This window comes from Pedobacter nyackensis, from assembly GCF_032678475.1.
GTDB lineage: Bacteria > Bacteroidota > Bacteroidia > Sphingobacteriales > Sphingobacteriaceae > Pedobacter > Pedobacter nyackensis_A.
Map to the genome: position 1 here is coordinate 173,015 of NZ_JAVTSF010000008.1, position 57,671 is coordinate 230,685.

A 57,671-nucleotide genomic window follows, 5' to 3' on the forward strand; every position below is an offset into this window, starting at 1 on the left:
AAGTGTAAAAGAACTATTCCAATTGAAATTAAGGCTACGGATATTTACAGAATTAATGGAGGCTTCTATTCCTTTGTTTGACATATTTCCCACATTACCTACAATGGTAGGAAATCCTGTTATTGGATTTACTTCCAGCGGACCGATCAGGTCAGTTGATTTTTTTTGATAAAAATCCAGTGAAGCATTCAATCTACGGTTCAGTAAAGAAAAATCCAGGCCGATGTTAAGTGTCCTTGTCTCCTCCCAGGTCAGGTTTTTGTTACCCGCAGTCAACACATAGTAACCTTGTCCACCGGGCACGTAAGGATTTGAGAGGGGCCTTAGCACATCCTGGCTTGCGCTTTTACCTGGTAATGGAGAGTTTCCACCAATTCCATAAGTAATCCTGGCCGACAGGTCATCAATAAAACTCACCTGCTGTATAAAATCTTCTTTACTTAAGGTCCATTTCCCACCTACACTCCATGCTGGTTTGCGTTGTGCAGACTTGTTAATTCCAAATAAATTACTTTTATCCTGTCTCCAGCCCGCATTTAAAGTATACCTCTTATGGTATGTATAACCAAGATTGGCATAATAAGACCTGAACCGGAGCAGAGATTCGTGCTGTGTAAAAGGAGCCTCGCCGAGTGTTGAATTTCCTCCAAATATTGCATTTCCGCCAACTGCAGGCAGGATACCCCCGGCTATACCTGTAGTCCCCAATGTATTATAGTCTAACAACGTAGCTCTTTCTGCATTCTGATCATAACCATACACCGTACTGCCGGTGATGATATTTTTCTGTTCCTGCTCCTCATATCCTGCAAGGGCATTAAACTGGTGTAGCTGGTTTTTCGAGGTGTAATCGTATGCCAGCTGATTCCTTATTGTCCAGTTCTCATCCGTTAAATTGGAGGTAGCATATCTCCCACCTGTGTTGGGCAAATTATATTTGATGCTACCGTTATTGTTCTGGGCAAATTGAAGCAACAAGATATTCTGTGCGTAGTTGTTATTGTCATCATACCATGCAGTGCGGTTTGTTCCCCTGTTGTAACCAAATACACCTTCGTAGCGTAAACCTTTATAGAGCTTGATGGTAAGGCCTGATGTCAGACGCGCAATTAAAGCGTTACTATTAGTTGTACCTGTTTCCTGATTGGTTAAGGGGTTGTAATTCAGGCTGCGACCGGTTAAGCTTGCTATCGGACCAATGGCTTCATTTGGCAAGTTACCAAGGTAAGACATATCTATATTGTCACCTGACGCGTCGCGGAATAACTGGTATGGAAGAAAACGGTTGTCTGGCGATACCGCACGGTTTGAACCTGTTCGTTGATTCGTCAGATCAGCAATAAAAAATGCTTTGATCCAATCGTTAAAGATATAATCATGGCGGGTATTGATCTTAAAGGTATGGTCCTTTTCACCTGGCATAAAGCTTTGGTTACCAGTATACGCCATAGAGGTATAATTGGCATATTTTTCAGTTCCACCAGATAAAGAAAGTGTATGGTTCATCAAGGTTTGCGGGCGATAAAAAATATCGCGCATCTGACCAAGGTTATTGATCGCGCCCAGACTATCCAGCTTCGCATCTCTTACAGAGGCTGAGATTCGTCCACGTTCAAAATCCCACTCTATCTGACGGTCAGGAGCATATCCGGTACTGGCGATTGCAGGTTCATATATCGGGTTGTAGGTAAAATTTACAGGATCAAAAGTTTCCTTCGAAGCTTGTATGTATTGTCTGCTATTCAGTACTGGAAAATATTCAATATCAGGCCGCCCTTGGAAACTCGCGAATGCATCATAATTGATCCTCAGTTTCTGGTTGTTTTCTCCCGATTTGGTCGTAATTACAATTACCCCATTTGATGCGCGCGCGCCCCATATGGAAGCTGCAGTGGCATCTTTTAACACCGTTACATCCAGCACGTCCTGCGGGTTTATATAGGAGATATCCGGTACAGCAATACCATCCACGACAAACAAAGGAGAAGCACTAGTATAGTTTTGTACAGTTGGTAAGGTAGATAGACCGCGGATCAGAAATTGTTGTTTATCCGAAGTGGGAGAATTGTTAATAACCAGTCCCGGTATCAGACCATCTAAACGCTGAATGATATTGGTACTTGTTGCCCTGTTGGCCACAACATCCATATCAGGCTTTGAAAAAGAACCTGCACTGCGCTCTTTTGATATTTTCTGATAGCCGGTACTCACAATTACTTCCTGAAGATCTCCCCCCAATTTCATCTTAATAGTTCCCATATCCGCTCTAACTTTGGCAGAAAACGTCTCATATCCTGTATAAGAAATAGAAATCATTGCTTTTTCATCTACCCCTTTGATCATAAACTCCCCCGCGGCATCAGTTACAGCAACAGCCTTCCTGCCTTTAATTGTACCTGAAAAGTCTCCCGTCTCTTTGTTTTCGGAAAAATCAGCAAACACAATACTTATTGTGGCACCCGGCAAAGGTTTACCCTCTTCATCCAGTACCCTACCTTTTACATCTATTTCTTTGAACAGATCAACGACCTTATCCAGTATTGATTTCTTTTTGCCTTCGATGACTACAATTTTCCCATCGATATTATAAGTAAGGGGCAATCTGCTAAACAAGGTTTTCAAAGCCTCATCCAGGGTTGCATTTTTTAATTTAATATCGACCAAACCAGCATCTGTTACCAGCCTGCGCTCAAATAAAAAATCATAACCAGTTTGGGCCCTTATCTTTTTCAGTACGTTTTCAATGGAAGATTTCTGCTCGTTCAGTGTTACCCGCTGTCCAAAGGTTGCGGCACTTACCTGCATTATGGTGACTATTAATATGGCGGTGGTTAATCGCATAATGAGCAATAGTTTACAACTATAAATTTTATACATTTGTTTAGGTTTTGGTGAGCATGCTGCCTTTAGGTTCGAAGCTTCGGCATCATGCGTTTACGTTGATAATTTATTATTCATCTAAGCCAAACCGCAGTCAGGGGTGTTTCACGGCACTTCTGACTTCGTTGTTTAACGGCTTATATTGGATGGTATTTATTTTTCCACTATAATCGTCCTCCCTTCTATTTTAAAATGAATATTTCCTGCCAGTTCTATTCTCTTAAGTACGTCAGATAGCTTGCTTTTTCTGGAGATCCACCCACCCAGTTCTATATTATCTTTCAGATCGGCTTCGTATTGAACATCTACATCGTACCAGCGCGCAATTTTTCGCATAGTTGTTTTAAAATCCTCATCTTTAAACACAAAATCACCATTTTTCCAGGCCATAGTATTTTCAATATCTGCCGGAACAATTTTGAGTTGTCGCCCTGTTAACACCGATTGTTCTCCTGGTTTCAATATGGCTTCATTAATTTTCACGCTTCCTTCCAGCAATGTAGTCCGAGTTGCAATTTCATCGTCATAACTACAGATGTTAAAGTGTGTACCTAAAACCCTAACTTGCTGCCCTTTACTCTCTACAACAAATGGGCGTGTTTTATCTTTCGCAACTTCAAAATATGCTTCACCCACCAACTCCACTTTTCTTTGCTGATCTTTAGAATGGTTAAAGGCGGCAAGAAACTTTAGGCTACTCGCTGCATTTAGCCAAACTTTTGTTCCATCCGGCAGTGTAACCTGGTAAGTCCCACCTCTTGGTGTACTTACAGTCAGCAATTCCTTGTCTGCGGCCGATAAATTATCAGTTGCCGAAATTGCTTTGATTTTCGTACCATCGTTATATGCAAATTTTTCAGTACCTATTACCACGCCTGTTTTTACATCACTTAGATTTAGGGTCTTGCCATTCGCCAGGGTTATAGTTGCAGTATTGCGTCCGGGGCCTATATCATTGGTATAAGAAGAACTCCGCGTGTCTCTCTTACCGGAGAAATTAGAAATATTGAAAAAGTATGCTCCCAAAACAATTACAGCCATTACTGCAGCAACCATTGCAATACGAGGCCATAATTTTATTATCGGCTTATCAGTTACCGGCTGATAGTTCCAAAATCTACTTAATGATTCCTGCTTTAATACTTCAGGATCAAATCCCATTTCAGCCAAGCTCTGCTGATCCTGTTGAAAACTATCGTAACCAGCATTATATAATGCAATCTCCGGAAGGGTTGCGCTTCCTTCAGCTACTTTCTCTGCCAGAATTATGAAATCTTTGTTAGTCATTTCTATGCTTTATGTAAGTAAGTAACCTAAAGTAGGGGCAATACTTACAAGTCATAAAAATATTTTCAAATTATTTTGATGCCAAGAACCTCGACGGTTTAAAACTACTGAGAATTATAAAGGCTATATGAAGAAATTAATCCAGAAATACATTTTCCCTAAGTCTGCACGAAGCTTATTTAAAGCTCTTAAAATCTGAACGGATACTGTTTTTTCAGAAATACCTAGCTTTTCGGCGATCTCTTTGTTGCTTAAATGCTGTTCCCGGCTAAGCTTAAACACTTCTCGGCAACGTTCAGGTAATTGAGCCGTGAAACTTTCTATAATAGATTTCAACTCCTGTAGTTCCAGGCTTTCCTCATTAAATGAATAATGTTCTTCTACCTGTTTGAGCCTAAAATTTTCTCTTACTTTGCTACTTCGAATATAGTTGGCAGTTTGGTATTTTGTAGCCATCAACAGATAACCTTTTATACTGGCCATCTGATGTTGTGCCCTGTGCTCCCAAAACCAAATCAATACTTCCTGGACAATATCCATGCAGGTATCCCTATCCCGAAGTATGTTGTAGGCAGAGCGAAATAAATCTTCAAAATACCTATCATGAATTTCATTAAACGCTTCCCGGCTCCCATTCTTCAACAGCGCCACCAGTTCCTGATCGGTATATTTGCTATAAGCAACCATTCTAAATATTTCCTTGCCTTATTAAAACTACCATAACTGTTGCAAGTTTATACAAAAAACCAATAAAAAGTTTATTTATCCAATTTGAATCTATAGCCTATGAGATTGAATGTGTTGAGCGTTGGAGTACACGGTCATTGCAAAAATTAATTTATAAGAAAATAGTGGTAATAATAATTATTCTTTCCACGTTTGGCTATAACCATATCAAATATGAAAGCAGAAGAAATAAAAAGTTTATTTATCCAGTTTGAATCAACAGCTTACGAGATTGAAGGAGTTGAGTGTTGGAGTGCACGGTCATTGCAAACAATACTTGGTTACAACAAATGGGAAAACTTCGAGAAGGTGATTCAAAAAGCAAAAATCACTTGTAAAAACGCTGGAGAAACAGCAGTAGACCATTTTCCTGACGTCAGGAAAATGGTTCCATAGACTAAATGAGCCTATAGAGACGAAGACATTACGCTAACCAAATACACTTGTTAGAAAACAACACTAATACTTTGGCAGATACAGAAAAAAGTCTGAACCCTGCCCCTCAACTGACTCAACCTTTATCGTTCCGTTTAACCGTTCTACTTGCGATCGTACTGCGCCCAATCCGATACCATTACCTTTCTTTTCAAAACGATCGGGAAGTCCAGAGCAATACCCATGTTCAAAAATACGTTCTCTGACTTCAAGAGGTATTCCTCTCCCATTATCACGTACAACAAAAGAATAGCCCGCATCTGTCGGTTCAAAAGACACTTCAATTTCAGGATACACTTTATCGTTGTACCGAACAGCATTACTCAAAAGGTTTAACAGCATTTGTTCCAATGCAATTCTAGAGCAAAACAGTTCTGCATCAGCAGGTAGTTTTATTTTATAGTTATCCGGGATGGTTAGCATATCCAATACTTCTTTCAGGAGAGCGGAAAGAGAAAAAGCATCTTGATTTTGCTGAGCCTGAGCACTAGAATTACCCAACAATTCGTTAACATAGCTTAACAGATTCTTTGCCGAATTCATTGAAAGCTCTATAAACCTGGAATAACTTTCATCGCCTGCCTTTTTTGTTTTCGCACTTAGCGCCTGCAAAGTAAGCATGATGTTCCCAAGTGGATTTTTAATATCATGTGCCACACGTTCGGCAAATCTCTGAATAAAACTGTTGGATTCCGCAAGGTCCTTATTAACCTTTTCGTATTCACAAGCTTTCTTACGTAGCTCCATTAATTGTAGTGTCTGACGGCCAAGGATCTTTAATGCCCTTATCTGGCTATCATTAAGCTGTTTCTTCTCATTCCCAATTACACAAATGCTACCCAATGCATATCCTTCCGAATTAACCAATGGAACGCCAGCATAAAAAACAACTTTATGTTCTCCGGTAACCATTGGATTATCCGAAAAACGTTCGTCTGTTCTTGCATCACTAACAATCATAATCTCTTGTCCATCCAAAATAGCATGACTACAAAAGGTATAATCCCTATGGTTCTCTGTTAGCTCTGTCCCGTATCTCGACTTAAACCATTGTCTTTGCTCACCGATCAAAGTAATCAATGCAACCGGAGTCTGGCAAATTTCAGCGGCCAACAAAGCCAAATCATCATAATTCTGTTCCTGCTCACTATCCATTAATTGGTAGGAAGACAATGCAATGAGTCTGGCAGACTCGTTTTCAGGTAATCGAGCGGTTTTCATTTATTCTTGTATATTGAAAACTAAAGATAACAGTAATCTCTATGGATACAATATCTTCAATGCGTTTGAAATGGCCTGATGTGAAATAGTAGCATGGTTCTCTTCTGGCAGATAATCAAAATAAACACTTACATTTTTACTCTTTCCTGCTTTTAGTTTTTCGGCAAGCAGGTTTGCATCAACCTCCATCACACGAGGAATGCTACCAGGAACCAACCCTTCCTTGCCAACGGCTAAATAAATGCTAGTCTTTGACGAAAAACTATCTTTTAGCAAGTCAGATGATTGATTAAACAAAGATCCGTTATCCCACCATAAACTCGGACTAATGATGATATACTTATTAAACAAGTCCGGCTTTTTTAGCAAAATTTCCGTTATTAAAAGCCCACCCAACGATTGACCAATGATCGTTTTAGATTTGGTTGTCTTATAGTTCTTATCTATAAAGGGTTGTAATTCCTTTTCTAAAAAAGCTATAAACCGGTCAGAATGGCCCGATGTGGGGGCACTTTTCTTCTGTTCTTCAATCGTTGTTGGATAAGTAAAATCACGTCTTCTGTCAACGGTAGCAATTCCCACCACAATTGATTTTGGCACACGATTAATCCAGGGAAAGCTATTATACTGGATCAGGCCGGCCACATGAATAAAATCTTCATCTGCAGAGCCATCCAACAAATAAATTACAGGGTAATTTGTCGTATCATTTTCCTTATAACCTTCCGGCAGGTAAATATTTAAAATCCTTTTTTCGCCTAACTCTCTGGAATTAATTTCGTCAATAACCCCCAAAACAAAAGGTTTTCGATGATCTTGTTTTTTCTTTTGGGCATACGTTAGTAAACCAAACATAGACAGCATTATTATCAAAATTGTTTTTTTCATAAAGTAAGTGTTAGTAGAAACAAAGCTATAAAAAATGCCGGTGTTGTTTTTGCGAACAACACCGGCATATTGGTTATTTTCTACAGTAGTCGTAAATATTACAAAACAATATTTACAATCCTGCCCTTCACCACAATCACCTTCTTAGGTGTCTTGCCTTCCAGATATTTCTGTACATCTTCATTCGCCAATACCGTTTCCTCAATCTGCTTAACATCTAATGTAAGGCTCATGCTCAGGTTCAAACGGGTTTTACCATTTACTGAAACCGGGTAACTAAACTCATCCTCTACCAAATGCGCAGGATTGAAGGTTGGATACGGTGTATACGACAACGTACCCGCGTCATGCCCTAACAATACCCAAAGTTCCTCACAAATATGCGGAGCATACGGAGAAAGAACCACAACAAGATCTTCCAATACCTGACGGTTTTTACATTTCAGATCAGTAAGTTCATTTACAGCAATCATGAAACTCGATACAGAAGTATTGAACGAGAAACGTTCTACATCATCCTGTACTTTTTTAATGATCTTGTGTAAAGCTTTAAGCTCCGCTTTGGCAGGCACAGAGTCGCTTACATGGAAAGTCCAGTTTTCATTGTGGAACAAACGCCAGAACTTACGAAGGAACTTAAATACACCTTCAATACCATTGGTATTCCAAGGCTTACTTTGCTCTAACGGACCTAAGAACATTTCGTACATTCTTAAAGTATCCGCTCCATAACTCTCTATCAGCATATCCGGGTTTACTACATTGTAGTAAGACTTCGACATCTTCTCAACTTCTACACCGCAGATATACTTACCATTTTCAAGAATAAATTCAGCATCAGCAAATTCAGGTCTGAACAACTTAAATTTCGCGATATCTAAAATCTCGTTATCTACAATGTTTACATCAACGTGCAACGCCGAAGTTTTATATTCTTTTCTTAAGCCATAAGAAACCAATTTGTTCGTACCTCTTCCTTCTTCGTCAATTACACGGTAGACGAAATTACTTCTTCCCTGGATCATGCCCTGGTTAATCAGCTTTTTAAAAGGCTCTTCTTCCTGAACATAACCAAGATCTTTCAGGAACTTATTCCAGAAACGGCTGTATAACAAGTGACCGGTAGCATGCTCCGAACCACCAATATAAAGATCTACGTCTTTCCAATACTCAATAGCGTCCTTTGATACAAAATCTGAATCATTTTTTGCATCCATATAACGATACCAGTACCAGCTTGAGCCCGCCCATCCTGGCATGGTACTCAATTCATATTCGTATTCATCTTCGTACTTCCAGTCTTCAGCTCTACCCAATGGCGGTTCGCCTGTTTCTGTCGGCAAATATTTATCAATTTCAGGAAGCATTAAAGGCAGTTCTTCCTCTTTAACCAAGTATGGTAATCCATCTTTAAAATATACGGGAATTGGCTCACCCCAATAACGCTGGCGACCAAAAATTGCATCGCGCATACGGTAATTGATTTTAGCCTTACCCACTTCTTTCTCTTCCAACCAGGAGTTTAAAGTTGCTGTAGCTTCATCATATCCCATTCCATTGATGAAACCAGAGTTGATGTACTTACCTTCTTTGGTCGGATCAGCCTCATGTTCAATATCCTTCTGTGCATCCAAAATCTGTACTACAGGCAGGTTAAAATGACGGGCGAACAACCAATCGCGCTGATCGCCACTTGGCACACCCATTACCGCACCAGTACCATAACCAGCAAGTACGTAATCAGCTATCCAAAGCTGGATGCGTTCGCCACTAACCGGATTAACTACATAGCTACCCGTAAAAGCACCCGATACCGTTTTGATATCTGCCATACGATCCAGTTCTGATTTCTTTTTGGTCTGAGCAATATAATTGTTGATATCGTTTTGTTGCGCTGCAGTAGTCAATTGTGCAACCAACTCGTGCTCTGGCGCAAGCACCAGGTATGAAACACCAAATATAGTATCTACGCGAGTGGTAAACACTTCGATAAAATCCTGACTTAATCCTGTAATTTCTTCAGAAGGCTCGATAGCAAACCTTACACTTGCACCGATGCTTTTTCCTATCCAGTTACGCTGCATCTCCTTAACCGGCTCCGGCCAGTCGATGGTATTTAAACCTTGCAACAAACGCTCCGCATAAGCTGAGATACGCATGCTCCATTGCATCATTTTTTTCTGTTCAACCGGGTGACCGCCGCGCTCTGAAAAACCGTCTTTTACCTCATCATTAGCCAATACCGTACCTAAAGCAGCACACCAGTTTACGGTACTTTCCTTTAAGTAAGTTAAGCGATATTTTAAAAGCTCTTCCTGTTTTTCCTCCGAAGTCATAGTTGCCCAGTCGCTCGGCATAAAGCTTTTTACATCTTCATCACAAACCGCTTTTACATCGGCACTACCCGCAGCATTAAATTTCTCGATTAACGTAGTAATATCTTCCGCGCGATCAGTTTCCAGGTTGTACCAGGAATTGAACAACTGCATAAAAATCCACTGTGTCCATTTATAATATTCCGGATCACTGGTACGGACCTCTCTGCTCCAATCAAATGAGAACCCAATTCCATCAAGTTGCTTACGATAAGTGTTGATATTGGTTTCGGTTGTTAAAGCCGGATGCTGACCGGTTTGAATGGCATACTGCTCTGCCGGCAAACCGAAAGAATCGTATCCCATTGGGTGAAGTACATTAAAGCCTTTTAATCTTTTGTACCTCGAAAATATATCGGAAGCAATATAGCCAAGTGGGTGTCCAACATGTAATCCTGCCCCTGAAGGATAAGGAAACATGTCGAGCACATAAAACTTAGGTTTTGCAGAATCAGTTTCTGCTTTAAACGTTTGGTGCTCTGCCCAAAACTTTTGCCACTTTTGCTCTATTTCTTTAAATTGGTAATCCATTAATGCTATTCCTTTTATAGCGCGAAAATAACGAAATAAAGATTGTTAGCGAAACGCTTTCCTAAAATTAAAAATATTGGATCAGCACGTTGATACTCATATAGGTCATGATGACTACAACCAGCCCACCAAGTGCACTAAGCCAGATCGGATGTTTATAATCGCCAATGATCTTTGTTTTGTAAGCGGCGAACAAAATAGTGGCTAGTGTAATCGGCAAAATGAAGCCATTTACCACCCCCGCCATGATCAGCAACTTAACGGGTTGCCCAACCAGAATAAAAATCAAAGTAGAAATCAGGATAAAAGCTATAATAAGTTTATTCTCGTTCCGGGCAATTGCCGGGCTGAAGGATTTGATAAATGAAACAGAAGTATAAGCCGAACCAATAACAGAAGTAATGGCAGCCGAGAACATCACCAGCCCAAACAAACGATAGCCTACATTACCTGCAGCCAGTTGAAATATAGATGCAGTGGGATTTCCTGCATCAATAAGCAGACCTTGAGTCACTACGCCCAGCGAAGCCAGGAACAAAAATATCCTGACCAAAGAAGCCACAGAAATACCCATTACAGCACTCGTACTCACCTGTTTCAAAGCACCTTTACCTTTTATCCCTGCATCCAGTAAACGATGTCCGCCTGAAAAGGTAATGTAACCGCCCACGGTTCCACCTACAAGGGTAACAATAGTTATCAAATCAATTTTTAAAGGGACAATTGTTCTTAACGCGGCTTCGCCTACAGGTGGTGCAGAAGTTATTGCAATATAGATGATCACAACGATCATAATTGCCCCCATCAGCTGGGCAAACCTATCCATCGCCTTTCCAGCCTCTTTAATCATAAAAATAGCAATCGCCAAAGCAGCAGAAATCATTGCTCCTGTAGCTACTGGAATCCCCAATAGTGCATTCAGTCCAAGTCCGGCCCCTGCAACATTGCCTATATTAAAGGCTAATCCACCTAGTATGATCAATAATGAAATAAAGCTACCTAGCCCAGGCAGCAATAAATTAGCAATATCCTGCGCTCTTTTTTCAGAAACAGCAATTACCCTCCAGATGTTCAGTTGTACAGCAATATCAATCAGTATGGAAGTCAGGATAACAAAACCAAAGCTGGCGCCTAAAGATTGAGTGAACACCGTTGTTTGGGTTAAAAACCCTGGACCAATGGCCGATGTAGCCATTAAAAAAGCGGCGCCTGTTAAAACACTCCAGTTTATTTTTTTTGTCATAGTTTAAGGCGCTTGCAAACCTATATTTTCTTCTTTAAGCAAGGTATGAATTTTAGCCGCAAATGTAGCAGCATGTTCACCATCACCATGCAAACAAATGGTATCGGCTTTGATAACAAGATCAATACCACGTGTGCTGGTCACTAATCCCTCTTTTACCATTCGTAAAGACTGTGCCATAGCATGATCCTCACTTGTAATCAATGCATTGGGTAATTTTCTGGAAGTTAAGCTCCCATCGTCCTGATACGTCCGGTCTGCAAACACTTCATTGGCTACCCGTAAACCTATTTTATGACCAGCTTTTATCAATTCACTCCCCGATAAACCATAAAGCACCAACATAGGGTTCACTTTGTAAACAGCTTCGGCAATGGCTTCTGCCAGATTTGCATTTGCCGCAGCCATATTATAAAATGCACCATGAGGTTTTACATGTCGTAACAACCCACCTTCTGAATGTACAAAACCATTCAGTGCGCCAATCTGGTAAACTACCATATCATAAGCTTCTTCCGCACTAAGGGCCATTTCTCTCCTGCCAAAACCCTGCAGATCAGGCAAGCCAGGATGCGCACCTATGGCTACATTATATTTCAAGGCCAGCTTCACTGTTTTTTTCATCACCGCAGCATCACCTGCATGAAATCCACAGGCAATATTAGCAGAGGTAATGTATGGGAAGATTGCTTCGTCGTTTCCGATCTGATAGGCACCATAGCTTTCCCCCATATCGCAATTCAGATCCACCATTAACTGACCGCTATTCATAACTATTACTTTTAAATGTTAAAGCTTGCTTCAATTGTTTAAGTTGATTTTCCCTTTGTAGTAAAGCTTTCCGTGCATCTCCTATCGTAACCAATTTAAACCGAATCTGCTGACCACTTTGCATTTGAGCCAATTTGCTCAGATCGGCTGTAATAACCTGCAATATTCTAGGATACCCCCCGGTAGTCTGATGATCGGCCATTAACAATATTGCACCTCCATCAGGCGTCACCTGTACCGTTCCAAATGCAACTGCAGAGGAAAGCATTTCCTTGGGCTTAATAGTTTGCAATAGTTCACCTTCTAATCTATAACCCATTCTGTCGGCCGACTTGCTGATTAAATAATTACTATTAAATAAACCAGCTGTACTTTGACTTGTAAACAAGTCAAATTCGGGGCCTTTCATCGCCCTTATTTCGTGGTCGTCCAAATCAGGATATAACTTCAGATCGGCCGACCATTTAAAAGTATCACCTTTATCTTCGTATACTTTTTTAAATAACAATTCGTCATCATTTTTTAAGGCTCTTCCCTTATAGCCTCCAAAACCGGCCTTCAAGTAAGTAGCATAACTTCCAAGTACTTCAGGCAAATCGAAACCTCCAAAAACCGTAAGATAACTTCGGCAACCTTTTACCGCAGCTCCAAAACTCAGGGTAGCTCCTTTAGGTATAAACAGCGGTCTCCACATTTTTACCGGTAGCCCATCAACTGTGGGACTTAAATCACCTCCTGTAATCGCAATCAGCTGATCCGTTTCAAAAAATAATTTAGGCCCAAGCAATGTACATTCCAGACCTGCCTCAGCAACATGATTCCCGAGCAACATATTACCTATTTGAAGTGCCAGGGTATCCATCGCACCGCTCACAATAATCCCGTCCTTACGATATCCATTTCTACCCAGATCCTGTACGGTTGTCAGCATCCCCCCTTTTATCACTTTAATTCCCATCTGCCTGCTTTTTTATCTCGTCAAACTCCTCTTCAGTAATGGCTACAAATCGTAATCGGTTTCCGGCCTTTACTAAGGCCGGAGGATCTCTTTCAGGATCAAACAACTTTAGAGGGGTTTGTCCGATGATCTGCCAGCCTCCTGGGGTTTCAATAGGATAAATTCCTGTTTGCATCCCTGCAATGCCAACGGAGCCCGCCGGAATTTTAACAGATGGTATTTCCTTTCGTGGACTTGCAATCTTTTCGTTCAAGCCACCTAAGTATGGAAAACCTGGCGCGAAACCAATCATATATACAAGATATTCTTCCGCACTATGTAAAGCGATAACTTCCATTTCGGAAAGCCCGGTATGAGCAGCCACAAAAGAAAGGTCAGGTCCTTGCATCCCGCCGTACAAAACAGGTATATCAACAGTTACCGATTCTACACGCTCTGTATCCTCAGCTATCTCTGCCAGCATCTCTATAAAAAGCAGTTTCACCGTTTCATAATCAGTTACCACCGGATCATAAAATACAGTTACAGTAGTGAAAGCCGGCACATACTCTATAAAACCTTCAAAAGAATACTCTTCCAAAAAACTGCCTATCGCTGAAATATGACGTTGTATGTCTTCCGAAATCGACTGACCAAGTTCCAGCACAATAGCGCTGTCTCCTAAAGGATAATATAGAGTAGATGCAATGCTTTTCACAATCTGGTTACTTCAACGTTTCCATATCAATTACAAACCGATATCTTACATCACCTTTCACCATACGATCGTATGCCGACTGAATATCTTTGATGTCAATCATCTCGATATCCGAAACAATATTATTTTCTGCACAGAAGTCCAGCATTTCCTGAGTTTCGGCAATACCTCCGATACCGGATCCAGCTAAACTTTTACGGCCACCAAGTAAACTAAATGCCGCTACTTCAGCAGGTTTTGGTGGTACGCCTACACAAATCATTGTTCCATTTGTTCTTAACAATGAAAGGTACAGGTTAAAATCGTGTTCTGCAGATACAGTATCCAGGATAAAATCGAAAGTTCCTCTTGCGGCCTTCAACTGTTCCGGATCTGTAGTAACTACAAAATTGTGCGCGCCCAACTTTTTAGCATCAGCTTCCTTATTCGGCGAGGTACTTAATACGGTTACTTCCGCACCAAAGGCTACTCCGAATTTAACGGCCATATGGCCTAGTCCACCTAAACCCAATACAGCCAGCTTATGACCTTTCCCAACTTTCCAGTGCCTTAATGGAGAATAAGTAGTAATACCCGCGCAAAGCAATGGTGCAACAGCTGCCAGATTTAGCTTATCGGAAACACGTAATACAAACTCTTCACGAACCACAATGGTATTGGAATAACCGCCATACGTAGGCATAGAACCGTCCCGTTCCATTCCATTGTAAGTCTGCGTATTTCCCTCCAGACAGTACTGTTCCAGATCTTGTTTACAGTTTTCACATACCTGACAGGAATCAACCATACAACCTGTACCAGCTATATCACCAACCTTAAATTTAGTTACATGATTACCTACCTTAACCACGCGACCAACAATCTCATGTCCGGGTACCATTGGAAATATTCCAGGGAACCAGTCATTTTTAATCTGGTGCAGATCGGAGTGACAAACGCCACAGTAAAGTATATCAAATTGTACATCGTGCGGACCTACTTCACGTCTGTTAAAAGTCCAGGGCGCCAGTGGTGTATTTTCATCCTGTGCGGCATATCCTTTTGTTTCAATCATTTTTTTAGAATTTTAGGTTAAACCTATTCTTTTTAATACAAAAAACACGAGCATTCTTTATTTGTTGCAAAAGATTGATAAAAAATTTAAAAGTGTCCCTAAGTCTTACTGAACAACGAATACTTGATTTTACCAAATAAGAAATGACGGGGAGTTTTATTTTCCGGAGCATTATAAATACTGTGGCGACCTGAAATGAAATAAGAAACAATGCAGGCTATGGCTACGTACACACCACATGAAAGACCAAAAAGCTCAAGTGCCATTATACAACAGGCTAAAGGAGTTTTTGCTGCACCAGCAAAAACAGCAACAAAGCCCATCCCCGCCAACAAGCTTACGGGCAAGGGAAGAAATAAAGATAGCGCACTACCTAATGTTGCTCCGATAAAAAATAGCGGTGTCACCTCTCCCCCTTTAAATCCAGCACCTAGTGTGATGGCTGTAAACAAAATTTTAAGTATGAAATCCTGTGTTTGAGCCGCAGCATTAAAAGATTCAAGAATCGCCGGGATCCCTAAGCCTGAATATTTATAAGTACCCGGCAACATAAACAACAAGACAAGTACAACGCCACCAGCGAATGGCCGTAATGGCGCATAGCTTATCTTTTTAAACAAATGTGAAAAACCCTCGGTTAGTTTTACGAATAAAATTGCCGCAATTCCAAATGCAACGCCGGCCATTGCACTGTACATTAATGACCTAACAGATACAGGCAGGACAGCACTAATGTTGTAATGCGTATGACCAACACCCCAAAGCTGTGTTACATAAGCACCAATAAATGCTGTGGCAGCAGCCGGAATTATTGCTTTGAGAGGTATTTTAGCCAACAAAAGAACTTCCATACCAAAAACAATACCAGCCCAGGGTGTTCCAAAAACGGAAGCAAAGCCGGCACTTAACCCGGCGATAAGGACTATACTACGATCGGCTGCATTTAATTTAAACGGAGTATGCAATTGATCGGCTGTAGCACCAGCCATTTGTAAAGCTGTACCTTCCCGTCCTGCCGATCCCCCAAAAAGATGGGTAACGATAGTTCCCAAAAGCACCAACGGCACCATTCTAAAAGGAATAATATCTTTCGGATTATGTACAGTATCAAACACAAGTAGGTTCCCACGTTCTACTCCTTTCCCTTTATGATGATACAAAAAACCAATTGCAAATCCTGCAACAGGCAACAAGTACAATAACCAGGTATGCTGATCCCTAAAATTTGTAACAAGATTTAAAGCCGTTAGAAATACAGCCGACAACGTACCTGCTGCAATAGCAATAATCAGAATTAAGGAAATCCATTTTAATATACTGACAAAAAAAGGTATCGGAATTATCTGTTTAACCATATTCAGCCCTGCTAATGATTCAGGTGCAAGACAAATATAAATTTATAGTTGTAAAAAAAAGGAGCGCATCAAGATATTGATATCGCTCCCTTTCAGATCTCATTGTAAACTTGTTTACCTTGTCAGGTAATATTTTTCTGTCGTCGCAACAGTCTCGCCTTCTACTGTTGCACTGAACTCAAAGTTATTGTCCGTCAAAGTTGTAATTTTAGCTTTACGCAGTTTACCGTTATAAGTAAAATTTAAAAGCTTCCCCTCCAGGGCAACGTAATTCCCTGTATAACTATTAGTGTTAAGACTTATATATAATTCATCCTCCTCGTTACGGCGAAACTCAAAATAATCGGTATCAATCCCTGTATAGGTAACTGTTGCAGCCCCAGCAACAGTAGTCTCTATTTTAGAAACTTTCCATTGCCCTGCCAGCCCTTTAACAACCTGGTTACCATCGTCTTTCTGACAACTGACCAGCCCTGTTAAAATGAATAATGCAGTAATAGCGAAAGTAATTTGTTTTTTCATTAGGAAGTGATTTAAAGTTTGTAAACGATTTTATATTCGGACTTATAACGTAAAAAAAATCGTTTTGTTGCAAAAATGTTACACAAATCTGTTGTTCAGCATACAATTGCTGCCCCCATAGCATAAGACAAGTTTTATCAGCGCTGTCAGAAGTCGGAATAATCTAATGATGTCTTAATAATAAATAGGGAATAAATATAGGGTTGCTTTACCCTTCCTTTACCCCTCCTTTACCCTCGCTTTACCCTTGATTTACCCCTAGGGTAAAGAAACCCTAAAGCAAGGGTAAAGGAGGGGTAAAGAAATCCTTAATTTTTCCTTTAATTATCCCCTAGTTATACCTACTTCATTAAGTACACTAATCCAACGTTACGACCGTTGTCATAAAATTTCATGAATTGAACGAACTGCAAATGGTAATTCTAATTCCGATTGTTTTTCGCTACCATTGACCTCCTGGCCAACAGCAGAAAATAAATACTGAGGAAAATACGTTCTAGCTTTGTACTTTAGTGGCTTATATTTTTTATTTTCGCAGAACATAAAAACAATTACATGGAAGAATTTGAAGTTAGCGATGCTTCTAAGAAGACAAAAACCATATACATTTCTACAATATTTAGTATTGCATTGGTTTTATTGATGTTGGGTATGCTGGGGCTAATATTGGTACATGCAAAGAACCTTTCTAACTACGTAAAAGAGAATATTGTACTGAATATCATAGTAGATGAAGGTGCAAAAGAAACTGCGGTTTTGCAATTTCAAAAAGAGCTAAATGCTAATATTGCTATTAAAAACACTGTTTATGTAAATAAAGAAATGGCTGCCCGAAACTTAACCAACGACCTTGGAGAAGATTTCGTCAACTTTTTAGGCTATAATCCCTTGCTATCAACCATTGATGTTTATTTAAAGGCTGAGTATGCAAACAACAAGGGTATTGATGCTTTAAAAGCCAGTATCGCTAAAAACCCTATCGTAAAAGAGGTGATCTATCAAAGCTCACTGATTGATATGGTTAATAAAAATATCAATACCATAAGCCTGATTATCCTTGGCTTTGCTGCAATATTGCTGATTATTTCAATTGCTTTAATCAACAATACCATCCGGTTGGCCATTTATTCTCAACGTTTCCTCATTAAGAGTATGCAGCTTGTTGGGGCTACCAAGAACTTTATCCGCAAGCCTTTCATTCTTGTTGCAGCTTTGCACGGCCTGATTGCCGCCTTTATAGCTATATTGATTCTACTCGGCATATTATTCTATGCTCAGAAAGAAATTCCCGAAATGATCATTTTACGGAACTACACAGAATTTGGTATCGTACTTGGCAGCCTTATTGGTGTAGGTATTTTTATCACCGCCATCAGTACCTCCTTTGCAGTAAGCAGATATTTAAACTTAAAAATTTACGATCTTTACAGATAATGACTGAGAAAAAAACATCCCCTGCAAATCAGGGCAACAAAAGTGAACTGGTATTCACTAAAAAGAATTATCAACTGTTACTGATCAGTATTGCGATTGTTGTGCTTGGCTTTGTACTCATGACCGGAACCACTGACATATATGATTTCAGAAAAACATTACTAGCCCCAATGGTTGTTTTGTTTGGGTTTGGATTCGGCGTTTACGCTATTTTAAAAAAATAGGAATACCTGATGGATTATTTGCAAGCCTTTATTCTGGCTGTAATCGAAGGATTAACCGAGTTTCTTCCCGTTTCATCAACCGGTCATATGGTAATAGCCAGTTCCTTTATGGGCATAGGCAAAGATGAATTTGTTAAATTGTTTGAAGTTGCAATTCAATTAGGGGCCATTTTAGCCGTAGTTGTGCTGTACTGGAAAAAATTCTTTGACTTCAGTAAATGGCAGTTTTATTTAAAGCTGATTATAGCCGTGATTCCGGCCTTGTTTTTTGGCTTTTTATTAAATGATTTTATTGATGAAACTTTAGGCAATCCACTTTTTATTGCTGTGGTGTTATTGCTGGGAGGATTTGTATTGTTGTTTATCGACAAACTGTTTAAAAACCAGACCATCGCAAAAGAACAGGACATCAGCAATATTTCGGCATTTAAAATTGGATGTTTCCAGGTTTTGGCCGTAGTTTTTCCAGGTCTGAGCAGAAGCGCTGCTACCATTATCGGTGGTATGCAACAAAAATTAACCAGGCACGCAGCTGCCGAATTCTCATTTTTCCTTGCTGTACCCACCATGTGTGCGGCAACAGGATATAAATTGTTAAAAGGCGCCCACCTGCTAAATGCAGAAAACGTTAAGCTGTTACTTTTTGGTAACGTTGTCGCCTTTATTGTAGCCATCATCGCCATTAAATCGTTTATTGGCTTTTTATCTAAACACGGATTCCGCATTTTTGGCTGGTACAGAATAATTATTGGTGTAGTTTTAATTGCATTATATTATTCGGGGGTTGAAATGAATGTAATGTAATGACAGACCAACAAGAAGAACCTATAAAAAATATAGTATTTCCTGAATTCAATTTTGCTGAAGGTGAATTGCTACTGATTAACAAGCCTTATAAATGGACTAGTTTTGACGTAGTAGGAAAGATTAGAAACTCCTTAAAACCTTTAAAGTTAAAGGTAGGCCATGCCGGCACGTTAGACCCGCTGGCTACTGGTTTATTGATTATCTGTACAGGAAAGCTTACTAAACAGATTGATACTTTTCAGGCAGAAGAAAAAGAATACACAGGCACAATGGTGCTTGGTGCAACTACTCCATCCTTTGATCTGGAAACTGTAGTTGACCAGGAGTACTCCATTGACGGGATTACAGAAGAAGCAATTTATGCTGCTACTGCGCCTTTTACGGGCGACATACAGCAATACCCTCCTGCGCATTCGGCAGTAAAAGTAAATGGTGAACGGCTTTATGTTAAAGCGCGCAGAGGTGAAGAGACAGAATTGAAGTTAAGAAACGTAACCGTATCTGTTTTTGAAATTACACGAATTGCCTTACCGGAAGTTGATTTTCGTATAGTTTGCAGCAAAGGAACTTATATCCGGTCTTTAGTTTCTGACTTTGGAAAACAGTTGAATAATGGTGCTTACCTATCTAAACTTACCCGGACAAGAAGTGGCAGCTTTTTGTTAGAAAATGCTTTTGAAGTAAAGGATTTGGTTGATTATCTTAGATCTGAAAAAGCGTAGTTATGCGTGGGCATCCAAAATCGACAAAACTGAATTTCACCAAAAATGTTTTCTTAATCATTTGTGGTATCGTTTCGGCTTGTTTTGGATTGAAGAGCTTTTTGCTCCCCAGTGGATTTATTGATGGGGGGGTAACTGGAATATCGCTCCTGGTAAGTAATGTTACCGGGCTTAAACTCCCTTATTTAATCATATTGATCAATATCCCTTTTGTTCTTTTAGGATACAAACAAATAGGGAAAGTATTTGCAATTAAAACTTCTGTTGCCATCGGTATTCTTGCACTTTTTTTAATTGTATTACCTTTTAAACCGATTACACATGATCCTTTATTGATCGCCTTTTTTGGTGGTTTATTTTTGGGTGGAGGAATTGGTTTAGCCATGAGGGGTGGATGTGTAATTGACGGAACTGAGGTATTGGCTCTTTACATCAGTAAACACAGTACCCTTACAGTTGGAAATATCATTCTGATTCTAAACATTGTTATTTTCTCTTTTGCAGCCTTGTTGCTAAGTATCGACACCGCCCTTTATGCAATCCTGACTTATCTTTCGGCCTCCAATACAGTGGATTATATTGTAAATGGAATAGAACAATATACTGGCGTTACAGTTATATCGGAAAAGAATGTGCAGATCAAAAAGTTTATCATTAACCAAATGAAGCGCGGTGTGACCATTTACAAGGGCGAGGGGGGGTATGGAGTTAAAAAAGACATTGATATTTTATATACTGTTGTGACCAAACTGGAAATGGGCAAGTTACAAACTGCCATCAGACAGATTGATCCGGATGCATTTGTTATACAGCAGCAAATTGCTGACATAAAGGGCGGGGTTGTAAAACGCCAGGCCTTACATTAATTTTATGAAGATATACCATCACTTTTCTGAATTTAAAAGATTAAATAATGCGGTAGTTACCATTGGCACCTTTGACGGTGTCCATTTTGGTCATCAGAAAATTATTAAAAGACTATGTGAGCTGGCTAAGGCTACGGGAGGTGAAAGTGTGATTTTAACTTTTTTCCCTCATCCGAGACTAATTATTGATCCTGAAAACCAGGATTTAAAAATGATCAATACCATTGATGAAAAAGCAAAGATATTGGCGGCTCTTGGTGTTGACCATTTAATTATTACTCCTTTTACCCGCGATTTTTCGAACCTAACTCCAACCGAATACATCAAAAACATCCTGGTAGATACGATTGGCGTTAAAAATTTAATTGTGGGCTATGACCATCGCTTTGGTAAAGATCGGGCAGGCGGTATGCCTGAACTTGAAGCTGAAGCTAAAGTTTATGATTATAAAATAGAGGTAATACCCGAGCAAGATATCAACGATGTTGCCGTAAGCTCTACTAAAATACGCAACGCACTTTTAAATGGCGATGTTTCACTGGCCGCGAATTACCTGGGTTATAATTTCTCTCTTTATGGAAGGGTAATTAAAGGTGACAAAATTGGCCGCACGATAGGCTTCCCTACTGCCAATATTTTCATTGAAGAAACTTATAAACTCATCCCTTCTGATGGTATTTATGCCGTAACGGTTGATATGAACGGCCAGACATTTAAAGGTATGGCTTACATTGGTCAAAGGCCAACTATTAATGGGATGACCAGAAATATTGAAGTGAATATATTCGATTTTAACCAGGAAATTTATGGTCAGAATATTACAATGACTTTTCTTCAGTTTTTAAGACATGATGTTAAATTTACCGGTCTGGAAACCTTAAAATTACAATTACAAAAAGACAAAGAGGATACGCTGGCTTATTTCAATACGCTGTCTTAACCGCATTTTTTGCTTTTTTTTTAACCAAAAAAGGGCACTTTTTTGTACCTTACGGGAAACCCGTTTTCCTATATGATACATTTACCAGTATTGATTACTGACTTAGGTTTAATACTTGCTGCCGCAGGAATAACAACGCTCCTGTTTAAACGAATAAAACAACCTTTGGTTTTAGGCTATATTTTAGCCGGATTATTGGTTGGCCCTCATGTTGCCTTTTTACCTACAGTTACTGATAAAGAAAGTATTCACATCTGGGCAGAGATCGGTGTAATCTTCTTACTGTTTAGTCTTGGACTTGAATTTAGTTTCAAAAAACTGGTAAAGGTTGGCGGATCAGCTTCAATTACGGCCATTGTTGAGGTTGTCTTTATGCTCATCATTGGTTTTGTTGCCGGTAAAGCAATGGGCTGGTCTACCATGGACAGTATCTTTTTGGGCGGTATCCTTTCTGTCTCGTCCACAACAATCATCATCAGGGCATTTGAAGAACTCGGTGTTAAGCATAAGAAATTTGCGGGCCTGGTATTTGGCGTATTGATTGTTGAAGATCTGGTTGCAATTTTGTTATTGGTATTACTCTCAACCCTTGCTGTGAGTCAGCAGTTTGCCGGTGCAGAAATGCTGGTTTCCATATTAAAACTATGTTTCTTTCTCATTTTATGGTTTATAGGCGGTATATTCCTCGTTCCAACTTTTTTAAAGGCTACTAAAAAGTTGATGAATGATGAGACGATGCTGATTGTATCTATTGCTTTATGTTTAATTATGGTATTGCTGGCTGTAAAAGTTGGCTTCTCTCCTGCCCTTGGTGCCTTTATTATGGGGTCTATATTAGCGGAGACTACACAGGCAGAACGGATTGAACACTTAACTAAATCGGTAAAAGACTTGTTTGCTGCAATATTCTTTGTTTCGGTAGGTATGCTGATAGATCCGAGGATTCTGGTTGACTACTGGATACCAATTGTGATTATTACTTTTGCCACCGTTTTAGGCAAATTTTTAAGTTCTGGTTTTGGCGCGCTTCTCTCCGGACAACCTTTAAAAACCTCAGTGCAAACTGGCTTAAGTTTAGCACAAATTGGGGAGTTTTCTTTTATTATTGCCACATTAGGGCTGACTTTAAAAGTAACCAGTGATTTCCTATACCCGATTGCGGTAGCGGTATCGGCCATTACGACCTTCACTACCCCCTACCTGATAAAGTCTTCTGAGCCATTTTACTATTTCCTGGAACGAAATCTACCTAAGAAATGGGTGGAAGGTTTAAACAGGTACACATCGAGTACTGCCGGAATTACTACACTGAGCGATTGGAAAGTTTTATTAAAGTCGTACACATTTAACATCATCATTCACTCTGTTATTCTAATTTCGATTGCGATTCTGGGTTCAAAATACCTGCAGCCATTTATCACAACAAACCTTATTAACGGTAATAACGGGATTATCCTTAGTCTGGTTGTTACGTTAATTATCATGACGCCCTTTCTGTGGGCGCTTGCCATCAGAAGAATTGAAAGAAAGGCTTACTCCCATTTATGGTTGAATAAGAAGTATACCAGGGGCCCATTGGTTGCCCTCGAAGTATTCCGTATTTCACTGGCTATTTTCTTTGTATGTTTCCTGATCTTTCAGTTTTACAACAATTGGATTGCCATTGGTATTGCATTAGTTCTGATTGTTTCAGGAATGGTTGTCTTCTCCAGAAAACTACAAAGCTTTTATAACCGGCTGGAAAGTCGTTTTTTATTAAATCTGAATGCCAGAGAGGCCCAGAACGCACAACCGGAAATCTTGCCATGGGATACTCACCTTGCTGAGTTAACCGTTGCTCCGGAATCTACATTAGTAGGTCAGACATTGATAGACTTATCTATTAGAGAAAAATATGGGGTGAATATTGCTTTGATAGAGCGTGGTAAGATCATGATACCAACACCTGGAAGAGACGAAAGATTGTATCCTAATGATAAGGTCATGGTGATCGGTACAGATGATCAGCTGGCCCAAATTAAAGAGCTTTTTGAAGCTAGCGTAGATGAAAAAAGCGAAACAGATAGTTTCCCTAAAAAAGATATGACTTTACAGAAGATCGTCATCAATACCAGCTCTCCTATCTATGGTCAAAGTATACGCAGTTCCGGCATAAGGGAAACTACGCAAGGTCTTGTGGTTGGTATTGAACGCAAAGGGAAACGCATATTAAACCCCGATTCGAACATGGTATTTGAAAATGAGGATATTGTATGGATTGTAGGAAATAATAAAAAGGTTCCGGAATTGTTAAGTAAGCCTCAGTAAAAAACTATTTAATCAAATGGATATAAATGACTTTGATAACATGATAGGCTGATAGCGCAAAAAATAAAAGTGCAATACTCTTATTAACGATATAGCTACTCAAAGTAAACTTCTCCTGAATGTATTGCGCAAACCGCGCAAAACCATACAGCGCAAGCGCCGCCCCAATACCTGAACCGATACTAAAAACTGATAGTGAAAGGTATCCAATATCAATCCATTCATGGGAAATAAGATAAGTACCTACAAATAACCAGTATGGAATTTGCATAGGGTTCACTACCCCTAACAGCAAACCGTATTTGATACTATCCTTTTTCGAATAATCGGCCTTGGGCATTTCTTTTCTTGATTTCCAGGTAAGTACACCTAAAACAGCGAACATCAGGATCATTACCACATCAATGGTATTTTCAAGGTTGATCTCACTGGAAAGCCATTGCACGAAACGCATAACACCGAACGTGAAAAGAACTTCTACAGCAGAAAATGCCCCAATAAAATACAGGGCCTGACGAATCCCCCTGGTGATGGTAATCTGAACTACCGAAAGATTGATATTGCCGGGAGGAATATATCCCAGCATATTCAGAACAACACCAAGAAAAAAGGTTAAAAAAAGCATGGGCGAAGATACAATGATTTCACAGATTTCATAAAAACGTTTGCACTAATCCAGACTACATATGGTCTTCCAGGTACTTTGCTGTGTAAGAACCCTTTACCCCTACAAGATCCTCTGGAGTACCTTCAAACACCACATTACCACCTTTATCACCTCCCTCCGGACCGATATCTATTACCCAGTCGGCCGATTTAATCATATCCATATTGTGTTCAATAACAAGAATAGAATTTCCCTGTTCAATTAACGTATTCAACGCAATCAATAGCTTCTTAATGTCATGGAAATGAAGTCCTGTAGTTGGTTCATCAAATATGAACATTGTTTTATTGGCATTGTTTCCTTTGATCAGGAAAGAAGCAAGTTTAATCCGTTGTGCTTCACCACCAGATAAGGTATTGGACGACTGTCCCAAATGAACATAACCCAACCCTACATCTACCAGTGGCTGTAATTTTTGTAATATTTTGGGTTCATTACTAAAGAAAGCAACAGCTTCTTCAATAGTAAGATCCAGTATATCCGCTACATTTTTGTCCTGATAAGTAACATCAAGTACTTGCTGTTTAAACCTTCTGCCACCACAAGTTTCACATGGAAGATAAATATCGGCCATAAACTGCATTTCAATTTTAACCTCGCCTTCACCCTGGCAAACGTCGCAACGACCACCTTCAACATTGAAGGAGAATGCAGCCGGTTTTAATCCAGCAGCTTTTGAAGCCGGTAAAGCAGAAAACAGGGCTCTGATATCATCCCAGGCTTTTACATAGGTAACCGGATTTGATCTCGATGAGCGCCCTATTGGATTTTGATCCACCATCTCTACCTGGCTAACCAATTCATAGTTACCATATATTCCGTCATAAGCACCTGTTTGTTCTCCAGAATAATTACCAATTGCCTTTTGTAAGGCAGGGTAAAAAATCTTTTTGATTAAACTGGTTTTACCCGATCCTGAAACTCCACTGACAACTGTAAATACACCAAGCGGTATTTTTACATCTATATTTTTAAGGTTATTTTCCCTTGCCCCTTTAATTAAAACATGATCTTTCCAATTTCTGCGTTTACCAGGAATTGCAATTTTCTCCTTTCCGGAAAGATATTGTCCGGTTAAGCTGTTTTTATCTTTGATGATTTCCTTATAGGTACCGCTAAATACCAGGTTACCACCATGGGTTCCTGCCTCAGGGCCAATGTCAATGATATGGTCAGCAGCCTTCATCATTTCTTCTTCATGCTCCACTACCAATACGGTATTACCCACATTTCTAAGTGATTGCAGCACCTCTATCAGTTTATTGGTATCTCTGGGGTGCAAACCTATACTAGGTTCGTCGAGTACGTAAATTGAGCCAACAAGACTACTTCCCAGTGACGTGGCCAGGTTGATCCTTTGCGACTCCCCTCCCGACAAAGTGTTAGACAGCCTGTTCAAGGTTAAATAGCCAAGTCCTACATTGTTTAAATATAAAACACGGTTCTCAATCTCACCAAGTAAGCGTTTAGAAATCTTTTTGTCTATTTCGGATAATTTTAAGTTTTCAAAGAAATCCCTTATTGTTGCCAGCGGCATTAACACCACATCTATAATGGACTTATCAGCAATTTTAACGTAGGAAGCATCTTTACGCAACCTGGAACCTTTACAATCGGGACAATTGGTCTTCCCTCTATATCGGGACAACATTACCCTATATTGAATTTTAAAAGTCTGCTCTTCCAGTTCCTTAAAGAAATCATCCAATCCGCCAAAGTACTTATTTCCTGTCCAGATCACCTTTTGTTCTTTCTCGCTTAGGTCACTGTATGGTCGATGGATTGGGAAGTTAAACTTATCAGCATTATGGATCAGCTTATTCAGCCATTCCCGCATTTTTTCCCCTCTCCAGGGCGCAATTGCATTATCATATATACTTTTGCTTTTATCAGGAATTACCAGGTCTTCATCAATACCGATTACGTTTCCGTATCCTTCGCACCTTTTACAGGCACCATAAGGATTGTTAAAGCTGAAAAAATTAGGCGTTGGTTCTTCAAAACGAATACCATCAAGCTCAAACCGGTCACAGAAATGGTTAGATTTACCTTCGTGCTCTACATAACAATCCCCTTTCCCTTCGAAAAAAGCAGTTTGTACCGAATCGGCAATTCGACTTAAAGTCTCCTCTTCTGTATTCACTACGATCCTGTCGATCAATATATGAACCGTATGTTCATCAGCGAGCTCAAAATCTTTAAAGTCTTTATCCTCTAATATATCTTCTATTTTATGGACTTTACTTTTATAGGATACCCTAAGAAATCCTTTTTGTAAAAGAACAGCCAGTTCTTCTTTTAAAGACCTGTTGTTGTGTGGAAATAAAGGACAAAAAATGGTTACCACACTATCCTCACCCAGTTCGGAAATAAAATCAACCACAGTAGTTACTGTATCGCGTTTTACAAGGTTACCTGATTCAGGTGAGTATGTTTTCCCTATGCGGGAAAAAAGCAATTTTAGATAATCATAAATTTCGGTGGATGTACCAACCGTAGAGCGTGGGTTGGATGTGATCACCTTTTGCTCAATTGCAATTGCCGGGGCAATACCTTTGATATAATCCACATCAGGTTTATTCATCCGCCCCATAAACTGACGGGCGTATGACGACAAGCTCTCTACATACCGGCGCTGTCCCTCTGCATATAAGGTGTCAAAAGCCAGGGAAGATTTGCCGGATCCCGACATCCCGGTGATCACAACCAGCTTATTTTTTGGGATCGCTACGTCTATATTTTTAAGATTATGAACTCTGGCACCCTTTATGATAATATTTTTATGTGGATCTTTATCGATTTCGTTATTCATTGATTTCTTGCTAGAATAGTGCTAATATAACCCAAATAACACAATTTTGGTTTTTTCAGCGAGTGCAAAAATAAGGCTATCAGACCACTTTTAATTTTTTTTAACACTTTTTATATGGTATTGTAATAAAAAAATGCTTCTTTTGAAGTATTAATACAACAAACAAACTACTAACTAACAAACTAATAGGAGAACTCATATAGAAGAAAACATCTACTAAAGTATTTTTTTAGCAAGCAGCAAGGGATTTTAGTAAGGATACTCCTATGAAATTACAACAATTGAGTGATCAAGATTTAGTAAAGTTATATCTTCACGGCGATGAAACCGTTTTAGAAGAACTTCTAAGTAGACATAAGTCAAAAATTTATACATCCATATACCTACTGGTCAAAGATCAATATTTGGCAGAGGATATATTTCAGGACGCTTTTATTAAGGTGATTAACACCCTCAGATCTGGTCGTTACAATGAAGAAGGAAAGTTTCTACCCTGGGTGATGCGAATTGCACACAACCTGGTGATAGATTACTTTAGAAGGGAAAAACGGACACCAGTTATTACAAGTGCAGATGGCACTGATGTATTTAACTTATTGCAGTTTCATGAAGAAAGTGCAGAAGATAAAATGCTAAGGGAACAAACTCACTTTGATTTAAGGGCAATGATTCATTTATTACCCGACGATCAGAAAGAAGTTTTGATTATGCGCCATTATGCAGACCTGAGTTTTAAAGAAATTGCAGACCTGACTGATGTTAGCATTAACACCGCTTTAGGGCGTATGCGTTATGCGTTAAACAATCTTCGTAAGATGATGAAGGTGAAGGAGATCTCTTCGTAAAGAAGATGTTACAATTCATTCGCAATTAGGTGAAAATAAATAGATGAAAATTGCGTTTTTCATGTAAACTAATTTGCGCCACTGCTTATGATAGAAACCTTTACTTCAATTGACAACTTAAATTATCCTCAACGCGGACAAGAAAATGCCGAAAATGTTGAAGGGCTGGATTTCATGTTTTATGAAAACATAAAATCTCAGTTGAACACGCTTAAGAAAGAGCCTTCGGAGGAATCCCTGGCTAAAATCTTAGCTTATTCAAGAGCAAAATAATTTATCCCGAACTTAAGCTGCCGCGAAATCGGCAGCTTTTTTTATGTTCAGATTTTATCTAAGTTTGCCTCATGCTCAAAAAAGAAAGATACCAGCTTTTTGTGTCCCATTTTTCTGCCAGGCAACCAAATGCCGAGACAGAACTTCATTATAATAATCCTTTTCAGTTATTAGTGGCAGTTATTTTATCTGCGCAATGCACTGATAAACGCATTAACCAGGTTACACCTGCATTATTTCAGCGGTTTCCAAATGCCAAAGCACTGGCAGAAACCACTCCGGATATTGTTTTCGATTACATCAGGAGTGTAAGTTACCCTAACAACAAAGCCAAACATCTGGTTGGCATGGCCAATATGTTGTTAAATGAATTCAATAATGAGGTGCCATCAGATATAGATCAATTGCAGAAAATGCCTGGGGTTGGACGTAAAACGGCTAACGTTATTGCTTCAGTTATATATAATGCACCGGCAATGGCGGTCGACACACATGTTTTCAGGGTAGCGAACAGAATTGGATTGACCACGGGTAAAACACCGCTGGCTGTAGAGAAAGACCTCGTTAAAAACTTACCGGAACATACTATACATGTAGCACATCACTGGTTGATTTTGCATGGCAGATATGTATGCCTTGCGAGATCTCCTAAATGCAGCATTTGCGAAATCACACATTTTTGTAAATACTTCCAGAAAAACAACAAAATAACTAAAATAATTAGCGATTCTGAAGAGCTAATAAAATAAGTTAAAGTTTATTTGTGATTTTAAATTTAAATTACACTATATTTGCTAACATAATTAGTAAAACAGAAGCGGAATTTATTAAATAAATTAGAACGCTATCTTATTCAAAGAATTATAACAACATGAGCACAAACGCAGACAAATTAAAAGCGCTACAACTTACTTTAGATAAGTTAGAAAAATCATATGGTAAAGGCACCGTGATGAAACTTGGAGATAACGCTGTAGAGCCTATCGAATCTATTTCTACGGGATCTATCAGCTTAGATATTGCTTTGGGCATTGGCGGGGTTCCAAAAGGAAGAATCATTGAAATATACGGCCCTGAATCATCTGGTAAAACCACATTGGCCACTCATATTATTGCAGAAGCACAAAAAAAGGGTGGTATTGCTGCAATTGTTGATGCGGAACATGCTTTCGATAAAGGATATGCAAAAAAATTAGGTGTTGATGTTGACAATCTATTGATCTCACAACCTGATAATGGTGAGCAGGCATTAGAAATTGCCGACAACCTGATTAGATCAGGAGCTATTGATGTTATTGTGATTGACTCTGTAGCTGCATTGGTACCTAAAGCGGAAATTGAAGGTGAAATGGGTGATTCCAAAATGGGCCTTCATGCACGTTTAATGTCTCAGGCTCTACGTAAACTTACAGGAACGATTTCTAAAACAGGATGCTGCTGTATATTTATCAATCAATTACGTGAGAAAATCGGTGTAATGTTTGGTAACCCTGAAACAACAACAGGTGGTAATGCCCTTAAGTTTTATGCTTCAGTACGTTTAGATATCCGCAGAACATCACAGATCAAAGACTCTGATGAAGTAGCCGGAAACCGCGTAAAAGTGAAAATAGTAAAAAATAAAGTTGCCCCTCCTTTCCGTATTGCAGAGTTTGACATTATGTTTGGTGAAGGTATTTCTAAAACCGGTGAGATTATCGACTTAGGTGTTGACTTCAATATCATCAAAAAAGCAGGTTCATGGTTCTCTTACGGAGATACTAAATTGGGTCAGGGTAGAGATGCAGTTAAACAATTGTTACTTGATAACCCTGAATTATCTGAAGAGATCGAATCAAAAATACGTGCTGAGGTTACCGGAGAAAAACTAGAAGAGAAACCTTAATTATCTATATGCCTGTCGTCCTGACGGGCACACTAAAAAAGGGATAATGAATCATTATCCCTTTTTTTCTTGAATCAAATTTGGTTACTACCTATAACTTGGCATTTGAGTTTTTAACCTTGATCCTGGCCCGGTACTCATAAATTTAGTGTCGTACTTTATAATAGCTATAACTGCAATTATAGCCATAGCAATCAATACAAAAATACCTATGTAGTTCTTCTTTTTATCTTTTCTAATCAACCACACCAGGAAAACAACCAGAGGAATCAATAACAATCCAAAAAATACATAGCTCGCTGCGTTCATAATCTTCTATTTAAGTTTTAAAATTCCATTCGTGAGAGCGGTGCCACCTCTTGTCCTACAAAATCACCGTTCAAATATTTATGATAGCCGGCTATAGCGATCATTCCAGCGTTGTCTGTACAATATTGAAATGCCGGAATATAAACGTTCCAATTTAATTGCACTGCCATATCTTGTAAAGCCATCCTTAAACCACTATTGGCAGAAACACCTCCGGCAATCGCAATTTCCTTTATTCCATATTGCTTCGCGGCTTTCTTTAGTTTATTTAAAAGAATATGAACAATGCTATGTTGAACAGATGCGCAAATATCATTTAAATTATCCGCAATAAAATTAGGATTAACTTTTTCCTGTGCCCTGATGAAATACAAAATAGAAGTCTTAAGACCGCTAAAACTATAATTCAAGTCTTTAATTTGGGGATCAGCAAATTTAAATGCTTTTGCATTCCCTTCCTTAGCATACTTATCTACTAAAGGCCCTCCCGGATACGGCAGGTTCAATATTTTTGCCGTTTTATCAAACGCTTCACCTGCGGCATCATCAAGGGTCTCGCCTACTATTTCCATGTTAAAATAATCTTTAACCAACACAATTTGCGTATGACCGCCAGATACAGTTAGACAAAGAAAAGGGAATTGAGGTTTTGGATCGTCGATAAAGTGCGCCAAAATATGCGCATGCATATGGTTAACTGCTACCAAAGGTAAATCGAGTGCCAAAGCAAAAGATTTTGCGAAAGACACGCCAACCAGCAAAGAACCAAGTAAGCCTGGCCCCCTCGTAAAGGCAACAGCATTTAAGTCGTTTTTGCTTACTTTAGCATCTGTTAATGCTTGCTGTATAACCGGAACAATATTTTGCTGATGTACCCTCGAGGCGAGCTCGGGAATTACACCACCATAATTTTCATGAATTGTTTGGTTTGCAATAACATTGGCAGTAATTTTGCCGTTGTTACATATGGCAACTGAAGTTTCATCACAAGAGGATTCTATAGCAAGTATTACAGACACGGTTATTTATATTTAAGCTACAAAACTATTAAAAAACTATTAAAAATACTTCTTTGGCTTGTTGCATCAGTAATTTTACTAGTTGCGGTTATTATTTTCGCCCTTCAGTTTAGGCCTGTGCAAACGTATGTGGCAAAAAAAGCAGCCGCATACCTCTCTGAAGAGCTAAATACAACCATATCTTTAAGTGGCATATATGTCAGGCCCTTTAAATCTATTGTTATAGAAGACCTCCTCGTACTGGATCAGCAAAAAGATACGATACTAAATACACCGAAATTTCTGGTAAACATTAATCAGTTCTCTCTAAAACAGCGAATAATAGCGATTAATACTGTTCAAATTAATGATGGATCCTTTTTCCTGAAATCGTTCAAAGACAGGTCTACCAATCTCGATTTTATCATTGACTACTTCGATTCCGGAACTAAACCTGTCAAAAAGAAGAAAAAAAAACCTTACCAGATTTCCTTTGATAGGATCATACTCAACAACATCAATTTTAAATACAAGAATTTCAGAGTGGACACCATCATGAGGGGAATTAACTTTGATGATGTTGCTTTAACTAACCTAAATGGTATTTTCGAAAAGTTCAATACGAAGGACCATATACTACAGACCAATATAAAAGATCTCACTTTTAAAGAAAAAAGCGGATTTTACCTCAAAAATCTTACAGCCTTTACTACCATTGACACCAATAGCATCGAGCTGAAAAATATGATGTTGTTGACTAACAGAACAAGACTGACAGATTATTTTCAGATGCGCTTCAAAAGCTATTCAGATTTTAATGACTACATCAATAAAGTAAGGATGAAAGCCAACTTTGTTGATAGCCACATTTCCTCTCACGATGTAGGTTATTTCACTTCCGAGCTTGACCATATGAACCTCGACATTGATGTTGACGGTCAGGTTACCGGTCTCGTTAATAACCTAAGGGCTAAATCACTGTCTGTTAAAGCAGGAAAAGCCACCTATATAAAAGGCGACTTTATCTTAAAAGGTCTGCCTTATCTTAAAGAAACATTTATGGATCTGAAGATAGATATGGCAGGAACCAATAAAGCTGATCTGGATGAAATTGTTGCAGATATAACCGGCAAAAAAGGAACAGTCGTACCTAAGGTAATCGATAAGTTTGGCAACGTCAATTTCAACGGGTCATTTACAGGTTTCAAAAATGACTTTATCGCTTACGGCGAATTTAAAACCAAACTAGGTCGATTAGTCTCGGATGTAAACATGAAAATCGACAAAAAAGGCATTCCCTCCTATACCGGAAGTGTAAAAACCTATGATTTCAATTTGGGAGACCTGATTAATGAAAAAATGTTAGGCCGTATTACTGCTTCTCTGGATGTTAAAGGGCGGGGAACAGAAATCAATAGTCTATCAGAAAAATTAAATGGAGATATCGATTATATTGATTTCAACAACTATAGGTATAGAAACGTTAAAATTGATGGCACTTTCGACAAGAAGTATTTTGATGGACGCCTAAAGATTAATGATAAAAACGTACAACTTGCTTTTGATGGTGGCGTGAACTTAAATCCAAAGTTACCTGTATTCAACTTTAAAGCGACTATTAAAAATGCCAAGCTAAAAGCTCTTCAATTATATAAAGACTCTCTGAAAATAGACGCGGTATTCAGCACCAATTTTTCGGGCAGCAATTTAAATAATATACAAGGAAACCTTCGTTTACAGGAGATAGTGCTGGACAATGTAAAAGGAATTTATCATGTCGACTCTGTCGAATTACAAGCTAGTGGCATTGGTAAAGAACGTAGTTTAACTGTAAAATCGGATATCCTCAATGCCAGTATCAAAGGTCAGTATGACTTAAATACCATCCCATCCTATTACAAAAGTCTCGCAAAAAAATATATCCCCTCTTTAAAAGCTGACATCGTAAAGTTTAGTGATCAGATTTTCCAGTTTAACCTCGAAATAAAACGTTTCGAACCGATCGCTGAATTATTGGTACCGGGGCTGGAGATTGAAGATCAGGCAATTTTTGTGGGTAATTTTGATTCACCAAACAACACTGCAACATTAAATGGCTTTATAAAAAAGCTAAAATACAAAGGGATTGTTGTCAACAACATCATTGTTGATGAAAATACAAGTACGAATCAACTGCAAGCTATTATAACATCCGACAGGGTTGACTTAAATGATAGCTTATATATAAAGAACGTAAACATTTCTAATATTCTAAGGAACGACAGTTTATCTCTTAACGTTAAACTTTCTAACGAAGATGATGTAAATCAGCTCGATTTAAACGGACTGATAGAATTTGCCAGTGATACAACAGCCCGGGTTAGCATTCTTCCTTCCATTTTAAAGGTGAATAATGAAGATTGGAAAATTCAGGAAAAGGTAAGGATAAACTTCCACGATGGAAAAACCGAGATTAGCAATTTCGACCTCAATAATGGCCGACAGTTTGTAACATTGGATGGTATACTCTCCAGTGACCCTAACGATGTCTTGCTGGTCGGCTTCAAAGATTTTAGTCTGACGACCCTCAACCCATTTGTAAAAACACTGGGTCTGGAAATAAGTGGCAATGTAAATGGAGAAACCACATTAGCCAATATTCTTAAATCTCCGGAGATACATGACAATATTAAAATAGATTCCTTAGTGTTTAACGACACTTACATTGGTAGTTTAACTGATACATCGTCATATGACAGGGCAAAAAACACAGCCAATATTTATACAAATATTATTACTGGAGATAGGGAGACTTTAAGAGCTGTCGGAAATCTCGACCTTGAAAAGAAGGAGATCGATCTGGAAGTTAACCTCGACAAAACTGAACTGATCGTTTTAGGGCCATTCGTTAAACAGCTGGTTTCTGACTTAAAGGGACACGTATCTGCTGATCTGACGGTAAAAGGTTCTTTTGACAAGCCAGAAATTAGAGGTACTGTCGCATTAGATAAAGCCGCAATGACTATAAACTACCTTAAAACCAGGTATACCATATCTGATGAAGTCACAGTTGATAACAGTGTAATTAATGTTGATGGGCTGAAATTACTGGATGTTGACGACAACGAAGCTATAGCAAAGGGCACGGTAGATTTAAATGATATTAATAACCCTACCCTGGATGTGGAGGTTGATGCGACAAAGTTTATGGCTTTAAACACGACAGAGAAGGATAATCCGCTATACTTTGGGCAAGCTTATGCGACCGGTACTTTTAAATTTAAGGGACCAACGAATAAGATGTTTATTGGAATTGACGCAAAAACTGAAAAAGGGACAGTCTTTAATTTGCCCCTCAATAGTTCTGAAACGGTTTCCAGTAAAGACTTTATCACTTTTATAGGCAAAGACACCACTAACTTTGTAAAGAAAGCAACCAGTTTTGACGGCTTAACCATGAACCTGAAAGTAAATGTAGACGCCAATAGTGTAGCCAATATTTTCACATCATTGGGCAACCTGAGTGGCAGAGGATACTCTAAAAACCTTGAATTGAACATTGACAGCTATGGCGATTTCGAGATGTCGGGTGATTATATTATTGAATCGGGAAGCTTTGATTTTACTGCGCAGGAAGTCATCAATAAAAAGTTCAATATCAGACAGGGAGGAACGATCAGGTGGACAGGTAACCCGACTACAGCCCAGATTAACTTAAAGGCCATATACTCACTAAGAGCCAGTTTAGCGGATCTATATTCCGCAGCAAACAGAGAAAGTGGAAAAGAGAAAGACCGTGTACTAACGGAGGTGGAAATGGGCTTAAGCGGCTTACTTTTAAAACCAGACATTAAGCTGGATATATTTTTCCCTTCCGACCCTTCTATTAAAGAAGAGATGCAGTCGTATTTTAACGATGATAACAACAGAAACTTACAAGCTTTAAGTTTAATTATCAGACGTAGTTTTGCGCCTGGAACAGGAAGAGAAGCGCTGGGTAAACAACTTACGTCCGGTGTGGCAAGTACTGCGACAGAGTTGTTGTTCAACCAGTTTAACAACGTATTATCTTCATTGAACCTGGATTTTGTTGACATCAATATCCGTTCTTTAAGTGAAGCCAATGCATCTTTCCGCTTTTTCCAGGACAGGATTGTTTTAAATGCGGGCATCGTAGACAAAAGAACTACAAATAGCGACTTATCACCTATCGGCTTCTCCAGTAATACTGTAGGTGGCGAAGTTGAGGTACTTGCATTGATCAAGAAAGATGGTACTTTAGTAGGAAAGCTGGCCAATAAGCCCCCTACCCAACAAAGCATTTTCTCTAACGTAGGTATAAATCAAAATACCAACGTAACATCCTTTGGTTTGATATATACACAACAATTTGATAGTTTCCGGGAATTCCTTCAAAAGATATCTGGCAAATTAAGGAAAGAGGAGAAGCAGAAAAAATTAGAAGCAGAAAAAAAGGCCGCTGAAGATGCTAAAAAATCTTCAACGGCCCCTGTATCTGGTAAAGATGCGGTCTTAAACGACCAAAAAAAGCTTAAAAGGAAATAAATCCTTAGCCTTTCATGATCTGATGTCCCATCTTATCACGTTTTGTTTTTAAGTACTGCTCGTTGTGAACATTACTTTCAATTTCAATAGCAATATTTTCTACGATTTCAAGACCATAACCAATTAGACCAGCTCTTTTTGTAGGGTTATTAGACATTAACTTCATTTTGGTTACGCCTTGTGCCCTTAATATTTGTGCACCTACACCGTAATCACGTTCATCACCTTTAAATCCGAGCTGAATGTTAGCTTCAACCGTATCCAAACCGGCATCCTGGAGATTGTATGAACGAAGTTTATTGATCAGTCCGATTCCACGTCCTTCCTGGTTCATATAAACTACAACACCTTTCCCCTCTCTATTGATCATTTCCAAAGCCTTATGAAGCTGAGGGCCACAATCGCAACGGCATGAACCAAAAATATCACCGGTAACACAAGAGCTATGAACCCTGGCCAATACGGGCTCATCTTCAGACCACTCTCCTTTGCTTATCGCCAAATGAGTCGCATTGTTATCAATTTGAGTATAAGCTGTCATGTTAAAATCGCCCCATTGTGTAGGCAAATTAATAGTTACCTCTTCTTTAATCAAAGACTCTTTGCTTAATCTATAAGCGATAAGATCTTTTATAGAGATAATCTTTAACTGATGTCTTTCCGCAATTTTAATCAAGTCCGGTAGCCTGGCCATTTCGCCGTCTTCCTTTAAGATTTCAACAAGAACTCCCGCAGGCTGCATGCCAGCTAAACGAGCTAAATCTACAGTTGCTTCAGTATGTCCAGAGCGTCTCAACACGCCACCATCTTTAGATCTTAATGGGAATATATGCCCAGGCCTGCCCAGTTCAGCCGGATCGATGTTAGGGTCAATTAAGGCCATAATAGTTTTTGACCTGTCAGACGCAGAAATACCAGTTGTACATCCGTATCCTTGTAAATCTACAGAAACAGTAAAATTGGTTTCATATACTGCTGTATTTTTACCTACCATGGGCTCTAACCCAAGTTCATCACATCTCTGCTCTGTTAAGGGAGCACAAATAAGTCCTCTTCCATAGGTAGCCATAAAGTTGATCACTTCGGGCGTAGCATTTTCAGCAGCAGTTAAGAAATCACCTTCGTTTTCTCTGTCTTCATCGTCTACAACAATGATAACTTTTCCTGCTTTTATATCCGCAATAGCATCTTCTATTGCATCTAGTTTAATTTCCATTTTATAAGTATATCAACTTTCATAAGCTATAAAACAATTTGAAAGTCCATTAAAATTACATTACAAAGTTACAACCTTCAGAAACAATTTCATGCCTTAATATATCATAAATAAGTAATGAATAAATGATTACAGACAGTTGTAAAGTCCTACACCTTTTCTGCCTGTTTTTTTCTATTAAATCGATTAAGAAAGTTTACGATTAGTTGTTTAAAATAATTGACATCAAACAAAGCAGAATCTACGGTGGCTTTGTAAGTCAGGAATGCCGCCAATGGCGATAAAATTATTATGGCCAGCCACATACCGAAAAATGGTGTTAACGAACCTGTTGTAGCTGATTTTTCTGCAACAGTTGCGATAATGTGATAAAGCAGGAAAAATACGATAGCAACCACGACAGGTAACCCTAGTCCACCTTTTCTGATAATGGCGCCTAATGGCGCACCAATAAAGAAAAGTAACAAACAGGATGCTGCAAGCGTAAATTTCTTTTGGTATTCGATCTGTACCTTTATAATACTCTTTACCCTGTCAGCATGGTCAGTCATTCTGCCCGAAACAGTTTGCATTACAGAATTAGCCTGATCTAATGCACTTTGAACCACTGCCAGCTTTTGATTTTTTGGAACTGTTTTTAAAACAGGTGCATCAATACCTTTTACTTTTGGCAGTTCTTTAGTATAGCCTTTGGTATAATTATTCTGTTTATAATAACTATTCAGGTTTAATGCTGCAAACTTATTAACGCTATCCAGTTCCCGGGATAGCGAATCATTTTTCTTCTTTAGGCCTTTTAAGTTCAGCATTTGCGTATTCCCACGAAACCCTTCTTCATCTGTCCTGTTCATTTTAAAACTGGAAATATCAAATTTCTGATCGGTTTCTTTAAATCGCATCCGGGTTAATTCCTGCCTTGGGTTATAAGAAGCATTTTTTCCGCTCGACTCTTCATACCTGACACCATCATGTAGTTTTAAGACCAGGTAATTGTCATCCTTAGACATAAATCCACTCTTTGCAATAATGATTTTTGCAATTCCGTTGTTACTGGTATGGTCATAGATCATCACATTGTGCAATGTTCCGTCATCATATTTCTTATCAACCCTGATGGAATATCCGGGGATACCATTGTTGAATACTCCTTCTTTTATTAAAAAGGATAATTTTTTATTCCTGATGTCCCACAACAATGATCCGAGTTTCAAATTCGCTTTAGGCAACATATAGTCAGAGAAGATGAAAGAACTGATGGCCAGAAAAATGATGAGGACCAATAGTGGCATCATCGCCTTTTGTAAGGATATACCGGCAGATTTAATGGCAACGAGTTCATAATTCTCCCCTAAGGTACCAAAGGTCATGATAGATGACAGCAAAATGGATAGCGGAAGTGCCATTGATACGTTAGCCGCAGAGGCGTAATACATTAATTCAAGTATGACATACCATTCAAATCCCTTTCCGATGAGTTCGTCAACATACTTAAATAAAAAAAGCATCAATAGTATAAACATCACTATAAAGAAAGTGACGAAGAAAGGCCTTATAAATGCTTTGACAAGTAGTAAATGAATCTTTTTCAATATACAAATGTAGACAAAGCGAACGAAAAATTAAGCACCTAATACACTATGCAGATAGTTTATTTGATTATCCCAGATCAATGTACGTTCGGCAAGGGTATCTTCAGTTGCAAAATCAGTGATGGCAAGCGCCACATCATTTGTTAATTCGTCCTGGACAATCTCCATTTCAAAATAACAATGGGGTTCATCGTCTACCCATTTAAATTTAACAAGCTTATTTTCCTTTACACTTAGCAGCTTTGCTTTTTGCACTTCGTCATCCCAGGTGAAGGTATACACCTGATCACGGAAGATCACATCATCAGCAAACCATTGAGATAAGCCATTAGGCTCACTAATGAAGCTAAATAAAATACGTGGAGACGATCTCAATTCATATTCTAGGGTAAATTTTTTCTTTTCTGACATCGCTAAACACTTACTTTCTGAATTTTTTAGACAATTTTTAACTTTTATTTCTAAAGAAAAGTAAATTATTCTATATTTGCAACTCTTTAGAAAATCACAACGGTTTTTTAATAACCAAAAAGCCCGGCGGGGTAGCTCAGATGGTTAGAGCGCAGGATTCATAACCCTGAGGTCGGCAGTTCGATCCTGCTCCCCGCTACTGAAAAAAAGCTCAACGAAAGTTGGGCTTTTTTTACGTTTAAAGGGGATTTAACGTTGATTTCACTATTGAGTGATAAGTGATTTAAACTCTGTTTAATATTTAATTAATTCGTTATTTAATATTCTAATATAGGCATCTGACCCATAATTTGGCGCATGATTTGGCGCATTTATTATTCTTTAGCTACATCAAACCTTCATCTGCAAAGCTATAAAAGGTATCTTTACTCACAATCAAGTGATCTAGTATATCAATATCCAGTAATCTGCCACACTGTTGTAGTCTTTTAGTAAGCTCTATATCTGACTTACCCGGTTGCAATTCTTCACTTGGATGGTTATGGCAAAGTATAATGCCAGTTGCTCCACTCTTTAACGCTACAGCAAATATTACCTTAGGGTCTGCCAGTGTTTCAGTGATACCTCCCATAGATATATCGACAATACCTAATACCCGGTTCCTCCTGTTGAGCAGAAGTATTTTAAACTCTTCTATGAGTTCGATCTTACCTAGCGACCAATGGGATATAAATACCTCATGCGCTTGCTTAGAAGTGCTGATCTGAGGTCGTTCAGATGGTTTGTAATTAGGCTTGTAGGTTAGCTCAACCTCTGCCACTTTGAATAATGTTTTGTTTACCATAGTTTTATTAATTATGGTAACCAACCAAGCTTTCCGAGCGACTAAGTAAAGAGGCAACGGAATAAATGGACTGTGCGGCTGCTGTTGTGGGTTTATGCCGGAACTTCTTTGTACGTGTCGCTAGGACAAGCTTACCTTTGTGGAGTTAATTAATACACTTGGCACACCTATATCCACATTTTTTACCTATTTGTACTTTTATAGGGAAGGCTTAGATTGTGGATATGGATAGAGGATAATATCTTTATACGATGGAAGTATATTTACTGTGGCATACGCATGTTGATGACAGACTTGAAGGTGGTGAAGATGTAAAACTAATTGGAGTCTACAGCTCAATTGATGAAGCCAACGCTGCTATCGAACGGAAAGGAACCTCTGAAGGTTTCATGAATCACATGGACGGATTCGAGATATCTACTTACACATTGGATAAAGATTCTTGGTCTGAAGGATTCGTAATGCAGTAGAAGCAATAATAATCGTTGATACAGTGATATTGCAGTTTGCTGTCACTCTTCAATATCCATTTATTATGGTAAAAACCATTGTTAAAGGGTAAGTACAGATTTTGGATATTGTTACCTTCACTTTTCTATAATCTGGGTTTATTACCCCCTGTTTATAAACTGAAGGTTTTACAATTTCAGTGTGGGTATTACGGTTCTATTGGGTGGAATTCTGTCTTTGTTCTTTATAAGCAAAGATGCTGTCAGAACTTCTTACAATAGGTTTACTTGTAAATAAGAAGAGAGCAAATCTTCGACACACCCTGAATCAATACTCGTTAATCAATCGTAACACTACCGTAAATCCCTTCCTCCATAGCATTGCCGTCTTCATCAAGAAAGACGCCATCTACCATAACAGAGTAATATTGCATTAGAGGCTTGAAAGATGCTTTCTCTTCTCTCGGTCTAAGTTCAATCATGTTGCTTAACAAGCTGCTGTTTTTGGTTTTCATAAGCTCTACCACTAACCGTTTACCTCCTCTGTCACTTAAAACAGTCCCAAAGAGGTTGCCACCATTCCAGTCAACAGGCTCGTGAACAATTATTCTTACATGCGTTCCTTTCATAATTATTATCAAACTTACATACGAAATAAGAAAGGGCACATGCCATTACAGCACGTACCCTTAACGCTCTCGCTGTAAACCTAACAAACTATATTGTTAATTACAAGTCCCTTGCTTTATATTCTAAGAGTAACCTGACACTGTCTGCGCTTTCTTCTACACATGAAATGTAGTTCTGAATTATCCATGCATCATTAAATCCGTCATTGATAGCTGTCTCCATTGCAGTCTTGATATTCATTGCTTTCATTTTGCAATTGTACTGTAGCTCTTCTAGTTCTGATCTATAGTTCTTCATACAAAAAGATAGGACATGGTAGATTTACGGATGAAGAACATGTACTGAGTGGCGTTACGTTGGGATGAGAGTTTCATAGTACAAATATAAATAAATCAGTGTACAAACAAAAGCCATCGTTGTATCCAATCCTACCACCACCCTTATTATTAATGCTCACCTGCTACGCGAACTGAGAAAATGTGTGAGAACTGGTAGTTGCAAAGCAACGGGGTTCGATCTATGTTTTAACACAAGCAACTGGAGGGATATTTGACCAAATATCGTAACAGTTGAGCAGCATTTTCGATTGCGTAGGTGAGCTGAAAAGTGGAGCGTGATTAGACTTATCCAGGATGAAGCGTAGCAAATCCTAGATAAAGATAAAGAGAACGCTCACGAAGCAACCGATGCTCAAAATAAAAACCATGACAATGCGAAGCTATGGCGTTTGTTTTTTGAGAGCAGAGCTTTGCGGAGTACCGATTTTCCTGCGTCTTGCTTTGTTCAAAACCCACAGGCTTATGATAGTACGAATAGTCCGTAGTGCAGTCTGTAAATGGCACTACAGTATGTTTACTTATAAAACAAAGACCAGACGGTGCCTTAACCTGTTCTAAGCAGCAAAAAGAGGGAAAGGCATTGTATGCGTCTGAGTATTACAGATTTGTAACGGAGCTTTCGCCAAGGTATTCATACCCCTCCCATTTCTCATAAGGAAGAAAGACGTTGACTGTAAATTCTTTAAGCAACTTCTGAAATTGATTATAAGTTAGGTCTGTCGATACCTTTACAATTGCTTTCTTGCCATTGGCTTGAGCTTCATTTATAGCTACATACATTGATAGACTAAAGAATGAAGCAGAAAAGTATGTACTGATTCCAAGCGGTGTATAAATTGCAGTGTCTATACCAGAGGCTTGTGCGATAGCGTTTAAGGCAACTCGCTCGTTGTCCCATGCTAATTCCGCCTTCCCAACTAAGTCTCTATAACTTGCATTGGGGCTAAACATTGAGTCTTTATCTATTTCCATAGTCCAAATATAAACATTTACCTATTAGTTAATACAACGATGTGCAGTACGTCTATGGTGTTTTCAATGGATAACCAATATATATAATATCAGGTAATTCATGGAACACATCTACCGTAACCTGACATAACCACATTGCATGATTAACCTGTTCACCCTTATATGTTTCCATAACATAGTTACCACCTCCAACGGAATTAGTTAAGTCCTGTACCAGTTTTATTTTGTCGGCACAGTCAAATGGTTCATCACTCATTTCTAGGTAACACTCATTGGTATAACCACTGACACGATCTAGCATAGTGTCGGCACCATCTACCATTTGTAAATCATCAATTGAACCACTCCATTCCGGAAAATCGATATACCACTTACCGGATGCTGTTTTGTAAAATCTAAATGTGTCCTTCATGTTATATAAGGTAAAGATATTAAAAGAGCCACACGTTTGGTGCAGCTCTGTAAATAGTAATCTTTTGTGTTTGATACTTATAACCGTTTTAGTGTATCGTAATGTTAATTGTCTTTCACAAACCTAATTGAGCGTTTCTCAGCAGGAAATGTTGTGATGCCATCATTGGAAGCTGTAGTACTGTAAATTGCACCACGTAATCCAGCTGGTTCATCATGATTATCATAGCTATCGGTTGAAACTTCAAATAGCAACGGATAGGAGTTGGTTTCAATTGGAGTGTACTTGATCGTGGTTGAAGTCCAGAATGAAGCCTTAACTCCTTTATCACTATAATTCTTAATGGTTACACTGCTTACAAAGCAATCACCTGTAGGTACAAGATTTAGTCCTGTCGAGTTGTTACCCGTCAATAAAGCGTTAGACCATCCAATTTTTGACATCAATTTCTGAGAAGCAATGGCATCTGTGTAAGAATCGTCACCATCAAGTTTAGTTCCAACTGTAGACATCAATGCTTTTACGTCTACCTCGGTTGGAACCCTCCATCCAGTCGGCAGATTAATCAAAGCTTTTAATTCAGGGAATGAATAGAGTTTACCTACTGTAGGATCATTTGCACCATCATTGTAATTTACTCCACCATTTCCATTGTAATTCACTGTAGTCCATGTCTGATTACCGATTACAGTAGTTGGATAGACTGTACCATTGATAATAATTTCGTTCTTTGATTCTTCCGGCTTCTCTTTTGTTTTAGAGCAGGACGCTACGATCAGCAAACACATTGCCGAGAGCATTAAAATTGATCTGTTCATATTGATTTATTATTTGTTTGTGAATAGTATGTAGGTGAGGAAAAATCCAGCCAATGAAATTGGCAGTAATATTATACCGAGAGTAACACCAGTTGCAACGTCAACTTTTCCAATACTACTGTTAATAAATGCTATTAATGAGTAAATAAAAGCCCATGTGCTAAAAGCGCCTACGACAACTCCTCCAATGATGCTGCCTACATCAGTACCTTTGTCTTTAACAATTGTGGAGCGCTTAGAAGCGGTGTTCTCTGTTGGCTTGAAATCGAGTTTTAAGCCCATTTCAGCAAGAAAATTCATCGCACCAAATATTGCAATGTCGGCTGCAACCTGATTACCAGTGGGAAGTTTTAATAGTTTTGTACCATCATAAGATGGTTGCGTTTGAAGGTGTTTAATTCGTCTAGCAGTCTGTGTAATCTTATTAACTAGTGCTGACTTCTGTAAACTGCTAAATTGCAAATCTTCTAACGAAGCTAATTGATACGAGTCGGCACTTAATTGATGCCATAGGTTTGATATTTCTAGGTTAACACTCATTGTCTTAAATGACGCCGACAGTCCCAATTCGACTTTTAATAAACACAATAAGCGCAGGGACAACAACCATCATCTGAACTGGAGCCCTAGGAGGCGAGTAAACAGAATAGGCCGTGCCCTACGCTTATGGCGTGGGCATCAGTCTAATCCATCTTGTTTTACTCTTGAATTTCCTAGGTTCCAGTTACAAGTTGAAAAAGCTAACGCTTATATCTTAAATAATGTAATTCTATATTATGTAGTATATTCTATATTGCGTTCCTCCGCTTTTAGTTTACACAAAGCTAATGAAGTTTAAGGAAAAGAACCGCACTTACAAGGCAATCTTTCTACTTATTGTTTGTTTACCATTCTTCCTGCTTCTTTAAAAGTAAAGGAGTGTTCGTCCCGTTTACGATACTAGGTTTGCTTATAAAGAAGAAATGCCCACTATCAATCGACAGCAGGCACTAAATGTGATTTGACTATAATTGCTGAAATAAATGCTCCGGCTGCACTTCTTTAACCCGTTTAAAGAACTCTGCAAAATCCGGATGCCGGACTTTCTCCGATGCATAGCTGTTAGCAATTAGAGGTTTTAACAGCAATAGCACTTCCTTTTCTACTGGACAGTTATGCAACTGGTATTCTACCCTGTAACGTAATAGCACATCAACTTCAAAATAAAGGAAACAATGTGAGGTAATAAAGGTGTAAACGCCACAAGGGCTAATCTTTTCTTTTGTATGGTCTTTCTGATAAACCAACCTATCTGATTCATTAGGTAGCGTGGCGTACAGCTTCTTAATCCTTTCAATTACTTTGAAGTATTGATATTCAATATTCTCATTGACCTTCTGCATTGGATTGTCACGCTTCTTTGCCTTAACGTAATTGGAAGGTAATGGCCTGTAATCCGGGTCAGTTATCGTTTTTGTCTGACGTGGTAGGAATTCTTTCATTCTTTCTGATTTTAAAAAGTATTTTACTCTGTGAATTGATTTTGGAAAACGGACTTAGAAACCTGCAATAGGTCGCTTTTATTCCTTTTCATCTCCATCAAGAGCAATACCGGGGGCTGATATCTAAACTGCTGCCGAGGGCGGCTATCACTCAGGAAAACAAATTTCAGGCACTAGTGTTATGTATTATTAGGTCAATATTTTTACTTTTAAAGAAGAAGAAAAATGGCCTGCTCCGGCTACCCACTGAGATCGTAGGACAGATAGCTTCAATGAGAGGTACGGGAGGGGTGATTTTTAGGCCTAGTACCTTAAAACGAAAAAGGGAGACACGCCCCCCCTTAATCTATATTATTTGTTCAATCTATCAATCCATTTTTTTGTCAAGACATCTATATATAGACATTGATGTAACTTTTTTGGATTCCTTACCCCGTTAAATAATGCTGTTAGGTACTCTAATATGCTTACCTCTCTTTGTACTCTTACCGCATTTAAAGAATTTATCCAAGTGAGATGCTTTCGCTTCTTCATTATACCCATTCCTTATATATATCTGAGTTAATCTAATTCGAGCATTATCATCCTCGACAGGAATCAATAGACTAAATGAATGGTGCACCTCTCTTCTTACATTGGGGTCATTAAACTTATTGTTTTTAACTAATTTAGTCAGTTCTCTGTCCATTCTACGCTTATCAAATCCACATTTCTCCATTCTATCATAACCTAATTTGTTATAATAATCACTGATACCAGGGTTTTCCTTTTCTAGGGTACTAAGAAAATCTCCAAGCGTAAATCTCATTTTGCCGTCTTTCGTAATCGGTCGTCTCCATACGTCAATCATCTGCGCCACATTCTTGCACCTTTCCTTAAATGCCTCCTTTTTATAATCTGTCAACATTTGCCGATGTGTAGCATCATAATTTTCTTTTTGTAGATTAACTTTAAAATTACCCACCTTACTATAAGCACTAAGCAGGTTTGCTTGTGATTTATAGGCAATCTTTAGATTATTATCATGCATATAGTTGTCAATTCTATTGTAATTCAAGGAACCGTCTTCTCTTATGATAGCCTTTATTTCTGCTCCACTTAGACACTCTCCAATAGTTGCTATCCCCCCTAACGTATTGGTTTGCTTGCCTAATCCTTTTACATCTTGATAAGTGGCATAACTATCCATCAGATAATTGCGAACAAGTGCTTCGTCAATGGTATCTAACTCTGGATTTGTTCCTGCAACATGATAAATAGCTTTAACACCATTTCTTGCCCGTCCAACAATCTGCACATTATCAGTATAGGGGTCTAACAATGTTTTCTCATCATATATATCTGTAATCATCACTACTATAGGCTTTTCATTCAGAAAGATATCTACAGCGGTAAAATAACGTGAAGTAAAGAATATAAACCTTGGATAATCTTCTAACTTGTGGGCTGCATTCTCAAAGCCCTCTCTTCTTAACTTTCTTACACTTTTGAGTGAACAGTACACTTTGCTTTCTTTACTAATGCCCAATGCCTTTATGATGGCATGTATATGGGTGGCAGAGTTTATGAAAATAAAGAACCTCTCATTAGGATTATCGTGTGCTATCCTTTCAAGCGAAGCAATGATGTTATTTGTCATAACAAGTGCCAAGTCCTGCGAATAATCATAATCGGGTACAATCCTGTAAATTTCAAATCCATGCTCATCAAATCGTGGGTCGCTCGGTATCAATGCCGTTGCTGATATCATCCCTTTGTTTTTGAATGTAAAGAAATCATCCATCGGGGCTTCAATCATTACCCTGTAATTTACATCTTTAATGATTTTATCGCACTCATCCAACAACATATAGAAGTCTTTGTACAAATCAAACGTCGAATTCTCTATCGCTGGCTTTACCTTTTTAAGATACGCTTCTGGTGTACAGAGTATCTTTTTCCACTCAATATCGTTCTCTAAGTATTTCTTTACATCATTTTCAGTAACCTTATCGTAGACAACAAGCATGTTGGGGTACTTGGGTATTCCGTTCTCCAATGCTTTTTCCTTTTCTTCTATTACTGGCACATGCGGATTTACACAGATGGAATGACGTGGAAATATCTTTACCTCTCCATGTGTCGCTCCCCAGCCAGGAAGTGTCTTGATATATATCTTATTGTTGGGAAAGCCATCTTTGAATCTTGATAGCTCAGTTATATACTTTATAGTCTTGGGTACTTTTATAGTAACTTCTTTCATCATCTCTGTGTTTATTAGATAGGGTGCAGTTGCCCACACCCTATACTCATTGTTAACGGTTAAACAAGTGTTCTACTAAATCCTCAGCCTTAAAGTTGATGGCAAACTTTCCAGCCTGATAGTCAGCCATCATTGTAGTTAGCTTTCCAAGTGGAAAGATTTTACATTCAACATCACCTTTAGGCGAGAAGAATTTAGGGTAGATATACGGTCTTCCACCTTTATCTACACCTTGATAAACTCGGTTTGTAAACCGTAAACCACTTTTAAAAGCAGCAAACAACTTCTTGAAGTCTTCGACTTCTTGAGGACGTAATGTCTGCACATACTTCTCAATGTGCAATTTGGTTACGCTTTTAAAGTATTTGTTTGCTACTTCTTCAACGGTTAATAAATGCTCTACTGTCTTCTTTGTAGAGTTAGTCTTCTTGAACTTTGCAAGAAGTGGGTTTAGAGTTTTGCTTTTATCTAGCATCACTTAATGATTTATTATTAATTTTACTCTCTTTACGGTGAGAGACAACCTCCTTCCTAAGAATTGACACAAAGGAGCTTCGGGGATTAAGAAGCGTAAAGTGGAATTGGACATAAACAATAAAAGCCTAATAGTTCGCTGACTATTAGGCTAATAAATTTAAAATAAGTTTAAATCGGTAGTTTATCGGTAAAGTTGCTTTTCCCCGTAGGATTTTGCAAGGTTTTCTTGAGTATTGTCTCTTACAGTCGTTCTGATGTAAGTGTACTTATCTTCCCGTGTTGGGTGATTATAATCGATATAGCGTAATGCCCGTAAAATATCATAGATTAGTACATATCTGTGCTTCTTTATTATTTCAAAGCGATTTGATTGTACGATACATCTGTCCATCAATAGGATTAAATAGTTTAGTAGTTTGACGTTCTTTTTGCTTCTTCTGAACATGCTTCTGCTCTCAAGTTCGATGCTACTAAAATCGTCAGTACAGAGCTTGATATAAAAGGTGGTATCGTTACGCTGATGTTCTTCTACAATTTCTTTCAGTATCAGTTTATATATCTTGTTTGATATGCGCTCGGGGACTACGATACCTTCTCGACCACTTCTATCTGCAATTATGATATCCATATCCGATGGAATATAGACAAGCTTGTTAACTCCCAATCCACCGACATGCCTAGCTTCCGCTTTGACATTATTATCCCCAATAAGCTGCTCTTGTGTATCGGTTGTCAACCTATCAAATCCCATGGCCCTACTTTTCTCGTCCAATAGCTGTGCTGCCTCCTTACCCATAACAACTTTCTTTTTCTTTAGGCTTAGATAAAGTCCAATCAGTTCGTCCAGATACGAGAGCTTATTATTATTCCCATGACGTTCTGAGGATTCGCTCCAACTGAACAACGTCGTAAATAGGAGACTGTCTACTGATTGCAGATTTAACGATGGGATGTATTGTTTATGCTTTTCAACTATATTGCACAATTCATTGTATAGCTCGGTGATTTTTCCATTGTAATGCAGAACCCTATCGTTACCTCCCATGAACCTAAATGGCTCTGAGCTCTCATCAATTTTTATTTCTCCAACTACAATATCACCAATTACATCAGTAATCGTAGGGTGCAGCCTGTGATATAAACTTTTGCGTTGCAACTCGTCAACTATGAGTTGATTTGCAAATTCTAAATCTGGCCTAATCTCTATTATGTTATCGTCCGCTTTAAGTTTCATCCAAATTTCTGTCAGGGTATCTATAATTAAGGGGAAGGTACAACTTTTTGGATTTCAAAGTTAAATTAACTTGAACGGTCAGGGTAGCTCAGATGGTTAGAGCTGATAGAATAAGTAAACTCCACCAGCCCACCTGACTTCTTATAAGCAAAAAAATTATAGTTCCGGCATAACATCCCTCAAATGGTCATTGTCCGACTCTCCTAGACCTCGGAGATAATTAAGGGTCACTATCATATCTGAATGTCCAAGTAGCTGTCGCAATATATGTAAGTCTTTGGTTTTCCTATAAACATTTACAGCCGCCGTATGTCTAAATGAATAAATAGTCTGCAATGGTTTAATTATACCTGCTTTAGTCATTTCAGCTTTTGCCCTCGACCATTGGGTTTTAAAGTAGTCGTCATTAAAAGGCTGCTCGGTCAACGTAAATATGTTTGCTTTCCCATCTTCGACATTCTGCAATCTTATTCTTAAAATAACTCTTATGTACTCTGGTACAAACACCTTTCTTATTTTTCCGCTCTTGTTCTCATAGCCAGACAAATGAATCTCAGCATAATCGTTACGAAAGTGATTAAGATTTAAAGACCTAACTTCTCTATGTGGTCGAAGAAAACAACCGTAGGTTATCAGGCAACACAAATGTAGATTCGGATAATGACTTTCAAGATAGCCCAATACTTGTTTTAATTCATCATTTGTGAACGTCTCATGAAGTACAGCCTTTGCTTTAGCTCTCGGTGTTCTTGCTATCAGATTGGCACTGATAAGTTCTTTTCTTTGCATCTCGGAGAAAAAGACAGACAATGTAGTCCGTTTATTCATATAGTGGCGATTAGAACTTCTAAATTGATTAAAAAACCCTTCGACATCACTGTATGTAAGATACTTAGGCGCTTGATTTAATATTGATGTGGGCAAATGAGCGATAAATTGATTATACACCTTCTCTAAATCTCGTTTGTATGTTTTACTATAGTCAGATGCCAATTTATTAATCAATATTTGATTTAGTCCATCTTTTAGACTTGTAAACTTTAAAGCCTTAACCTTTACGGGCGACCATCCCGAGTTGAGTGCTTTAGTAAACTCGTGCTGTAAGTTTAATAGCAATCGGTTCTTTTCCTTAACTGTCTTAGCATAATTGGGGCTAATATCCAAATTAAGCTTCTTCCCATTATACTCCCTGTATCTAACTTCATCATAATAGAAAGTAATGTATGAACGGGTATTTAAATCATCACTTGTAACAATTTTAGGTTCTGTAAACATCTTTGGCGCATTTTAAGAGTTTAAATGCACTTTTAATCCCTCTACATAGTATAACTTCAGCGTTTTTGTCTTAAAAGCCTTGCTTCATAACCCTGAGGTCGGCAGTTCGATCCTGCTCCCCGCTACTGAAAAAAGCCCACTGAAAAGTGGGCTTTTTTACGTTTAAAGCGGTTTTATCAGAATTACCTTAGTATTCATCCCCACGTTTATTTTCTGTATTTTTTTTGTGTATCATTTGATATGCCTATGTGTTGGATGGAAGGGATCGCATCTGAACGTAATATATTTAATCTGACTTTTCTGGTATTGAATACATTAGGTAACCGGATGATTTTACAAGCACCTATTTGATCGCCCATGAAAACCGTCTCCCATTTACCATTCAACAACAGTTCCACAGAAAATTGCTTCACATGGAATTTTTTAAGTGTAGAAAATCCATCTGGGAGATTAATATCATTTGGCTGCTCAAAGATAGAAACCCTGTTGATGGCTTTAGTCTCTAATAAGTCGATCTCCACAGATGTAGTGCTGTCTCCAGCCGTCCAATAAGTCTCTAAGCTATAATCGTTGATGTTTGTTATTTCCTGTCCTTTACCAGCACTGGTATTGGTTGGAATAGCAGACATTTTAAAAGATAAATTAGTCGGACCTGCGGGGAGTTTTCCTCCACCTCGGATACCCAAACGGTCGGCCAGCTCAAAGATTCTATTTTTCTCCAGTGTTTTTATTTGTCCATGTTCATCTGGCGGAACATTTAAAATCATAATGTTATCGTTTGCTGTTGTCCAATAAAATAGCTCTTCCAGCTCATCTAATTCTCGAGGCGGTACATTTCCACGCTTCTGAAACCAATTCCAACGATTAGATAAACACAGTGTGTGCTCGAACATCAGGTACACTTCTTTACCTTGATGGTCAAATACTTTAGGGTCATCCCATCTGGCTAAATTTGGATCTTTACTTCTGAAATCAACAGGCCAGAAGCGAATTTTATCTCCTTTTTGTTGGTCTACCGGTGCTCTTGTGGTGCCAGGCTTCCCATCTATTGAAATCGTATGGTTTACCGTTACGAGGCAGTTTGGCTGTAAAGATTTGATGTGTTTATACACTTCAGGAATATTCCAGTCTTCATCATTTTTTGCCCAGGCGCCGTCAAACCAAAGTTCGCAGACCTGCCCATAATTGGTTAATAGTTCAGTAAGTTGATTTTTCATGAAATCTACATACGGTTTCGGATCTTTTAAATCATGTGTTTTCTCATAACGATCCCATAAGGAGTAGTATAGTCCTAGTTCAAGTCCATACTTTTTGCATGCTTTAGCCACCTCAGCAACAACGTCGGTTTTAACCGGAGTACCAGCTACGTCATAGTCTGTGTACTTACTATCCCAGAGAGCAAAACCTTCGTGATGCTTCGTCACCAATATCACATATTTAAAACCAGCTTCTTTCGCAATTTTCACCCAACTATCGGGATCTAGCCGATCAGGATTATAGGAAGAAAGTGGTAGTTTCCCATCTGACCATTCTATCTGGTTAAAGGTATTCAAACCAAAATGGATAAACATGCCATACCCACGCTTTACCTGGGTCATTTGAAGTTTAGAAATTTGTTGCGCACTGGAAGCCAGACAACTGGCACAAACGAATATCGTAAGTACCAGTTTTTGTTTCAACCATTTGATCATTAGGTTTTATTTGTTGATTTATAATCGTGTGTGTTATATATTATTCTTTATTCCAAAAAGTGATCTCACTAATATTACTATAATTCTGGCCACTAAATGTCGACTTCACTCTTATTCTAATGTAACGAACAGGCGGCGGATTTGAATTCAGCTCGAATCTCATCGGTGACACACCATCATCCGTTCTTACACAGTCCTTGAGTAATGTCCAGCCTTTAGCAGTCATCTGCGTTGCCCAACCAGCATCCGTTCCAGGCACAGTGATATTAGCGCCGCTCAAATCGTCTATTCCCCATACTTCGAAGTTAAGTGGATTGTGCTCTACAGTTCTTCCGGTCTCCTCCATTCGTACCAGATTGCTGTAAACTTTTCCCAAATCGAAAGTAAAATGATGAGGCAATGTCGATAGGTTAGAATGGAATATTTCCGGGTAGGCCTTCGGCCCAACACTACCATCCCAAAGCTTACCAAAGCTTGTATCAAATTCAGCAAATACATCAAAAGGCAAAGACACAGCACTAAACAACGATTTATCGCATTCTAAATAGGAATAAACCGTAGGAAACATCGTAGCATTAGCGACTTCAAAAGTATCTATTGCGGTTCGTTCAGGTATATAATATGATTTATAACTGATTTCAGTCTGCAATTTATAACTAGGCAACACAATTGATTCGTCCTTTGCCAACAAGATTGCAGTACTCGCCTTACCTGCCGCATTGGTATAACTGATCATCGTTTTTGTGTTAATGGTATCGGGTTTAACAAAGTTCAACTTTAAAGTCCCGTTACTATTTAACTCATAAGGATTAGATACATCATAACCACGGTTGATCAGATTTCGCGAATAAATCGGGCCATACACCTTAGCATTGTTGACCTCAAAAGGAATGGAGCTATTTCCTTTTGCATCAAAAGAACGAATGGTAAAGGAATAACTGTATTCAGCCAGGCCTTTGATTGTTGTTCTGATTGTATCCGGTCTACCGCTCACATTTACAATTTGAGAATCAGCTTTATTATTGTAGTACACTACGTATTTAGTGATGGAAGGGTCGGTACTTGCCTTCCATTTCAGTCCAATTTGTAAATTGCCGGGCTGCACAATTACCTTTGATACTACCCCGGTGTAAATATTTTCGCGACCATGCAAAAAATCTTTGTAGTCTGTAGCCAGATTACCTTTCTGACAAGCGTAGAGTATGATTGTGACAAATAGCCCAACGCATATATATTTAAAAGCTTTCATATATCTATATTTAATGAGATGATCACCTACTGGGGGCTACCATAAAGTGAAATTTCCATAAAGTGACAAATAGTTCCCCCACTCCAGGTTTGTGCAACAGCTACCCTAAGAAAATGAACCGGGGGCGTACCTGGCTTCACGTTGAAGTTCACCCCCGCTTCTACAAATGCCCGATCAGATGCGTTGACACTAGACGGAGAAAGACCAGAAGGTGGCATTGGATAGTTATAATTACCTAAATTGATCCAATCGCCCAGAACTGTACCTTCAGGTGCAGAAACCGGTAGCTGCACATCTGCAGGATTTCTTGCATTAGAACCCCATAAAGAAAATACTTTAGGATTTCCATGCCCATAAGCATATTCGCCCGAACGCTCCCATAAAACAAACCGGCTCAACTGGTAGCTGCGCCCCACATTAAAAGTCATTGTAAAAGGAGGGGATTCGCCTGGTAGTGTATGCCAACCGGGGGCACTGAGATCCGTAACCCCATCCCAGACTCCCGAAACAGGCCAGTTATTCGCAGTATATAGCTTAGTGTCTAAAGGCAACCTATTCTCCGTGAACAAGCTTTTTTTCAACATCTCTTCAAAGAGCGGACTCAGTTTTACTTGGAGCGTATCAGAAACATTGCCATATTTATCAATTACACACACGGCAAAATCGCGTGGATCTGCATTGAAGCCTCGTATAGAGTAGTCAACCTGCTCATCCCGTGTATAATATTGATCTTGAATCTCCATTGCTTTTGTTGAAGGGTCGTAAGTAAGCAATAAAATCCCGATTTCTTTTTTTGAGCTATTCACCGTTTTGACATTAATACCTCCAAAATCTGCTGTAAGTGCCAACCCATCCCTCACTTCCCTAAACACAGGTTTCTTAGGGCTCACCTTTACTTTAACCGGATCAGACATCACATTTGCTCTGGACACGGTATATAGCGTAACCTCATATTCCTGCGCTTTAGCAAAACCTTCAACAGTAATGGTATCCGTATAATAAGAGGATTTTGTTTCTCTGGAAACCCCATTTCTGATTTCGTATCTGGCTAAGACATACAATATGTTTTCCGATGCAGGCAGGTCATAAGTAATGTTTGCACCTCCTTTATAATTGTCTACTTTAAGATTTGTAACCACATCCGGTTTGGTCATATCTTTAGAAACAGGTTCTCTTTCCCCATCGTCCTTTGCACAAGAAAGCATACCAACAGTTATCAGACCGATGAACAGCAGGATGAAGTAATATTTTATATTTTTCATATCTTTTTTCTTTAACTATCTATCAATACTACCATCCTGTATTTTGAACGAGATTGCTATTCCCAATCAAGGCATTATCACTGATGGGCCATAAATAGTTCCTTACATTAAACACAGGTATCACGACATTCCGTTGTTTGTAATAGTTCAAACCATCTTTTTCATAAGTATTCCAGCCTTGCATCGGTTTACTAAGAACCACTTGCAGTTCTTTCCAGCGACGTAAGTCCCAACCACCCTGTCCTTCAAACGCAAGCTCAATTCTGGTTTCCTGATGTATAATCTGCCGCATACCATCTTTTGTTGTATATTTTGCGGGGGTCCTGGAATAGTTTGTCCAGGCTTCGACAACACCGTGTAAACCAGCTCTTTCTCTAACTTTATCAAGATATGGCACTACCTCTGTGGCAGGTTTTGCCTGTTCATTTAAACATTCTGCATATAACAAATACAGACCAGCTAGTCTAATCATCGGTAAATGAAACCCAGATATGCTTGCAGTCATATCATGGACAGTTAAATAGCTGACTAGTTTTTTAGGCCAGTAACCTGTGACGTTGATTCTTGTATTGTCAAGCGGTCCTGCATAGGAAGCACTTCCTTTTCCTTGAACGAATTGCTGTTTTTCCTGGTCAAAATTACCATTACCAAACCAGGTTCCACCGTCAAATGCAATTGCCGCATAGAAACGGGATTCCCTATTAAAATGAGCCTTAACTGTTTCGTAACCATCTGCAATAAAGAAGCGGTTGGCATGATCCCCACTGCGTAAGTCATAACGATTGGCATAATCCCAGGTCTTATCTTCGTTAATGGGTACACCATTGTGGGTATAAAATAATTCCTGTTGAGAGATAGGAATAGCAAAAGTGCCTAGAAAGACAAGCGATACAGCAGCATTTTGTGTCAACCTGGGACCACACAAATCCTGAAATTTAAATTCGGGATTCAACGCCCAAATCAATTCGGCATTTAAATCCCACTTTTCAGTGATTGTAGTTTGCAAATCCAGTACTGTTTTCAGTGAATCGTTTAATCTGGCAATGTTTGCTGGAATTACAAATTTATGAAGACGGGCACCATTATCTTCACTTGCTTTAATTGCTTCAAAACAAGCCAGCGCCGCAGCATCCCATTTCTTAGGATCATAAACAGGATTAAAAAGACTCGTACCATCTTTATCTTTTAAAGATGCATAGTCAGGATTACCGTTGTAAAGCGGGCTAGCTGCTGTAGCCAACACTTGTGCTTTTACAGCGAGTCCGATTGGTCTGGTAATACGGCCCAATTCCTGTATTGAATTAGTAATTGCATTCGGTAAATCCGGTGCAGCTTCATTCAGTAAACTTACAATGTAGTTTACCACCTCATCAACTGGCTTTCTTTTTACTTTGACTGCTTCTTCAGAACTGTTAATAGGTGAATTGATGTCCATAATCGGAATTGGCCCATACATTTTCAACATATAGAAGTGATAATAAGCCTTCAGGAACTTTACCTCTGCTATCCATCTCCGCTTTTCACTATCACTCAGGTCGATTGGCTTATCAATATTCTCTAACATAATATTGCATCTCCTTATGGCTTTCCAAATGGGCTGTCCACCACTACTTCCATCCCAGTTATTAAGAACTGGATCGCTACTGTTCTGACTTCCCCTGATCAGATGAAATCCAATTGGATCAAGTCCGTAATTACTCGTCAGGTTATCTGGAAAAATTATTTCTGCCGAGGTTGTGAACCCAGGATTGTAGATCGAAACATCTAATTGTTGTAGCGTATGGTAACAGGTAAACAGATAATTCTCTGCTTCATTTCTATTTCTAAATGCATAATCTATTGTACCCACTCCATCAGGAGTAACGTCAAGGAACTTTTTACAAGAAAAGCAGCTCAATGATAAAATAACAATGCACAAATATCTATAGTAGGTTTTCATAACTTTTTTGGGGATTATAAGTTGACATTTAAGCCCAGATTAAACACCTTTTGTATTGGATAAGCGAAGCCATTTCCGCCCAATTCTGCATCCCAGAGCTTGAAAGGACTCCAGGTCAGCAAATTCAGCCCATTTAAATAGATCCGGGTTTTACTTACCCCAAGCTTAGTTGCCAAACGTTGAGGTAAGGTAAAACCAAGTTCAGCAGACTTTAGTCGCAGGAAACTGCCATTCCGAAGCCACCAGGTACTTGGCTGACGATTGTTTTCAATAGATGCCGCAGTAGGTCCGAACCTCGGATATAAAGCATATAGGTTTTGATTATCTTCCGACCAATGGTCCTCTGCAAAAGCTTTTAACAATTGGGTATCACCGGTAAAATAGGTTTCATCACTTCTAATAAAAGGAGAAGTGGTATTTGGATTGATAAAAAAGGAAACCTTAGCTTGTCCCTGAAAGAACCCTGACAGATCAAAATTTTTCCAGGTTACTGATAGACCGAAACCATATACCAGTTGCGGAACTGTAGGGTTGCCAATAAAAGTCTGATCCGCAAAATCAACTT

Annotated in this window: 51 protein-coding genes and 1 tRNA gene (2 of these 52 running past the window's edge); 16 read left to right on the forward strand and 36 right to left on the reverse strand. The window is 38.8% G+C overall.

Annotated elements, in window-relative coordinates; all coding sequences use genetic code 11:
• From R2Q84_RS22330 to R2Q84_RS22340, 3 genes are all read right to left on the reverse strand, one after another.
• Positions 1-2,841 carry the 5' portion of a SusC/RagA family TonB-linked outer membrane protein gene (locus tag R2Q84_RS22330; RefSeq protein WP_316818820.1) on the reverse strand. Its footprint begins 783 nt before the window's first position, so the window shows 2,841 of its 3,624 coding nt (coding positions 1-2,841); its start codon is at positions 2,839-2,841; the stop codon falls past the left edge of the window.
• Between the two features lie 192 nt (positions 2,842-3,033).
• The gene (locus R2Q84_RS22335) at positions 3,034-4,167 is read right to left on the reverse strand and encodes a FecR family protein (RefSeq protein WP_316818821.1); all 1,134 of its coding nucleotides are present in this window, start codon (positions 4,165-4,167) and stop codon (positions 3,034-3,036) included.
• 123 nt (positions 4,168-4,290) lie between these two features.
• The gene (locus tag R2Q84_RS22340) at positions 4,291-4,854 is read right to left on the reverse strand and encodes an RNA polymerase sigma-70 factor (protein ID WP_316818822.1); all 564 of its coding nucleotides are present in this window, start codon (positions 4,852-4,854) and stop codon (positions 4,291-4,293) included.
• A gap of 213 nt (positions 4,855-5,067) precedes the next feature.
• Between R2Q84_RS22340 and R2Q84_RS22345 the strand changes: the two genes are divergently transcribed.
• On the forward strand, positions 5,068-5,289 hold the full coding sequence (locus tag R2Q84_RS22345; RefSeq protein ID WP_316818823.1) for a hypothetical protein: 222 nt from the start codon (positions 5,068-5,070) through the stop codon (positions 5,287-5,289).
• 63 nt (positions 5,290-5,352) lie between these two features.
• Here R2Q84_RS22345 and R2Q84_RS22350 read toward each other — a convergent pair whose 3' ends face one another.
• The 10 genes from R2Q84_RS22350 to R2Q84_RS22395 all read right to left on the reverse strand — a co-directional run bounded on the left by R2Q84_RS22350 (position 5,353) and on the right by R2Q84_RS22395 (position 16,943).
• Complete coding sequence (locus R2Q84_RS22350) at positions 5,353-6,549, reverse strand: GAF domain-containing sensor histidine kinase (protein ID WP_316818824.1); 1,197 nt, start codon at positions 6,547-6,549, stop codon at positions 5,353-5,355.
• Between the two features lie 39 nt (positions 6,550-6,588).
• Positions 6,589-7,437, reverse strand: a complete 849-nt coding sequence (locus R2Q84_RS22355; protein ID WP_316818825.1) for an alpha/beta hydrolase — start codon at positions 7,435-7,437, stop codon at positions 6,589-6,591.
• Positions 7,438-7,535: 98 nt separating this feature from the next.
• Positions 7,536-10,343, reverse strand: a complete 2,808-nt coding sequence (gene leuS / locus R2Q84_RS22360) for a leucine--tRNA ligase (protein ID WP_316818826.1) — start codon at positions 10,341-10,343, stop codon at positions 7,536-7,538.
• Positions 10,344-10,410: 67 nt separating this feature from the next.
• Positions 10,411-11,586: an NRAMP family divalent metal transporter gene (locus R2Q84_RS22365; protein ID WP_316818827.1), complete on the reverse strand. Its 1,176-nt coding sequence runs from the start codon at positions 11,584-11,586 to the stop codon at positions 10,411-10,413.
• 3 nt (positions 11,587-11,589) lie between these two features.
• Positions 11,590-12,357, reverse strand: coding sequence for a 5-oxoprolinase subunit PxpA (locus tag R2Q84_RS22370; RefSeq protein WP_316818828.1), 768 nt, complete (start codon positions 12,355-12,357; stop codon positions 11,590-11,592).
• Complete coding sequence (locus R2Q84_RS22375; RefSeq protein ID WP_316818829.1) at positions 12,350-13,315, reverse strand: biotin-dependent carboxyltransferase family protein; 966 nt, start codon at positions 13,313-13,315, stop codon at positions 12,350-12,352. The genes R2Q84_RS22370 and R2Q84_RS22375 overlap by 8 nt, the downstream gene beginning before the upstream one ends.
• Complete coding sequence (gene pxpB / locus R2Q84_RS22380; protein ID WP_316818830.1) at positions 13,305-14,012, reverse strand: 5-oxoprolinase subunit PxpB; 708 nt, start codon at positions 14,010-14,012, stop codon at positions 13,305-13,307. Before pxpB ends, R2Q84_RS22375 begins: the two co-directional genes overlap by 11 nt.
• Before the next feature lie 7 nt (positions 14,013-14,019).
• Positions 14,020-15,066, reverse strand: coding sequence for an NAD(P)-dependent alcohol dehydrogenase (locus tag R2Q84_RS22385; protein WP_316818831.1), 1,047 nt, complete (start codon positions 15,064-15,066; stop codon positions 14,020-14,022).
• Positions 15,067-15,164: 98 nt separating this feature from the next.
• Complete coding sequence (locus tag R2Q84_RS22390; protein WP_316818832.1) at positions 15,165-16,421, reverse strand: chloride channel protein; 1,257 nt, start codon at positions 16,419-16,421, stop codon at positions 15,165-15,167.
• A 114-nt stretch (positions 16,422-16,535) separates the two neighbouring features.
• Positions 16,536-16,943: a lipocalin family protein gene (locus tag R2Q84_RS22395; protein WP_316818833.1), complete on the reverse strand. Its 408-nt coding sequence runs from the start codon at positions 16,941-16,943 to the stop codon at positions 16,536-16,538.
• A gap of 555 nt (positions 16,944-17,498) precedes the next feature.
• On the opposite strand from R2Q84_RS22395, the gene R2Q84_RS22400 reads away from it, so the two are divergent.
• From R2Q84_RS22400 to R2Q84_RS22430, 7 genes are all read left to right on the forward strand, one after another.
• On the forward strand, positions 17,499-18,377 hold the full coding sequence (locus tag R2Q84_RS22400; RefSeq protein WP_316818834.1) for a cell division protein FtsX: 879 nt from the start codon (positions 17,499-17,501) through the stop codon (positions 18,375-18,377).
• Positions 18,377-18,601: a DUF3098 domain-containing protein gene (locus R2Q84_RS22405; RefSeq protein WP_316818835.1), complete on the forward strand. Its 225-nt coding sequence runs from the start codon at positions 18,377-18,379 to the stop codon at positions 18,599-18,601. Before R2Q84_RS22400 ends, R2Q84_RS22405 begins: the two co-directional genes overlap by 1 nt.
• A gap of 9 nt (positions 18,602-18,610) precedes the next feature.
• Positions 18,611-19,405 carry an undecaprenyl-diphosphate phosphatase gene (locus tag R2Q84_RS22410; RefSeq protein ID WP_316818836.1) on the forward strand — a complete coding sequence of 265 codons (795 nt, stop codon included), beginning with the start codon at positions 18,611-18,613 and terminating at the stop codon, positions 19,403-19,405.
• Positions 19,405-20,130, forward strand: a complete 726-nt coding sequence (gene truB, locus R2Q84_RS22415) for a tRNA pseudouridine(55) synthase TruB (RefSeq protein WP_316818837.1) — start codon at positions 19,405-19,407, stop codon at positions 20,128-20,130. Before R2Q84_RS22410 ends, truB begins: the two co-directional genes overlap by 1 nt.
• Before the next feature lie 2 nt (positions 20,131-20,132).
• Positions 20,133-20,996 (forward strand): YitT family protein, encoded by an 864-nt coding sequence (locus tag R2Q84_RS22420; RefSeq protein ID WP_316818838.1) that lies wholly within the window; start codon positions 20,133-20,135, stop codon positions 20,994-20,996.
• A 4-nt stretch (positions 20,997-21,000) separates the two neighbouring features.
• Positions 21,001-21,936 carry a bifunctional riboflavin kinase/FAD synthetase gene (locus tag R2Q84_RS22425; RefSeq protein WP_316818839.1) on the forward strand — a complete coding sequence of 312 codons (936 nt, stop codon included), beginning with the start codon at positions 21,001-21,003 and terminating at the stop codon, positions 21,934-21,936.
• 72 nt (positions 21,937-22,008) lie between these two features.
• Entirely contained in the window at positions 22,009-24,243 is a 2,235-nt protein-coding gene (locus R2Q84_RS22430; protein ID WP_316818840.1) for a cation:proton antiporter, read from the forward strand.
• Between the two features lie 4 nt (positions 24,244-24,247).
• Here the strand turns inward: R2Q84_RS22430 and R2Q84_RS22435 are convergent, their stop codons facing one another.
• Both R2Q84_RS22435 and uvrA read right to left on the reverse strand, forming a co-directional pair.
• A complete protein-coding gene (locus tag R2Q84_RS22435) occupies positions 24,248-24,868 on the reverse strand; it encodes a lysine transporter LysE (protein ID WP_316818841.1) in 621 nt (206 codons plus the stop codon).
• A gap of 55 nt (positions 24,869-24,923) precedes the next feature.
• Entirely contained in the window at positions 24,924-27,722 is a 2,799-nt protein-coding gene (gene uvrA, locus R2Q84_RS22440; RefSeq protein ID WP_316818842.1) for an excinuclease ABC subunit UvrA, read from the reverse strand.
• Positions 27,723-27,988: 266 nt separating this feature from the next.
• Between uvrA and R2Q84_RS22445 the strand changes: the two genes are divergently transcribed.
• From R2Q84_RS22445 to recA, 4 genes are all read left to right on the forward strand, one after another.
• On the forward strand, positions 27,989-28,567 hold the full coding sequence (locus R2Q84_RS22445; RefSeq protein ID WP_316818843.1) for an RNA polymerase sigma factor: 579 nt from the start codon (positions 27,989-27,991) through the stop codon (positions 28,565-28,567).
• A gap of 87 nt (positions 28,568-28,654) precedes the next feature.
• Entirely contained in the window at positions 28,655-28,840 is a 186-nt protein-coding gene (locus R2Q84_RS22450; RefSeq protein WP_316818844.1) for a hypothetical protein, read from the forward strand.
• 71 nt (positions 28,841-28,911) lie between these two features.
• Entirely contained in the window at positions 28,912-29,589 is a 678-nt protein-coding gene (gene nth, locus R2Q84_RS22455; protein ID WP_316818845.1) for an endonuclease III, read from the forward strand.
• Between the two features lie 122 nt (positions 29,590-29,711).
• The gene (gene recA, locus R2Q84_RS22460; protein ID WP_316818846.1) at positions 29,712-30,725 is read left to right on the forward strand and encodes a recombinase RecA; all 1,014 of its coding nucleotides are present in this window, start codon (positions 29,712-29,714) and stop codon (positions 30,723-30,725) included.
• Positions 30,726-30,812: 87 nt separating this feature from the next.
• Here recA and R2Q84_RS22465 read toward each other — a convergent pair whose 3' ends face one another.
• Positions 30,813-31,034: a hypothetical protein gene (locus R2Q84_RS22465; protein ID WP_316818847.1), complete on the reverse strand. Its 222-nt coding sequence runs from the start codon at positions 31,032-31,034 to the stop codon at positions 30,813-30,815.
• Between the two features lie 17 nt (positions 31,035-31,051).
• Positions 31,052-32,053 (reverse strand): tRNA (adenosine(37)-N6)-threonylcarbamoyltransferase complex transferase subunit TsaD, encoded by a 1,002-nt coding sequence (tsaD, locus tag R2Q84_RS22470; protein WP_316818848.1) that lies wholly within the window; start codon positions 32,051-32,053, stop codon positions 31,052-31,054.
• A gap of 129 nt (positions 32,054-32,182) precedes the next feature.
• On the opposite strand from tsaD, the gene R2Q84_RS22475 reads away from it, so the two are divergent.
• Positions 32,183-36,577 carry a translocation/assembly module TamB domain-containing protein gene (locus R2Q84_RS22475; protein WP_316818849.1) on the forward strand — a complete coding sequence of 1,465 codons (4,395 nt, stop codon included), beginning with the start codon at positions 32,183-32,185 and terminating at the stop codon, positions 36,575-36,577.
• A gap of 4 nt (positions 36,578-36,581) precedes the next feature.
• Here R2Q84_RS22475 and R2Q84_RS22480 read toward each other — a convergent pair whose 3' ends face one another.
• The 3 genes from R2Q84_RS22480 to R2Q84_RS22490 all read right to left on the reverse strand — a co-directional run bounded on the left by R2Q84_RS22480 (position 36,582) and on the right by R2Q84_RS22490 (position 39,793).
• Positions 36,582-37,793 (reverse strand): bifunctional 3,4-dihydroxy-2-butanone-4-phosphate synthase/GTP cyclohydrolase II, encoded by a 1,212-nt coding sequence (locus R2Q84_RS22480; RefSeq protein ID WP_316818850.1) that lies wholly within the window; start codon positions 37,791-37,793, stop codon positions 36,582-36,584.
• 149 nt (positions 37,794-37,942) lie between these two features.
• Positions 37,943-39,382 (reverse strand): LptF/LptG family permease, encoded by a 1,440-nt coding sequence (locus R2Q84_RS22485; protein ID WP_316818851.1) that lies wholly within the window; start codon positions 39,380-39,382, stop codon positions 37,943-37,945.
• A gap of 30 nt (positions 39,383-39,412) precedes the next feature.
• Positions 39,413-39,793: an START-like domain-containing protein gene (locus R2Q84_RS22490; protein WP_316818852.1), complete on the reverse strand. Its 381-nt coding sequence runs from the start codon at positions 39,791-39,793 to the stop codon at positions 39,413-39,415.
• A 125-nt stretch (positions 39,794-39,918) separates the two neighbouring features.
• On the opposite strand from R2Q84_RS22490, the gene R2Q84_RS22495 reads away from it, so the two are divergent.
• Positions 39,919-39,992: transfer RNA gene (locus tag R2Q84_RS22495), tRNA-Met, on the forward strand.
• Positions 39,993-40,178: 186 nt separating this feature from the next.
• Here R2Q84_RS22495 and R2Q84_RS22500 read toward each other — a convergent pair.
• Positions 40,179-40,637: a JAB domain-containing protein gene (locus R2Q84_RS22500; protein ID WP_316818853.1), complete on the reverse strand. Its 459-nt coding sequence runs from the start codon at positions 40,635-40,637 to the stop codon at positions 40,179-40,181.
• A 251-nt stretch (positions 40,638-40,888) separates the two neighbouring features.
• Between R2Q84_RS22500 and R2Q84_RS22505 the strand changes: the two genes are divergently transcribed.
• Positions 40,889-41,107: a hypothetical protein gene (locus R2Q84_RS22505; RefSeq protein WP_316818854.1), complete on the forward strand. Its 219-nt coding sequence runs from the start codon at positions 40,889-40,891 to the stop codon at positions 41,105-41,107.
• A gap of 317 nt (positions 41,108-41,424) precedes the next feature.
• Here the strand turns inward: R2Q84_RS22505 and R2Q84_RS22510 are convergent, their stop codons facing one another.
• The 8 genes from R2Q84_RS22510 to R2Q84_RS22545 all read right to left on the reverse strand — a co-directional run bounded on the left by R2Q84_RS22510 (position 41,425) and on the right by R2Q84_RS22545 (position 47,982).
• A complete protein-coding gene (locus tag R2Q84_RS22510; protein WP_316818855.1) occupies positions 41,425-41,715 on the reverse strand; it encodes a hypothetical protein in 291 nt (96 codons plus the stop codon).
• A 100-nt stretch (positions 41,716-41,815) separates the two neighbouring features.
• Entirely contained in the window at positions 41,816-42,013 is a 198-nt protein-coding gene (locus R2Q84_RS22515; protein ID WP_316818856.1) for a hypothetical protein, read from the reverse strand.
• Between the two features lie 638 nt (positions 42,014-42,651).
• Positions 42,652-43,005 carry a hypothetical protein gene (locus R2Q84_RS22520; protein ID WP_316818857.1) on the reverse strand — a complete coding sequence of 118 codons (354 nt, stop codon included), beginning with the start codon at positions 43,003-43,005 and terminating at the stop codon, positions 42,652-42,654.
• A 73-nt stretch (positions 43,006-43,078) separates the two neighbouring features.
• Positions 43,079-43,438 (reverse strand): DUF6717 family protein, encoded by a 360-nt coding sequence (locus R2Q84_RS22525; RefSeq protein WP_316818858.1) that lies wholly within the window; start codon positions 43,436-43,438, stop codon positions 43,079-43,081.
• 104 nt (positions 43,439-43,542) lie between these two features.
• A complete protein-coding gene (locus R2Q84_RS22530) occupies positions 43,543-44,256 on the reverse strand; it encodes an FISUMP domain-containing protein (protein ID WP_316818859.1) in 714 nt (237 codons plus the stop codon).
• 9 nt (positions 44,257-44,265) lie between these two features.
• Positions 44,266-44,796, reverse strand: a complete 531-nt coding sequence (locus tag R2Q84_RS22535; RefSeq protein ID WP_316818860.1) for a hypothetical protein — start codon at positions 44,794-44,796, stop codon at positions 44,266-44,268.
• A 464-nt stretch (positions 44,797-45,260) separates the two neighbouring features.
• Entirely contained in the window at positions 45,261-45,737 is a 477-nt protein-coding gene (locus R2Q84_RS22540) for a hypothetical protein (RefSeq protein WP_316818861.1), read from the reverse strand.
• 436 nt (positions 45,738-46,173) lie between these two features.
• Positions 46,174-47,982 carry a hypothetical protein gene (locus R2Q84_RS22545; protein ID WP_316818862.1) on the reverse strand — a complete coding sequence of 603 codons (1,809 nt, stop codon included), beginning with the start codon at positions 47,980-47,982 and terminating at the stop codon, positions 46,174-46,176.
• Positions 47,983-48,151: 169 nt separating this feature from the next.
• Here R2Q84_RS22545 and R2Q84_RS25265 point away from each other — a divergent pair, with 169 nt between their 5' ends.
• Positions 48,152-48,238: a hypothetical protein gene (locus R2Q84_RS25265; protein WP_410478435.1), complete on the forward strand. Its 87-nt coding sequence runs from the start codon at positions 48,152-48,154 to the stop codon at positions 48,236-48,238.
• 399 nt (positions 48,239-48,637) lie between these two features.
• Here R2Q84_RS25265 and R2Q84_RS22555 read toward each other — a convergent pair whose 3' ends face one another.
• From R2Q84_RS22555 to R2Q84_RS22585, 7 genes are all read right to left on the reverse strand, one after another.
• Positions 48,638-49,690, reverse strand: coding sequence for a hypothetical protein (locus tag R2Q84_RS22555; RefSeq protein WP_316818864.1), 1,053 nt, complete (start codon positions 49,688-49,690; stop codon positions 48,638-48,640).
• A 156-nt stretch (positions 49,691-49,846) separates the two neighbouring features.
• A complete protein-coding gene (locus R2Q84_RS22560) occupies positions 49,847-50,965 on the reverse strand; it encodes a site-specific integrase (protein WP_316818865.1) in 1,119 nt (372 codons plus the stop codon).
• Positions 50,966-51,171: 206 nt separating this feature from the next.
• Complete coding sequence (locus R2Q84_RS22565) at positions 51,172-52,656, reverse strand: alpha-L-fucosidase (RefSeq protein WP_316818866.1); 1,485 nt, start codon at positions 52,654-52,656, stop codon at positions 51,172-51,174.
• 40 nt (positions 52,657-52,696) lie between these two features.
• Positions 52,697-53,905: a DUF4998 domain-containing protein gene (locus R2Q84_RS22570; RefSeq protein ID WP_316818867.1), complete on the reverse strand. Its 1,209-nt coding sequence runs from the start codon at positions 53,903-53,905 to the stop codon at positions 52,697-52,699.
• A 26-nt stretch (positions 53,906-53,931) separates the two neighbouring features.
• Positions 53,932-55,167 (reverse strand): DUF4959 domain-containing protein, encoded by a 1,236-nt coding sequence (locus R2Q84_RS22575; RefSeq protein ID WP_316818868.1) that lies wholly within the window; start codon positions 55,165-55,167, stop codon positions 53,932-53,934.
• Between the two features lie 28 nt (positions 55,168-55,195).
• Positions 55,196-57,106: a RagB/SusD family nutrient uptake outer membrane protein gene (locus R2Q84_RS22580; protein WP_316818869.1), complete on the reverse strand. Its 1,911-nt coding sequence runs from the start codon at positions 57,104-57,106 to the stop codon at positions 55,196-55,198.
• Between the two features lie 14 nt (positions 57,107-57,120).
• A protein-coding gene (locus tag R2Q84_RS22585) for a TonB-dependent receptor (RefSeq protein ID WP_316818870.1) crosses the window boundary here: on the reverse strand, positions 57,121-57,671 show its 3' portion. 2,905 nt of this gene lie beyond the right edge of the window; 551 of the gene's 3,456 nt are visible here — the last part of the coding sequence; its start codon lies beyond the right edge, outside the window; the stop codon is at positions 57,121-57,123.

What these genes read in the sequence shown, in the direction of transcription:
- R2Q84_RS22335 (WP_316818821.1), bottom strand. Translation starts at nt 4,167, where the DNA reads ATGACTAACAAAGATTTCATAATTCTGGCAGAGAAAGTAGCTGAAGGA.
- R2Q84_RS22340 (WP_316818822.1), bottom strand. Translation starts at nt 4,854, where the DNA reads ATGGTTGCTTATAGCAAATATACCGATCAGGAACTGGTGGCGCTGTTG.
- R2Q84_RS22345 (WP_316818823.1), top strand. Translation starts at nt 5,068, where the DNA reads ATGAAAGCAGAAGAAATAAAAAGTTTATTTATCCAGTTTGAATCAACA.
- R2Q84_RS22350 (WP_316818824.1), bottom strand. Translation starts at nt 6,549, where the DNA reads ATGAAAACCGCTCGATTACCTGAAAACGAGTCTGCCAGACTCATTGCA.
- R2Q84_RS22355 (WP_316818825.1), bottom strand. Translation starts at nt 7,437, where the DNA reads ATGAAAAAAACAATTTTGATAATAATGCTGTCTATGTTTGGTTTACTA.
- leuS (WP_316818826.1), bottom strand. Translation starts at nt 10,343, where the DNA reads ATGGATTACCAATTTAAAGAAATAGAGCAAAAGTGGCAAAAGTTTTGG.
- R2Q84_RS22365 (WP_316818827.1), bottom strand. Translation starts at nt 11,586, where the DNA reads ATGACAAAAAAAATAAACTGGAGTGTTTTAACAGGCGCCGCTTTTTTA.
- R2Q84_RS22370 (WP_316818828.1), bottom strand. Translation starts at nt 12,357, where the DNA reads ATGAATAGCGGTCAGTTAATGGTGGATCTGAATTGCGATATGGGGGAA.
- R2Q84_RS22375 (WP_316818829.1), bottom strand. Translation starts at nt 13,315, where the DNA reads ATGGGAATTAAAGTGATAAAAGGGGGGATGCTGACAACCGTACAGGAT.
- R2Q84_RS22385 (WP_316818831.1), bottom strand. Translation starts at nt 15,066, where the DNA reads ATGATTGAAACAAAAGGATATGCCGCACAGGATGAAAATACACCACTG.
- R2Q84_RS22390 (WP_316818832.1), bottom strand. Translation starts at nt 16,421, where the DNA reads ATGGTTAAACAGATAATTCCGATACCTTTTTTTGTCAGTATATTAAAA.
- R2Q84_RS22395 (WP_316818833.1), bottom strand. Translation starts at nt 16,943, where the DNA reads ATGAAAAAACAAATTACTTTCGCTATTACTGCATTATTCATTTTAACA.
- R2Q84_RS22400 (WP_316818834.1), top strand. Translation starts at nt 17,499, where the DNA reads ATGGAAGAATTTGAAGTTAGCGATGCTTCTAAGAAGACAAAAACCATA.
- R2Q84_RS22405 (WP_316818835.1), top strand. Translation starts at nt 18,377, where the DNA reads ATGACTGAGAAAAAAACATCCCCTGCAAATCAGGGCAACAAAAGTGAA.
- R2Q84_RS22410 (WP_316818836.1), top strand. Translation starts at nt 18,611, where the DNA reads ATGGATTATTTGCAAGCCTTTATTCTGGCTGTAATCGAAGGATTAACC.
- truB (WP_316818837.1), top strand. Translation starts at nt 19,405, where the DNA reads ATGACAGACCAACAAGAAGAACCTATAAAAAATATAGTATTTCCTGAA.
- R2Q84_RS22420 (WP_316818838.1), top strand. Translation starts at nt 20,133, where the DNA reads ATGCGTGGGCATCCAAAATCGACAAAACTGAATTTCACCAAAAATGTT.
- R2Q84_RS22425 (WP_316818839.1), top strand. Translation starts at nt 21,001, where the DNA reads ATGAAGATATACCATCACTTTTCTGAATTTAAAAGATTAAATAATGCG.
- R2Q84_RS22430 (WP_316818840.1), top strand. Translation starts at nt 22,009, where the DNA reads ATGATACATTTACCAGTATTGATTACTGACTTAGGTTTAATACTTGCT.
- R2Q84_RS22435 (WP_316818841.1), bottom strand. Translation starts at nt 24,868, where the DNA reads ATGCTTTTTTTAACCTTTTTTCTTGGTGTTGTTCTGAATATGCTGGGA.
- uvrA (WP_316818842.1), bottom strand. Translation starts at nt 27,722, where the DNA reads ATGAATAACGAAATCGATAAAGATCCACATAAAAATATTATCATAAAG.
- R2Q84_RS22445 (WP_316818843.1), top strand. Translation starts at nt 27,989, where the DNA reads ATGAAATTACAACAATTGAGTGATCAAGATTTAGTAAAGTTATATCTT.
- R2Q84_RS22450 (WP_316818844.1), top strand. Translation starts at nt 28,655, where the DNA reads ATGATAGAAACCTTTACTTCAATTGACAACTTAAATTATCCTCAACGC.
- nth (WP_316818845.1), top strand. Translation starts at nt 28,912, where the DNA reads ATGCTCAAAAAAGAAAGATACCAGCTTTTTGTGTCCCATTTTTCTGCC.
- recA (WP_316818846.1), top strand. Translation starts at nt 29,712, where the DNA reads ATGAGCACAAACGCAGACAAATTAAAAGCGCTACAACTTACTTTAGAT.
- R2Q84_RS22465 (WP_316818847.1), bottom strand. Translation starts at nt 31,034, where the DNA reads ATGAACGCAGCGAGCTATGTATTTTTTGGATTGTTATTGATTCCTCTG.
- R2Q84_RS22480 (WP_316818850.1), bottom strand. Translation starts at nt 37,793, where the DNA reads ATGGAAATTAAACTAGATGCAATAGAAGATGCTATTGCGGATATAAAA.
- R2Q84_RS22490 (WP_316818852.1), bottom strand. Translation starts at nt 39,793, where the DNA reads ATGTCAGAAAAGAAAAAATTTACCCTAGAATATGAATTGAGATCGTCT.
- R2Q84_RS22500 (WP_316818853.1), bottom strand. Translation starts at nt 40,637, where the DNA reads ATGGTAAACAAAACATTATTCAAAGTGGCAGAGGTTGAGCTAACCTAC.
- R2Q84_RS22505 (WP_316818854.1), top strand. Translation starts at nt 40,889, where the DNA reads ATGGAAGTATATTTACTGTGGCATACGCATGTTGATGACAGACTTGAA.
- R2Q84_RS22510 (WP_316818855.1), bottom strand. Translation starts at nt 41,715, where the DNA reads ATGAAAGGAACGCATGTAAGAATAATTGTTCACGAGCCTGTTGACTGG.
- R2Q84_RS22515 (WP_316818856.1), bottom strand. Translation starts at nt 42,013, where the DNA reads ATGAAGAACTATAGATCAGAACTAGAAGAGCTACAGTACAATTGCAAA.
- R2Q84_RS22520 (WP_316818857.1), bottom strand. Translation starts at nt 43,005, where the DNA reads ATGTTTAGCCCCAATGCAAGTTATAGAGACTTAGTTGGGAAGGCGGAA.
- R2Q84_RS22525 (WP_316818858.1), bottom strand. Translation starts at nt 43,438, where the DNA reads ATGAAGGACACATTTAGATTTTACAAAACAGCATCCGGTAAGTGGTAT.
- R2Q84_RS22530 (WP_316818859.1), bottom strand. Translation starts at nt 44,256, where the DNA reads ATGAACAGATCAATTTTAATGCTCTCGGCAATGTGTTTGCTGATCGTA.
- R2Q84_RS22535 (WP_316818860.1), bottom strand. Translation starts at nt 44,796, where the DNA reads ATGAGTGTTAACCTAGAAATATCAAACCTATGGCATCAATTAAGTGCC.
- R2Q84_RS22540 (WP_316818861.1), bottom strand. Translation starts at nt 45,737, where the DNA reads ATGAAAGAATTCCTACCACGTCAGACAAAAACGATAACTGACCCGGAT.
- R2Q84_RS22545 (WP_316818862.1), bottom strand. Translation starts at nt 47,982, where the DNA reads ATGATGAAAGAAGTTACTATAAAAGTACCCAAGACTATAAAGTATATA.
- R2Q84_RS22555 (WP_316818864.1), bottom strand. Translation starts at nt 49,690, where the DNA reads ATGAAACTTAAAGCGGACGATAACATAATAGAGATTAGGCCAGATTTA.
- R2Q84_RS22560 (WP_316818865.1), bottom strand. Translation starts at nt 50,965, where the DNA reads ATGTTTACAGAACCTAAAATTGTTACAAGTGATGATTTAAATACCCGT.
- R2Q84_RS22565 (WP_316818866.1), bottom strand. Translation starts at nt 52,656, where the DNA reads ATGATCAAATGGTTGAAACAAAAACTGGTACTTACGATATTCGTTTGT.
- R2Q84_RS22570 (WP_316818867.1), bottom strand. Translation starts at nt 53,905, where the DNA reads ATGAAAGCTTTTAAATATATATGCGTTGGGCTATTTGTCACAATCATA.
- R2Q84_RS22575 (WP_316818868.1), bottom strand. Translation starts at nt 55,167, where the DNA reads ATGAAAAATATAAAATATTACTTCATCCTGCTGTTCATCGGTCTGATA.
- R2Q84_RS22580 (WP_316818869.1), bottom strand. Translation starts at nt 57,106, where the DNA reads ATGAAAACCTACTATAGATATTTGTGCATTGTTATTTTATCATTGAGC.